Raw genomic sequence first — 57,373 nt, 5'->3', positions numbered from 1 at the left:
AGGAGGTTTTCGGGCGAATTTCGGCTCACACGGCCCGAGTCTAGCTAACCTCCCGCAGCGCCACGACGGGTTGCCCGCGGTGGTCCAGCACATCCGTCTCTACGCCGTATACCTCGCGCAAGAGCTCCTCCATGAGCACCTCTCCCGGCGCACCATGGGCGCGGGCCTTGCCGCCATGGAGCACGACGAGCTGGTCGCACATCCGGGCCGCCAGGTTGATGTCATGAATCGCCACCAACGCGAGGCTTCCTTCCTCCCGAGCTTTTGCCCGCACGCGGCCCAAGACGAAGAGCTGCCGGTTGAGGTCGAGAGCGGAGGTGGGTTCGTCGAGAAGCATGAGCCCAGGGGTCCCCACCAGCATCTGCGCCACGGCGACGAGCTGGCGTTGGCCGCCGGAGAGCTCGTTGAGGTAGCGCTGCGCAATGTCGTCGAGCCCCATGGAGTGCAGGACCTCGGCGGTGCGGGTGATTGGGTCCTCGCACGCTTCGCGCCGCGCCGCAATCAGCACCGCTTCAAACGCGCGCAGCGCCGCGGTGTGCGGCAGGCCCTGCGGCACATAGCCGATAAGCTGGCGGCGCCGCTGTCCGCGCGGGCTCTGGCCGTCGACGCGAAAGTCCACCGTGCCGCCCCGCGCACGGTGCACACCGGCGAGCGTCTTGATGGTGGTGGTCTTGCCGGACGCGTTCGGCCCCAGCAGCCCCACGACCTGCCCGCCGCGCAGGGTGGGAAGGCTCAGCCCGTCCACCACCGTGCGCGAGCCATAGCCGGCAGATAGATCGGTGATGGTGAGTTCTACGTCCACAATGCCCTCCTCCGGGTCATGACGATGGCAATGAAGAATGGCACGCCCAGAAGCGAGGTGACGATGCCGATGGGGATAGCCAGCCCGGGCTTAATCAGGAGGCTTAGCGCGTGGGCGGCGCACATCACCGCCGCGCCCGCGGCCATGGAGGCCGGCACGAAGTAACGCTGGTCCTCACCCACCAACATGCGCGCGATGTGCGGGCCCACTAGGCCGATAAATCCGATGATGCCGGCGAAAGCCACGGTGGTGGCCGCGACGAGCGAGACCACGACGAGAACAATCACGCGTAGGCGGGAGGTGTTGATACCGAGGGCGGTGGCGCGGGCGTCACCAAGCCGCAGCGCCGTTAGCCGCCACGACAGCGCTCCCAGGATGGGCAACGCCACCGCAAGCACGCCGGCCAGCACGGCGTTGGCCTGCCAGCTAGCGCGGGTGAGCGAACCCATGGACCAAAAGACGATCTGCTGGAGAGCCTCGCTGGAGGAACGGTATTGAATGAGCGCCAGCATGGCCTGGAAAAAGAAGACGAGGCCGATGCCGAGCAGCACCATCGTCTCGGACTTCGCACCGCGAATAACGGCGGCAACGACGATGATGGCCGTGGCCAGCGCCGCCGACAGCCACGCGATGAGCGCGAGGTTGAACTGCGGCTGGGCCAGAAGCTGCCAACGCAACACGATGGCGCTGGCTCCGCCGAAGGCAGCCGCCGCGGAGATGCCGAGGGTAAAGGGCTCCGCCAGCGGATTATCCAGGATGGTCTGCATCTGCGCGCCAGCCAGTGACAGGCTGGCGCCGATAAGCAGCGCCATGACGGCCATAGGCAGGCGCAGGCTCCACAGGACTGTACGCGTTTGCTTGTCGACGCCTCCCGGATCCACCATCCCCCGCAGCACCTGGCCGGGGGTGAGGTCGATGGCGCCAACGATCACGCTAAGGACGAATGCGGCGAGTGCTACAACGATAAGCCCGGCGACGATGGCGATACGGCGGCGGGTCACGCGGGAGTGCTCGCGTGCGAGAGCCTCCACGGGAAGCACCGCGGTTTCTGCGCGCGTGGTCCGTTCAGGGCTTGCCGAGCGCGCGGTTGAGGTGAGAATGCTCATGACTAGTTGGTACTGAAGAAGGTTCCGTCGCCGGGGACGGGCGAGTATTTCTCTTGGGCTTCGGCCCATTCTTGCTGAACGTCGACGTCTGCGTAGTCCTCTGGGTGGAGCCACACGGCGATCTGAAGGAGCGCCAGGTAGTTGAAGGGCGAGTTGTAGAACTGGTGCCACAGGCCGTGGAGGTTGTGCTCCTTGACGGCGGAGAGGTCCTCAAAACCAGGTTGAACGCCGGCCAGCGAAGCGGCGCTGTCATGGGCGTCCTTTTCGCTGATGCCATAGCCGGCGGCAGCGAAGCCGGTGTGGCCCTTTGCGTTATCGACCTTGGCGGACCAGTCGCCGCCGGTGGCGATGATCATGTCGGGATTGGCGTCGATGACCTTCTCCGGGGTCAGCGCGCCGGACTCACCCTCGATGATGCCGTCTGCCACGTTCTTTCCACCGGCGACGTTGACCAGCTCAGAAATGTTGGAGTCATTCCACGAGCCGCAGCAATCGGAGACACCCGCTGCGCGCCACACGAAGGTGGAGGGCTTGTCCTGCGCTTTCGTGGCGCGCTCGGTTACCAGATCCACGTTCTTTTGCCAGTCCGCGATGAACTCCTCCGCGCGGTCCTCGTGGCCGAAGATATCGGCGAAGATTTCCATGGTGGGAATGGTGTTCTCCAAGGGCTTGGCGCGGAAGTCCGTGACGGCATAGGTCAGGCCGGCCTGATCCAGCTTGTCGGTGAGCCCAGCGGTCTGGGAGGCCTCGTACTGATCCTTGGAGAGCACGATGAGGTCCGGGTCGAGGCTGATGAGCTCCTCCACAGTGACATCGCCCTTGGTGAAGCCGCCGATTTCCGGCAGCTCGTTGACTTTGGGCGTGGTCTTTTCCAACTCGCGGTAGTAGTCGGGCACATTCTGCTTCAGGTCCGATCCGATGGCCACGACCTTGTCCAGCGGGTCTTCCTTGTTGAGGATGCCGGTGGCAAAGACGCTGCGGCCTTCTCCCAGGATGACGCGTTCCGGCGCGTGGTCCAGCTCCACCTGGCGGCCGGCAAGGTCTGTGAAACTCACAGCGGCAGTCCCCTGCGCTCCCGTGGCCTGCTCGCTGCCGGCATCGGCATTGTCGGAGGCACAGCCCGCCAGCGCGCTGGCCAGCGCCGCCACCATGGCGCACGCCCCTACTACTCGCCCGGCGCGCGGACGGGATGCCTGGCCTGCAGGCGTCGATACGTGAAGCACGATTTCTCCTTCAAACTTTGGTCTTATGGTCTGTTCGGAGGTTCATACTACACAGACAGGTAAGGCTACCCAAAGCCTGCATAGGGTAGGCAATGCTTCCAGTAACGCATACGGAGCACAAAAATGCCCCACCCCGGGGTATTTCCCAAGGCAGGGCCTCTAGGTATGCAGTCGCGCCCAACGGCGCTAACCGGCTCTAGCGACGCTCAGCGAGCAGGCGCTGCAGTTCCTTGATATCGGACTTGCGGCGCTTGGAGCGGAAAACGGAGAAAGCGATAAGGCCTACGACGGCTGCACCAACGCCGGCGAGCGCCATCTGCACATTGCGCTCCTGCAGCTTCTGGGTTGCCGCGCCCTTAGCGTCCTCGACGAAGTTCTGCGGCTTGCTGCGATCAGCCAGCTCATCCAAGGTGCTAGCCAGCTGACGGCGGGTGCGCTCGATGTCGCGCTGGATATCATCAATGTTGCGTGCCACGTGAATCTCCTGAATTTGGCTTCGTTCGGTGTTGCTGCGGTTAGTGTCTTTCTAACCGTTGTGGTTCTAACGTCGACATTCTACATTGACCGCCAGCTCCCCTGCAGAGTTGGCCAACGTTTGTTTCACCCTCGGTGGCGTAGATACGCCAGATAGCCTCCCCGTAGGGGCACGGTAAGGTAGACAGCATGACTGAAGCACAACGACTGTCCGTAGGAGACAAGGCTCCCGCTTTTTCCTTGAGCGATGATGCCGGCAACACCGTAAGTCTGAGTGACTATGCTGGCCAGCGCGTCGTGGTTTACTTCTACCCGCGCGCCAACACCCCTGGCTGCACGAAGGAAGCCTGCGACTTCCGCGACAGCCTGGAGCAGCTCAATGACATGAACATCGCCGTGGTGGGAATCTCCCCTGACAAGCCCGAGGCACTGGCAAAGTTCCGCGAGGACCATGAGCTCAACTTCCCGTTGCTGTCTGACCCCGACAAGGAAGTCATGACGGCTTATGCCGCTTTCGGCGAGAAGAAGAACTACGGCAAGATCGTCCAAGGCGTTATCCGCTCCACGTTCCTCATTGAGGAAGACGGCACTATCGGCCAAGCCATGTACAACGTCAAGGCCACCGGCCACGTCGCCCGCGTGCTTAAGGGGCTCAACTAAACCGTGGAATCCAGCTCGAAGTCACCGGAGATTCTGGTCCCGAGGCGTCGCCCAGCGCAGGCGCGCAGCCGGGCCAAGTATGACCGGATCTTGTCCTGCGCGCGGGAGACGCTCGTGGACTATGGCTTCGAGTCCTTTACTTTCGACGAAGTCTCGCGCCGCGCGGAAGTGCCGATTGGCACGCTCTACCAGTACTTCGCCAACAAGTACGTGCTGATCTGCGAGCTTGACCGCCAAGACACCGCGGAGATGTTGGCTGAGGTTGAGCGCTTTTCCCAGCGCGTTCCGGCCCTGCAATGGCCGGACTTCCTCGAAGAATTCATCGACCGTATGGCTCGTGTCTGGCGCAACGACCCCTCGCGCCGAGCGGTGTGGCATGCCGTGCAGTCCACACCCGCAACCCGTGCCACGGCCGCCGACACGGAGCTCAGCCTGCTCAAACCCATCGCGGAAATCATCGAGCCTCTTGCCCAGGGAATGGACGCCGATGCCCGTGTGGAGATCGCCGCCTTCCTCGTCCACACCGTGGTTTCCCTGCTCAACTACAGCACCATGCGCTCCGAGGAAAGCTTTGATGGCGTGGTGGAAGAGATTAAGCGCATGCTCATCGCCTACCTCTTCGCCATCGCCACGAGCGCCTAGCCGCACCCAGCGAAGCCAGGGGCGCCCAGGCGCGTTTAGCGCGAAAGGTACACAATGGCGGTGGCGTAATCACCATCGTGGCTGATGGACAGCGCCGTGGAGAAATCCCCCAAGGACTCCCGCGCGAGGCGGGCAATCTCACCGCGCAACTCGAGTGCTACTCGCCCCCACGCATCCGGGCGGACCTCAATCTCCGCCCAGTCCACGGCTTCCTCTGCGATGACCGGCGGGTGCCCGTAAAGCGCTTGCGACCACACCTTGATGAAAGCCTCCTTCGCCGCCCAGCGCCCCGCCAGGTGCTGCGCGCGGGCAGCACCGCTCAGCCCCCGGGCCTGCGCCACACGCAATTCGGAGGCGCTGAAAACCTGCGCGAAGCGCGTGCCGGGAAGCTCCAGCTGCTGGGCAAAGGAGGGGATGTGCACCAGGTCGGTGCCCACGCTCACGCCACTTTTTGTCATGCGGGCAAGCTTAGCGTGCCAGCTCCTGCTTGAGCTCCTCCAGCTCGTCGCCACCCGCCATCCACTGGGTCAGCTCCGGCAACGTGACCTCCTCCTTGGAGGCGTCCAGCGACATCTGCCCCACTGTGAGCACGATGAAGTGATCGCCCACGAGGTAGGCGTGCTGCGGGTTGTGCGTAATGAAGACCACGCCCATGCCGCGTTCGCGGGCGGCGTCGATAAAGCGCAGCACCATGCCCGACTGCTTCACTCCGAGTGCTGCGGTGGGCTCGTCCAGGATGATGTAGCGCGCGCCGAAGTAGATGGCGCGGGCAATCGCCACCACCTGGCGCTGGCCGCCGGAGAGCGCGGAGAGTTCCACGGAGACGTCGCCAAGCTCAATGCCCATTTCGGACAGCTGCTCGTGCGTAATGCGCTTCATCTCTTCCTCACGCAAGCTCCCCAGCGCCCCGGTAAGTTCCTGGCCCAGGAAGAAGTTGCGCCACACCGACAGCGAGGGAACCAGCGCCAAATCCTGGTACACGGTGGCGATACCGGCGTCGAGGGAATCGCGGGGGCTGGTGAAGTTCACCTCTTCCCCATCGACGGTGATGGTGCCACCGGTGGGCTGGTTAAGTCCGGCCAGAATCTTGATCAGCGTGGACTTGCCCGCGCCGTTATCACCCAGCACGCAGGTCACCGCGCCCTCTTTCACAGAAAGGTTGATGCCGCGCAGGGCGTGGAAGTTGCCGAAGGTTTGGGAAATATCGTGCAGCTCAATCATGGTTATCGCTTCCTCGTAAAGTTGGCCACCGAGGTGTTCGTGAGCACAGCGAAGAGCAGCATTGCACCGAGGAAGAACTTGAACCAGTCGGGGTTCCAGCCGGCGTACACGATGCCCTGGTTGGTCATGCCGAAGATGAGCGCGCCGATGGCTGTGCCCACCGCGGTGCCGCGCCCGCCGGTCATGGAGCAGCCGCCAATGACCGCGGCGATGATGTAGAGGAACTCGTTACCGATGCCCTGGCCGGCCTGGATGGAGTCGAAGGCAAAGAGGGTGTGCATGCCCACGAACCACGCCGCGAAGCCGACGAGCATGAACAGCGCCACCTTGACGCGGCGCACGGGAACGCCGACGGCGCGGGCGGCTTCATCATCGCCGCCCACGGCGAAGATCCAGTTTCCCCAGCGCGTCTTGTACAGCACCCACGAGGCAATGGCGACGAAGAGGATCCACCAGATGACGGTGGCGCGGATGCTCAAGCCACCGATGTGGATGGTGCCGGCAAAAATGACGCGGGCCGAGCTGAATCCTTCCATGTCAGCGATGGTCGGGGTGGCCACCTGGCCGGTCACCAGCTTGGTAATCGCCAGGTTAAGGCCCTGCAGCATGAGGAAAGCCGCCAGCGTAATAAGGAAGGAGTCGATCTTTGTGCGCACCACAAGGAAGCCGTTGAGCGCGCCGATGGCCAGGGCGGTCAACAAGGATAGGCCCACGCCCACCCACGAGTTGAGGTGGAAGTTGTAGTTGAGCATGGTGGCCACAAGCGCCGCGGACGTCACCGCCACACCGGAGGACAAATCAAACTCATTACCAATCATGAGCAGGCCCACCGCCAAGGCCACGATGCCCAGCGTAGAGCTGGCGTAGAGCACCGTGGAGAAGGCCTCCACCGAGCGGAAGGCGGGCGCCACGATCATGAAGAGGACGAAGATAACCACCGCGCCGAGCAAGCTGGCCAGCTCCGGGCGGCGGATGAGGCGCGCGAAGCCGCTACGGCGGGTCAGGCGGGTATCGGCGGGGTGTGATTGCACCTCGTCGGATGCAGTCGTGGCTTCGCTCATCGCAGACCTTCCTTAGCGGATTCGGAGATGATGTCCACGTTGGTGGAATCCACGAAGGAGGGGCCGGTATAAACCGGGCGGCCGCCGCCCATGGTGGATCCGTTGCGGTGCGCCAACCACAGCGAATCGACGGCGAGGTAGCCCTGCATATAGGGCTGCTGGTCGACGGCCCACTGGATACGCTGATCCGCGATGGCTCCGACAAGCTCGGCGTTGGTGTCGAAAGTGGAGACCTTGGCCTTGGAGGAGGCATCGGCAACCGCGTCGGCGGAGCGCATAGCCACGGAGGCCTGCAGCGCCATGACCCAGTCGATGGAAGGATCCTGGCTCAGCTTCGCGTTAATGGTGGACTGCGCGGCGGTCAGATCCTTGCCGTTGACGTACAGGAGCTCAACCTTGCCGTTGTCCAGCCCCTTCTTCACGCCGGCGCAGCGCGACTCCTGCGAAGAGTTGCCTTGCTCGTGGATAACGCACAAGACGTGCTTGGCGCCCTCATCCTTGAGGCGCTCGCCGGCCTTAGTGCCGGCCACCTTTTCCTCTTGGCCGAAGAAGGCGCTCATTCCATACTTCTGGTAATCATCCATGCCGGCGTTAAGCCCCACGGTGGGGATGCCGGCATCGGAGGCTTTCTTAGCCACAGGCCCAATCGCACCAGAGTTGGGCATGGTCACGGCGATGCCATCCACGCCGGAGTCGATGGCGGACTGCACCAGGTTTGCCTGGTTGGGTGCTTCCGGGTCGGAGGAGTAGCGCAGCTCGATATTGTCCTTGCGGGCGGCATCCTCCGCGCCCTTACGCACGAGGTCCCAGTAGGTATCCCCCGGCGCGCCGTGGGAGATCATGGCGACGACAAGGCGCTCGGTGTCGACGCCACCGGCTAGCTCGCCGTCAGCGTCGGGGCGGGGCGCGCCACCGGTGGCCGAGCATGCAGTAAGCACGGCGGCGGCAGCGACCGAGATGAGACCTAGCAGTGGTTTCTTAGCATTTTTCACCCTTGCATGGTGCCCCAGGTAGAGGGACTTCTCCAACCCGTCTGACCTGCTTCTTTATCGTTCCAGGGGGTACAAGCTGGGGATACTCCACGGTTTGCTACCCCCGTTGAGCTGTGCTTCCTCCCTCCGGATCCAGGGTGCCTCCGCGCAAGCGCGCGGACTCGCTCAGCAGCACCGCGGCCTCGCGTTCAGCTACCTCGGCGGCTGTGCCCGCCCCCAGGTTGCGGTTCACCGGCCGCTCGTACAAGGCGGGCCCGCCGCGCATGGCCTTTTCCAGGCGCCGCAAGCCGCGCCACTCCCGCTCGGCGGCGGCTGAGCGCCATGCTTCGGCCTCGGCCTCACCCCGCTCACGAACCAGCGCGGCATAAAACGCACCGGGGTGTACAAGCGCGATGAGGGCGGAGACATGCCCGAAGCCCAGGGAGGTCACCAAGCCGGCCTTCGGCGGGGTGCGGCGCAGGTCCAACGGTTGGCGCAGCCACACCAGGTGCGGGTTGCGGCGCAGCACGGGGTCGACGCAGTCGAGCGAACGGTTCGGCGGGAGAACCCCGCTACGCAGCACCTGAGTCAGGCCGACGAGTTGGAAGGCTGCGGCACCGCCCTTGGCGTGTCCGGTAAGGCTCTTCTGCGAAACCACATACAGCGGGTTGCCGGGGCTGCGGCCGAGTGCGGCGGCGATGCGCTCGTGCAGGTCAGATTCGTTGGGGTCGTTGGCGTTGGTGGACGTATCGTGCTTCGACACCACCGCAATATCGTCCGCGCCCACGCCGAGGGCCTTCAGCGAGCGGGCCAGGCGGGAGTCCTGCCCACCCCGCGCCGCCGAGAGCGCGCCCATGCCCGGCGCGGGGATGGAGGTGTGCGCGCCATCGGCAAAGGACTCGGCAAAGCCCACCACGCCAAGCACCGGCAACCCCATCTCGGCCGCGAAGGATCCACGGGCGAGCAGGATGGTTCCGCCGCCTTCGGACTCCACGAAGCCGCCGCGGCGGCGGTCGTTAGCGCGGGAAAAGAAGCGATGCTCAATCCCCTTCGCCGCCATCTCCGCGCTATCGGCCGTGGCCGCCATGTCACCGAACCCGGTGATTCCTTCAATCGACAGGGCGTCGATGCCGCCGGCCACGACGAAGTCCGCCTTGTGCAGGCGCAGCTTGTCGACGCCCTCCTCCACCGACACCGCTGCCGTGGCACACGCGGCCACGGGGTGCACCATCTGGCCATAGCCGCCGACATAGGACTGCATCACGTGCGCGGCAATAACGTTGGGCAGCGCTTCCTGGAGGATGTCATTGGGCCGCGGCTGAGCCAAGAGCTTATCGACGTACAGCGAGCGCAGCGCCTCCTGGCCTGCCATACCGGTTCCCTGGGTGGAGCTCACGCGCGCCGGGTGGACATGGGCTAAAAGCTCGGCCGGGCTAAAGCCTGCGGAGAGGAAGGCATCCACGGTGCACACCAGGTTCCACAGGGCGAGGCGATCGAGGTTATCCACCATGTCCGCCGGAATACCGTAGACCTGCGGGTCGAAGCCCTGCGGTATCTGGCCGCCCACAAAGCGAGTCATGGCCATGCGCCGCGGTACCCGCACTGCGGAGCCGGCGGGCCGGGTGACCTGCCATTCGACCTCACCGTTCGGATCAGTAACACGGCGCAGCGTAGCGCCTTCGCAGCTATCAACGAAGCTGCGCGCCGTCTCTACGTCCTGCACGGTGAAGCTCAGCGGCTTCTCCAAGTAGATGGTGGTCAGCTCGGGCGCGAGGTTATCCACCATGGGCAGATGCGGGCCGAAGTCATCGTGGAAGCGGCGCACACCAATTCCGGCGAGCACCTCGTCGTGGAAGCGCGCGTAGACGTCTTCCTCCGCTAACTCTTCGCCTTCGGCCGTCAGCCATCCGGCCGTGCGCTCATCCCACCTGATGAGTCCACGGCTCCACGCCAGCTCCAGTACTCCGGCGGCGGACAGGTCGCCGCCGACCTCCGACTCATAGCGTGTGCGCGCAGAGCCCAGTGGGCCCAGCTCGCCGGCCCCGACGATGACCACCATGTCCTCGAGGGACTGCGTCACCCCGTTGAAGTCTGGGCTGGTGTACTCCATAGGCCTCAGCACGTTCGGCAGAGCCTTTACCGTTCGCGGTGCTTTCCCTTCGCGCAAACTACCGGCTGCGCTCGATGCGTCGGCAGTCTCGGGCTGCGCCCCACTGGCAAGTGCGGCAAGGTCCAGCTCAGCCTCGGCCAGCCCGCCCGTGAGGTCCACGCTCAGCGGCGCCTGTGCTGCTTCGGCGCGGATGTGGGGGGAGGCAGTGGCGTCGAGAAGCTGCACCGCCATCTCCTTCGCCGAGAATGTTCGCACGCCGCGGTCCTCCACCTGAGTAACCAGCGGATCGTTGCCACTCATCAGGCCGGTGCCGCGCACCCACCCGATCTGGGCATGCACCAAAGAGGTCCGCGCACCCCAACTGGATTGCTCGGAAGACCAGCGGTTAACCAGGGCGTCAAGGGCCGCCTTGGCCTCGCCGTAGGCGCCGTCGCCGCCGAAGCGCCCGCGGTTGGGCGAGCCCGGAAGCACCACGTGCAGCCGGTGGCCCACGTGGGTGTCCGCGCCCACGGCGGAGAGCGACGCAATGAGCTTCTCCACCGACCACAGCAGCAGGCGCATCTGGGACTCCGCCCCTGCCCCGGCATCCGCAAGAGTGCCTGCCACACGCGGCGCGGCGAAGGGGAAGAGCAGATCCGGCACGTAAGCAGGCTTGAGCTGCACAGACTTTCCGCCGACGGTGGCGGTGCGCTCCGCCGCAATCCATTCCGCGAGCGCATCCACGTCCGCGAAGGAATTAAGGTTCGCAGGCACGACCCACAGCGCTGCCGCGCCGACGGCATGGCTGCGATAGAGCTGCTTATAGAACTCCAGGCGCTCGTGGCTTAGCTGGGAGGTCGTCGCAATCACGGTTGCGCCCTCCGCGAGCAGCTCGCCGATGAGCTCGGCGGCAATCGAGCCCGGCGAGCCACCCGTCACCACGGCCACCTGGTCAGCGAAGAGCAATCCATCCGCCGGGGTGCGGGCATCGCGGGCCAGGTCTTCGTAGCCGAAGTGCTCGGCCAGGAGCGCAACCTCCTCGCCGGCTCCCAGCACGTCCAGCTCAGGCTCGGCTTCACCGGCGGCGGCCGCGCGGGCGATGTCCTCGCGGGCGCTGGCCCAGCGGTCGTCGAGAAGCACTGCCTTCCGCGCATCAAAAACGGGGGCGACGCGCTGCTGCCAGTCCGGGCCCAGCTCCGCGGCAACGAGTTGCTCCAGCTCCGTGTGCGCTGCGCTGTCCCCCTGCTCAGTCGGGGCCTCCTCACGGCCGAGGGCGGCGAGTGCCGCGCGGGCGGAGTCCTCCAGTGCCGCCTCGAGGCGCTCGGTATAGGCGCGCACCGCTTCTGGGTCCACGGTCTCGTGTGGCGTTGCTGCAACGGCCTTCTGCAGCGAGAGTCCTTCGCACTCGCCGGCCGCGCGCACGGCGGCATCGATCAATTCATCGAGCTCAGCCACCGATGCCGCGCCGGTCATGGGCAAGCTAGCCAAATCCCCGCCGCGCAGCGACGAGCCCGCGCGCGTGCCCAGGACCATCTGCACAGTCGCGCGATCGACCCAGCCCGGCCCCAATCCCCAGGTACTGCTCACGCGCTCGGCCACGTAGCTCGGCTTCTTGCCCGCGGGCCCGGTAAGCCGGTTGAGAGCCTGCGCGACCTGCTCTCTGAGGACCTCCCCAAACGTTGTGTAGCCCGGCGCGCGCTGCGCCACGCTCTCCGCCAGCTGTGGGATGGGGGTATCCGCAGCATTCTCGATGGCGCTGATACCGAACTCCACGCCGAGGTCAACGAGCAACTGGTTGCGGCGCGAGGACACGCCTTCCACGAGGGTTTCGATGGAATCAGTCGCGGCCATCTGATCGGGGCGGACCTTCGTCCACAACGCAATAAGCATCTCGAGGGCCTGGTGCACGCTCAGAGGGAGGTCCTCGATGGCGGCTGAGGTCTCCTCGCGCGGGGCGTGCACGGAATCTTCCTGGTGTGTGCTCTCGGTTGGCTGCCTCGACTCAGATTCTGCCGGTTCCGCTTCCGTGGTATCCGGCTGCCCAGCCACCTGCGCTGCTGGCCCGGGCGCCGGCTCGGCGTCTTCGGCAAAGACCCGCCCACGGTCGCGCTCGTAGTTGAGCACCTCGATGCCTGCGCTGCCCGCGTACTGGGGCAGCCGCAAGGTTTGGCCCAGCATGTTGGTCAGCGTGGGCGCGGTGCCAACGCCAACCTCGATGAAACGCTCCACGCCGAGCTGACCAAGGAGCAGGTCCTGGGTCTCAATCCAGCGCACCGGGGAGGCAAACTGCCAGGCCAAAAGCTCGATGAGCAGGGTTCGACCAAGACGCGCCGGGCTCGCCATGGCACCATCGAAGTCCGCCAGGATCTCCGCAATAGGCTCCGAGTCCACCACTTCTGCGATGGACTCCACGAACTCGCGGCTCAGCGCGAAGGGCCGCGCCACGAGGTTAGGAATATAGCGCCCCACCAGCGCGTCGAGGTTAATCTCTTCAGGGATGAGCGCATCGAGGTGCGCGCGGAAATCTGCTACGCCGCCCACTAAGCGGGAGGAGTGGAAGGGCACGTCGATTCCCGGAATGGGGATGACGGCGCGCTGCCCAGGGGCGCGGCGCTCGGCGTCATGAGCCAACACATCCAGGCCTGTCTTCGTCCCGGCGACCGCGTATTGGCGCCCGGCGATATTGTGGTTGACCACCTCAAGGAACTCGCCTGTCTCCGCAGCGACACGGGCAACATGGGCAAAGGCCTCGCTCGCGCTCATCCCCATCTTGTTCGGGCGCAGCGCCGCCAAACCATAGAGGGACTGGCCAGCGGAATCGCGCTCGACCAAACGGTGCATGGTCAGGCCGCGAACATAAACGATGTCCAGCACCGCCTCCAAGGACAGGACCTCGGCATAGGCGGCCAGGGCGTTGTACTCGCCCACCGAGTGGCCAGCGAAGAAGGCATCGGAATCGAGCACCCCGTCTTCCCGGAGCGCTGCAATCTGTGCGCATCCGAGCGTCGCCATGGCCACCTGCGTGAACTGCGTCAGATACAGCACGCCGTCCGGGTGGGTGAAGGTCTCACCAGCCACCACCACTGTGTCAGGGTTGTGGCGGACGATCTCCAGGATGGAAAAGCGCAAGCTCTGCCGCGTGTGCTCGTCCGCCCGCTCCCACACGGCGCGCGCCGCTGCGGACTCCGCATAGTCCTTCATCCCCATCCCCGGGGATTGGATGCCCTGGCCGGGGAAGGCATAGAAGGTGGTGGGGCTGCTCATCGTCGCTCGCGCCTGCAGCACCGGCACGCCCTGGCTGGTGGCGGTCACGCTGCGGATCTCGCCGTAGCCGCGCCGCTTGTCGACGCCCACCCGTTCCACCTCGAACTCCACCTCACTGCCCGGCAGCACGGGGGCAAGCCAGGTAGCGGACCACTCGAGGACGCGGGCACCGTCGAAGGCCGCGGCCGCCTGCGCGAGCGCTGAGGTCCACATGCCGTGGACGATGGGGCCTTCACGATGTCCCGCCAATGCCGCCGCGTTCGATGACAGGTGGATGGGGTTCCTATCCCCCGTGACCACGGCGAAAGGGCGCAAGGATTCCGGTGCCACAGCGCTAGTGCGGTGGCGGAAGGAGCGCGGTGTCTCACGGACCGATGACTCTACTGTCTCTGCCCCGCTTTCTTGTGCACCATAAGTTGCGGCGTCCACGGTCTCGAGCGCGGCGTCACCGCAGCGCCCGGTGATGAGGAAGCGCTCGTGCAACTGCGCGAATTCATGTTCTTCTCCGCGCACGGCTGCAGTCACGCCGACAGAAACGTCGACTACGCGCCCCGACGGCGTATCGCGTACCTCCTCCAACTCAGCGGTGTAGCGCAGGTCCAAAGGCGCAGCGCCCGGCGCAGCGCTGGCGCGAAGCAGCTCCCAGGTCTCTGGCTTGAGGCTCAGCGCGTGCTCGAGGTGGACCAGGTCGAGAAAGCCCTCCACTACCGGCTCCCCGGACGCCGCATGGGCGCTGGCCAGCACGGCGAAGGTGGCCGGCCAGGCGGGGCCGACGAGGACATCGGGCGAGACAGTAGCGCTCATCTCCCCGCTCGTCACCGTGCTGTAGTGGGCGATGTCGATGGCGCTGAGGAGAGCGCTGACCGTCACCGCAGTCCCAGAGCCTGCGTTTGGTAGGTCACCGCCGAGGGCCTGGCGCAGCAGCTCCCGCATGGCGGTCTCGGCATCCTCGACCTTAACGAGTGGTGAGGCACCAGGAATGCTCGGCGGAGTGATGCGAACACGCATCGACGCATCGGAGTGGAAAGGAACGGCCAACCACATGGCTTCCTCGCCCGCGGCTTCCAGCTCGGCGCCCTCAAGGCCAAAGCTCAGCGGGTTGGGCTGTTCGCGCCCGGCCCAATTCAGCCCCGGGGCGCGGCGGATGAGCTCTTCAGTGCTGAAAGCGGGCTCGCCAGTGTCATCGTCAGTCCCGTCGAGAAGCGCAAGCGCCGCCTGCTCAAATCGGGCAAGCACCTGCGCCACCGGCTCGTTGGCCTGCTCGATTCCCTCAACGGCCGCCGTGCCAGGGATGATGCAGACCTCATCGGCCTCGTAGTGCTCATCGTGTGCCTGCCACAAGGTGTCGCGGCGCCAGCGGCGGCGTACGTCAGCATCGATGACCGGCACAAAGTTTGCGGGTTTGCCGGGACCATCCACGAGCTGAATGAACCACGCGGCGTCGGTCGGGTGCAGCGCGGCCTCACCGTAGAGTCCGGTTAGCTGATTAATTGCCTCAGCCGGGTTCTCGCGGTCAACCTCAACGCGCAGCTCGATCTCGCCGTGATCGGTCGGGTAAAGGCGGGCTTCGGCGCGAGCCACCATGCGGGTAAACCGACTCAACCAGGATTCATCGACCCAGCCGTCCAGGTAGGACAGCTCAAGGTAGCGCTGCAGCCACTCGGAATAGGACATCGCATCGAGGTCGCCGAAATAAGGCTTGCACGTGCGCCCGATGGCTTCAATGATTTCCGCACGGCGCGCCTCCACGGCCGCGGCGTCACCGGCCACTTCATCCAGAAGGCGCCCGGCGCGGGCGAAAGAGTTGTCCAGTTCATGGATGTCCGCGCCCAGGTCCGAGCGGCCCGACACAACGTCCCCGCTGTGCGCGGCAACGAGCGCCTGCTTTACTGACTCGGATGCGGTGGATTCCTTCGCCGCCATGGCGGCGGTGCCCACCATGATGGCATCGACTGGGGCTGCGGGCAGGCCGAAGCGTTGCGCCCACGTGCCCAGCAGGTACTCCGCGCCACGCGCCGGGGTGCCGATTCCCCCGCCAACGGCGAGGAGGACATTGTCGCGCTCACGGATCCGCGCGTAGGTAGCAACAAGGACCTCATCGAGGCCTTCTAGAGAATGGTGGCCACCGGCCGCGCTACCTTCCAGCTGCATGATGACGGTGGTCTCGGGGAGAGCATCGGCGATACGGAGTACCTCCTCCACCTGCGCCGAAGTTCCCGGCTTGAAAGCGACCCAGGGGATGTTTGCCCCGTGGAGCTTCTCCACCAGCTCTACCGCCTCCTCCACAGGAGGAATGCCGGCGGAAGTCACCACGCCATTGATGGGCATTCCTGCGGCACGCGCTCGCAGAATCGAGTTTGGCCCCTCAATCTGGCGGCGCCACTGGGAAGCCGCAAGGTACAGCGCATTGAACTGGGCGTTCACCCCTGGCTTTAGCAGCCGGCGCAGGGTATGCAGGTTCTCCTGCAGGATGTCATCGGTGTGCTGACCCCCGCCGGCCAGCTCCGCCCAGTGCCCGGCGTTGGCCGCTGCGGCAACAATGCCCGGGTCCACCGTGGTGGGGGTCATCCCGGGGAGCATGACCGGTGAGTATCCGGTGGTCTGCGTAAAGGCAGTCACCAGACGCCCGTCCGCCACGCGCGGTGCCCACTCGGACCACGCGCAGGGCAGGGCGGGCGCGCGGCCCGGCTCCACGAGCTGGGCCAACCCTTCCGGTGCAGCGACGGCCAGCGTGCCCACACCGCGCCCGGCGACGATATCCCGAGTCAGCGGCTCCACCCCACGGGTGGGCCCGATTTCCAGAATCCAACGCGCCCCGGCCTGAAGCGCTGTGTCAACGCGCTCGGGCCAATCCACGTAATCGGTCAATACTGCCCGCGCGAGCTGCGCGGTGATTTCTGGGTCCAAGCCGATTCGCCCGGCCCAGCTTTCCACCTGTTCCACCGCGTGCTTCATGGTGGGATGGTGGAACGCGGCTGAAACCTCAAGGTCGGTGACAACGACGGCGGCTGGCTCCCCTTCCCGATCTTCCTTGAGGTCCGAGCTCTCTTGCAGCGCGGCCTTCACCCGGGAAAGTTCAGCCGGGGTTCCGACGATGACGAAGCGCCCCCGCCCATTGTCGAGCCCAATGTGTGCTCCGGCGTCGAGTAGTTGCTGCTTCGTCGCGCCGGTCACCGCCGCCATGGGCGCGCCCTGCGGGGTGCGGACCAGCCCAGCACTGCGTGCGGTTGTCTCCAGAGCCGCGCCGATGAGGCGTGCCAGCGCCAGAGCCTCGGCTGGGCTCATGCGTCCCTCAACGACCGCCGCGGCAAGCACGCCCTGGGAATGGCCAATGCTGGTGACGGCATCCTCGAGTTCTATTCCCTGCGCACGCAGTGATTCGAGGACCGCTAGCTGCGCGGTGAGGATGCCGGGGGTGGAAAGCGAGGCGTCGGCAAGCGCGTGCACCCACGCCGGTTCCGAATCTGCCCAGGTCAAAGGCGCAAACCCGTGCGGAGCGGCAGACAGAAGCTCCTCTTCCAGCGGGGCAAGGATTTCCTCAGCCGCGGCGAGGTACTCCGCAATCTTGGGTTGGACGCCGGTGACGAGGGCGTCGCGCAACGTCGGCAGCCAGGCATAACCCTGTCCAGAGAAAGAGAGCGCGAAAGGCTCGGAGCCCAAACGCGCGGACAAAGGCACAGAGACGTGGAAATCAGACACCTACGCTACTCCCCCAAAGTGCGAGCGACGAGCTGCGCGGCCTCATCGAGGGAAGACTGGGTCTTCGACTCAGACGCATCAGAAAAGACCTGGCAGGCGTGGTCCGGGACAACCTCGGCCGAGCGCTTCAAACCGCGTTCAGCGAGGTACTCGTCAAAGAACATATCGATACTCATACCGTGTGCCGATTCTACCCACTAGGATCAATACGTCATGGCCACTCGTACCCCGTTCTTCATCGCCGCGCTGCTCAACGCCGCGGTAGCAGTACTAGTGGCCATCGGCCTTATCCTCCCCGCCCCAACCGAACCTACGCCCGAGCGGCCCAAGGCCACTGAGACAGCGGCACCCACGCAGGAAAGCCCAGCAGAAGAACAAGCCGAAGAGGCCACACCCGCGCCAAGCATTGCGCCGGACATCGCCGAAGCGCTCGCCACCCTAGATTCCCTGGAGGTCAAAGGCCGCGCTCCCATGACCGGCTATGAGCGTGAGGAATTCGGCCAGGCTTGGTCCGATGACGTCACGGTGGAGTTCGGCCACAACGGCTGCGATACCCGCAATGACATCCTCCGCAGGGACCTGGATCCGGAGAGCCTCGTTCTCAAGGAAGGTACCCACGACTGCGTGGCGCTCGCCGGCACCTTGCACGATCCCTATTCGGGCCAGGACATTGAGTTCCAGCGCGGGGCGCAGACATCACGTGCGGTACAGATTGATCACGTTGTGCCGCTTGCCGACGCCTGGCAGAAAGGCGCCCAGCAATGGTCACCAGAAAAGCGCCGCGACTTTGCTAATGATCCCCGCAACCTCCTTGCCGTCGATGGCCCTCTCAACCAGCAGAAAGGCGCTGGTGATGCCGCCACGTGGCTGCCTCCCAACAAGGGATTTCGTTGCGAGTATGCACGCCGCATCGTCGAGGTAAAAGCCGCCTATGAAGTTTGGGTCACGGCAGCGGAGAAGGATGCGCTCCGTCAGCTACTGAATGCTTGCTGAAGATTTTTACCCCCTTTAGGTGCCCCGATCCCCTTCCCGGCACCCCCGAATTTATGCGCATAATATTCACTCGCGCCTAAACGGCCGTGCATAGTTTTCTGCTTCGTGAACCCTGGGGTGCACTGCGCCAACATTCCTCCCAGCCGGGAATTTCTATAGACCTATTAATATGTAATTGATGCAACCTGAACTCACATAAGGGTCACCCCCTCAGGAATCTAAAACGATAAATCTTTCCCTCCCACCTCACAATTCTTTTAATATGTGACACAGCGCCTAGCCTGAGGTCTAGGTCACATGGACGCCGTGAGTTCTCGCTGGCCGCCATCACTCCCAATCCTGCCGAGACGACCCCTGCGAAGGAATAGTGATGTTCAAGTACATCATCAAGAAGACCGCCAGCTGGCTGGTAGTCATCTTCCTCGCGACTAATATCGCGTACCTCCTGGCCGCAACCTTCCTTGATCCCCGATCAAATTATGTCGGCCGCAACCCACCGCTCGAGCCGGAAGAAATCGGCCGAATTCTCACTCCACTTGGTCTCAACCCTGAGACCCCGCTTATTGAGCGCTGGTGGGGATGGCTGTCCAACATCATCTTCCACTGGGACTGGGGTACCTCCCCTCTTGGAGATCCGGTCAGCGCACAAATCGCGCACCGCGCGCTCGTCTCGGCACAGCTGCTGCTCGTGGCCACGATTCTCTCCGTCATCATCGGTGTCGCCCTCGGCGTCTACACCGCCTCCCGCCAGTACAGGGCAGCGGACCGCTTCTGGCAGGGAGTCTCCATCATCACGATGAACACGCACGTCGTCGTGGCCTCCATCTTGGTCGTCGCCGGTGGTCTGTGGATCAACCGCGTCACCGGCCACCGCGTGGTCTACGTAACGGGTGCCTCCAGCCTCGGCGTCGAAGGCTTCTTCCCCAAGCTGCTGGATATGGCGCAGCACCTCATCTTGCCGTCCATCTCGCTCATCATCATCAGCTACGCCGGCTACCACATGATGCAGCGCACCTTGCTGCTGGATAACCTGAACGCCGATTATGTGCGCACCGCCCGCGCCAAGGGCCTGACCCGTGCACAGGCTATTCGCAAGCACGCCCTGCGCACCTCCATCATCCCGGTGGCAACCTCCGTGGCCTTCTCCGTTCCCGGAATCTTTACCGGCGCCATCATGACGGAAACCATCTTCGCGTGGAAGGGAATGGGCCAGTACTTCATCGAAACCATCAGCCGCAACGACGTCAACGGCACCACCGCCGTCGCCGCCTTCGGTGCCGTCATGATTGCCTTCTCCGCAATCCTGGCTGACCTCGTCGTCGTCGCCCTCGATCCGCGAGTAAGGGTGAGCTAAATGTCTCCAGAAAAGAAATCCACGTCGCCACGCTCAGAAGCCCGCCACACCGAGCGCCACCGCCGCAACGACCTCGCCATCGACACCGCCGCGGACAACCTCGGCGTGCGCCCGCATGCCGCCACTGCGGACTTTTCACCGCAGACCGAACCCAGCGCACAATCCGCACTCGGCTCCGGCGTCGACGTCGATGACGCACAGCGCAAGCAATTCTCCAGCAGCGATTTCCGCGGCACCTCCAAGCTCAAGCTGTACGTTCGCCGCTTCTTCCGCAACAAGGCAGCTGCCGTCGGACTCGTCATCTTCGTGCTACTCGCGCTGCTCTCCATCTTCGGCAGCTACCTCACCCCGTGGTCCTTCGACGAGCCGGACTTCTTCAACCTGTCCACCGGGCCTTCCCCGGAGCACTGGTTCGGAACCACGGACTCCGGAAACGATCTCTTTGCGCAGACCGTCCACGGCTTGGGCCGCTCACTGATCATTGCGCTCATCGTCTCGCTGGCTTCTACCCTGATCTCCGCCTTCATCGGCGCGGCCGCGGCCATGTACGGCGGTGCGGTGGAAAAGCTCATCCTGGCAGTCATTCACTTCCTGCTGGCTATCCCGACCTTCCTGCTCATCGCCCTGGTGGTTTCTGATTCCGGCGGTGACTGGAAGCTGCTTATCGTGGTGCTCATCGTCTTCGGCTGGATGTACCCGGCGCGCGTCATCTGGGCCATGGCGCTGAGTGTGCGCGAGAACGACTACGTCCGCGCCGCAGACTACATGGGAGTCTCGCGCCTGCGCACCATCTTCCGCCACGTGGTGCCCAACATCGGCTCGCTGCTCATCATCCAAGCTGCTCTGGGCGTGGTGTCCACCATCATGTCGGAGACCGCGCTGTCCTTCCTGGGCTTGGGCGTGAAGCTTCCCGACGTCTCCCTGGGCACCCTCCTGGCCGGCGGCGCCAACGCCGTCGAGGCCTCGCCCTGGCTCTTCTACTTCCCCGCAGGCATCCTCACGCTGCTGACCGTCTCCATGGCGTTCATCGCCGACGGCCTGCGCGATGCCATTGACCCCAACTCGAACTCCGGAGGCCGAGCATGACCCCGCAGAATACTGCACACACCGCCAACGCCGACCCGGCCAGCCGCGCCACCGACCCCACTGCATCCACCGAGCCGGTGCTGTCCGTGCGCAACCTCACCGTCACCTTCCCCTCGGAGGCCGGCTCCGTCCACGCGGTGCGTGGCGTCGACTTCGACCTCATGCCGGGGCGCACCCTGGCGATTGTGGGCGAGTCCGGCTCCGGTAAGTCCGTGACATCTTTGGCCGTCATGGGCCTGCTGCCGGACTACGCCAAGGTAGAAGGCTCCGTGGTCTATGCCGGCACCGAGCTCATTGGCAAATCGGATAAGGAGATGTCGAAGATCCGCGGCAAGGATATCGCCATGATCTTCCAGGATCCTCTCTCCTCCCTGACCCCGGTGTTCTCCATCGGCGACCAGCTCATCGAGGCCATCCAAACCCACCGCGATGTCTCCAAAAAGGAGGCAGAGAAGGAAGCAGTACGCCTGCTCGAGCTCGTCGGCATTCCGGAAGCGGACAAGCGCGTGAAGTCATTCCCGCACGAATTCTCCGGCGGTATGCGCCAGCGCGTGGTCATCGCCATCGCCATGGCCAACAACCCGCGCGTCATCATCGCCGACGAGCCCACCACCGCGCTCGACGTCACCATCCAGGCCCAAATCCTGGAGGTCCTCAAGGTAGCCCAGCGCGAAACGGGCGCCGCAGTCATCATGATTACCCACGACATGGGTGTGGTCGCCGGCACCGCCGACGACGTCCTGGTCATGTACGCCGGGCGCCCGGTGGAGCTCGGTGATGTCGACACCATCTTCAACAACCCCAAGATGCCCTATACCGTGGGTCTTCTCGGGTCGACGCCGCGCGTGGACAAGGCCACCGACGAACCACTGACCCCCATCGTGGGTACCCCGCCACAGCTTATCGACGTCGCCGCCGAATGCCCCTTCGCGGACCGCTGCCCGGTGGTGAAGGATGAGTGCCGAACCTTGGAACCGGAGCTGCGCGCGCTTGACGACGTCCCCGGACACTTCGCCTCCTGCCTGCGCTCCGACGAGATCAAGGACGGCACCATCGGTGGCGAGCGCATGTACCCGTTGCCGAAGATTTCCGCCGATACCCTGGGCGATACTCCCTACGAGCAGCGGCCGGTCACCCTGGAGGTCAAGAACCTGGTCAAGGACTTCCCGCTCATCAAGGGAGCGATTCTCAAGCGCCGCGTCGGCACAGTACACGCGGTCAAAAACGTCAGCTTCGACGTGCACCAAGGCGAGTGCTTCGCCATCGTGGGCGAGTCCGGCTCCGGCAAGACCACCACCCTGCTGGAAATCATGGACCTGAACCCGCCCGAGGGTTCCACCATCGTTGTCAACGGCACCAACACCTCCGGCTTGAGCGCGTCCGCACGCCGAAAGCTGCGCAAGGACATCCAAATCGTCTTCCAGGACCCGATGAGCTCGCTCAACCCACGTATGACCATCCGCGAGATCATCGCTGAGCCGCTGGAGTCGCTGGGGTACGAGGGGGACGTCGGCCAGCGCGTGGCTGAGCTGATGCAGCTCGTCGGTCTGGAATCCCACCAGGTGGATCGCTTCCCCGGACACTTCTCCGGCGGACAGCGCCAGCGCATCGGCCTGGCCCGTGCTCTGGCCACCAACCCCTCCATCGTGGTGCTCGATGAGCCCGTCTCCGCCCTCGACGTCTCCATCCAGGCCGGCATCATCAACCTGCTGCACGACCTGAAGAACCGCCTGGGCATCTCCTTGGTGTTCGTGGCCCACGACCTGTCCGTTGTGCGCCACCTTTCCGACAAGGTCGCCGTGATGTACAAGGGCGACTTCGTGGAATACGGCCCCACGGACGAGGTCTTTGACAACCCGCAACACGCCTATACCCGCGCGCTGCTCTCCGCCATCCCGGTGCCGGATCCAGCCGTGGAGCGTGACCGGGTGCGCGAGATTTACCAGCCCGCCGAAACCCCGGCTTAGCAAGACTTATAACTAAATACTCACCTTTGTCTCCATGTTTCCTCTCGAAAGGACACACATATGAATATGAAGCTCCGCAGGACCGCCCTCGCAGTGGTCACCGCCTCTGCCCTCATCCTCACCGGCTGCGCCTCCGATGGCGGCTCCGGCTCCGATGGATCAGGGAATTCCGCCTCCGGCGAGAAGCTCGACGTCAAGCTGGACGGCTCCTACAACCCCAAGGACCGCTCCGAGCTCAAGGAGGGTGGCGAGCTGCGCTTGGCTATCGACGAGATCTCCCAGCAGCAGAACACCTTCCAGGCCGACGCCACCTCATACACCCTGAGCCTGTGGAAGTACTACAACCCGCAAATTGGCCTCTTCGATGGCGCGGGTGAGTTCCACGTCAACAATGACTACATCACCGACGTCAAAGACGAAGAAAAGGACGGAAAGACTGTCGTCACCTTCACCATCCACGAGAAGGCGCAGTACAACGACGGTACTCCGATTGACTGGAAATCCTTTGAGAACACGTGGAAGTTCAACAACGGTGAGAACAAGGACGTCAACGTTAGCGCCACCGACGGCTACGAGCTCATCGAGTCCGTCAAGCCAGGTGAGAACGACAAGCAGGCCGTCATCACCTTTAAACAGGCCTATCCGTGGTGGCAGGGTCTGTTCAACGTCCTGCTCCCGCCACAGGTTGACTCCGCGGAGAAGTTCAACGAGGCCTACCTGGGCAAGGTCCACCCGGAGTGGGGTGCGGGCCCGTACAAGGTCGAAAGCGTCGACTTCAAGAACGGCAGCGCTACCTTCGTCCCGAACGAGAAGTGGTGGGGTGATAAGCCTTTCCTGGACAAGGTGACTTACCGCCAGATGGAAGACCAGGCTTCCATTAACGCCTTCAAGGCCGGCGAAATCGACGCCACCGGCGTGGCCAACAAGGAACGCCTGGCAGCCGTCAAGGACATGCCCGACGTTGAAATTCGCACCGCCATGACCCCAGGCAAGAACCTGTACACGCTCAACTCCAAGAACGAGATCCTCTCTGACATCAAGGTGCGCGAAGCCATCATGACCGGTATCGACCGCGCCACGCTCTCCGGTATCCGCTTCAACGGACTCAACGGCTACACCGAGGACCTGCCAGGCTCCTTCAACCTCTACCAAACCCAGAAGGGCTACGAGGACAACGTCGGCGCAGTCATTTCTTTCGATCCAGAGAAGGCCAAGTCGCTCCTCGATGAGGCCGGCTGGAAGGAAGGCGGCGACGGCATCCGCGAGAAGGACGGCAAGAAGCTGTCCATGCGCTACACGCTGCTGGGAGATTCTTCCATCAGCAAGGCCATGGCGACCGCCACCCAAAAGATGATGAAGGATATCGGCGTGGACCTGAAGGTGGAGGAACGCCCAGTCTCTGACTTCTCTGAGATCACCTCCAAGTACGACTTCGATATTCTGCCTATGGGTTTCTCATCCGGTGATCCCTTCGGTGTCGCTTACTTCGGCCAGACCTATCGCTCCGGCTCCCAGCTCAACCGCTCCGGTACGGGTACGCCAGAACTGGACAAGAAGATCGACGAGCTATCCCAGATCGCTGACCCAGACGAGCAGATCAAAAGATCCAATGAGCTGGAGAAAGAAGCCCTTGCCCAGTACGGCATCATTCCTATCTTCAACGGCCCGACCATGGTTGCGACCCACCCCGATATCGCAAACTTCGGTGCCAACTCCTTCGCCGTCATTGAGGTGGAGAACATCGGCTACGTCAAGTAGGTAGCGTGCTCGGCGCTGCACCACATGATGCGCGGTGCCTAGCTATCACGTCCGCTGTGTAGGGCAACGACAAGAGGGCCTTCCCAAACTGCGGGAAGGCCCTCTTCGGGTGTTTTAACTGTGTTTAGTTGTCCTTGTTGAGCTGGTTGCGCAACTGATCAAAGTAGTCACGCGCGCTCTGCGGCTGGTTGTTGCCCTGCGGCGGGGCTGGGAAGCCCGAAATCTGACCAAAGCCCTGGCCCTGCTGAGCGTTCTGCACCTGTTCTTGTGCCTGCTGCTGTGCGCGCTGTGCCTGTTCCATCGCTTCAGCTTCGCGGCGGGCACGCTCATCGCGCTCGCGGCGCTCCTGCTCCTCACGGCGGCGGCGCTCAGCGGCGGTGTCCTCGCGGCTGTGCTTTGCTTCGCCGGCCGGCACCTTCGGCTTCGGGGCTTCATTAATAGCGTTAGTGGACAGCAACGTATCGCGCATACCGCCGAAGAGATCCTGCATGCCGCCCGGGTTGGACGGCATGTAGAGCACGTTGGTGTGAGCGCGGTCGGCCACATCCACCATGGCGTCGAGGTACTGGGACACCAGCATGAGGGTCTCGGGGTTCTCCTGCACGCCGGCAGCACGCAGCAGCTCATACTGCTGAGCAATACCTTCGACGATCTCCTTACGCTGGTCAGCCACACCGCGGCCCTGCAGCTTCTTGGCCTCGGCCGCACCTTCGGCTTCCTTGACCACGCGGATCTTCTCGGCCTCTGCCTGGGCGACGGCTGCCTCGCGCTCACGCTGTGCGGCGTTAATGGAGTTCATGGACTCGCGCACGCGGGCATCCGGGCGAATATCGGTGACCAGGGTGTTGACGAAGTTCCAGCCATAGGCGGCCATGTTATCGCGCAGGGACATCGCCACGTTGCGGGCGATGGTGTCCTTGGATGAGAAGGAATCATCCAGGTTCATGTTTGCCACGGAGGAGCGGACGTTGTCCTGAACGTAAGCCACGATCTGCTGCTCGTGGTTGGACAGGGTGTAGAAGGCCTGGCGCTCGCTGCCTTGAACTACCTCGTACTGCACGGCAACGGGGATCTGAACGAAGACGTTGTCCTTGGTCTTGGTTTCCACCATGACATCGAGCTGACGGATCTGCAGGCTGATCTTGGCGCGCACGCGGTCGACATAAGGCACCTTGAAGTGCAAGCCCGCGTGAGCAACGTTCACGAACTTACCCATCCGCTCAATGATGGCGGCTTCCTTCGTCCGGACGATATAGAAACCGTCGAAGGCGGTGGCAATAATAAGTAGGAGAATCACGCCGATGACGATGAGACCGCCCATAGGCTTATCCTTTCTGCTCGATTTAGATTTTCCTAACCAGTGTGCCACACGGTGACCACCACCACACGGCGAGGGAGACTACTCCCCGAGCCCAGTCGAAGCGCTTAACGCTGGTCGGCCACCCGGAAGAGCTCACCCAGAATCCCTGCGCCGTCTTCGCTAATACCGTTGTGCTGGAAGCGGTTGGTCACCACTGGGCGCAGGTCGCGGTAGGTCTCCCCCGTGGCCAGGGAGTCTTCGAAGGGCACGAAGATATCGTCAAGGTAGATGGCGGCGGAGGCGGTAACGGGGGCGTCGGCAAGCTTGGCGGCATCGTACGGCGAGCTTGCCCACTCGTGGGCGGCGAGCTCCTCGGCAGCCTGCTTGAAGGGGCGCAGCGCCGGGTCCTCGTCGAACTGCCAAGGGAAAATGTGCTCGCCGGTCAGACACGTGCCATCCTCGGCGAACTCGGGGAATTCCTCGCGCATGCGGTGCGCCGCCCAGCCGGTGACGGCCTGGCCGCCAACGCCACCGTAAATGGACTCATGGATCGCCGCGTAGAGCGGACCGGCCTGGAAGCTCACGCGGCTACCGACGTTGTTGAGGAAGTCCGAACGCAAGCGCTTCTCGCCGTTCACGGTGCGGAAAGGCTCCTCCAGCAGGTAGCCCAGAGAATCGAATCCGGTGCCGCGTCCCAGCTCAATGCCGATAGTGCGGAAGCGGCGGGAGGACAGGCGCTCCCCTGTCGGCAGCAGCTCCTCTGAGTTGTCCAGGTGGTGGATGAGCTCCTCGATGCGTGCTTGAGCCCACGGGAACTGGGCATAGAAACGTTCGTGACGCACCTTGAGCTTGGCAAAGGTCGTGCGGTAGAGATCATCCGCACCCTTAGTCAGGGTGGGCAGGCCACCGGTGAGAAAGGCACGGCCGATGGAATCGGGGAACATCGAAATATAGGCAGTAATGATGAAGCCGCCAAAGGATTGGCCGTAGAGATCCCAGGAGTCCTCACCGAGGTGCTCGCGCAGGTGCTCGGCATCGCGCACGATATTCTCCTGCCGCAGCTGTGCCAAGCGCTGCGCCGTGCGATCCTCAGCCGGGCTGAGCTCATCGATGCGGTGGCTGCGCCCAGTGCCGCGCTGGTCCATGAGGATCCAGCGGTAGCGCTCCAAGCCCTTGCGGATCAGCCCAGTGGCACCCGTCGGCCGCGGCGCCGGGAAACCCGGCCCGCCCTGGTTATAGAGCAGCGCCGGGTACTTCTCACCGCCCGGCGGGATGATTTCCCGAGCATAGAGCTCGAACTCCCCCGCGGCTGGATTGTCATAGTCCCAGGGGACGGTGATGGTGTGTTCCTTGATGGTATGGCCGAAGCGTTTCATGCTTCTAGTAGACCACGAAACCTTCCTTACGGAACACCTCGCGGATCTCCTCCACGTCTTCCGGCTTCGGTGGCTTTGTGTCCTCCAGGGTGTACGGGTAGCCCAGCTCGTGCCACTTGTCCGCGCCCATGTTGTGGAAGGGCAGCACCTCAATGCGCTCAATATTGCTCTTCCAGCGGGAGACGATCTTGGCTACGTTGGCGACGTTCTCGGGGCTGTCGGTAAGCCCCGGCACCACCACGAAGCGAATCCAGACCGGCTTGCCCATGGCGTTGAGGCGATCCCCAAAATCGATCGTCGGCTGCAGCTCGCGGCGGGTGACCTTCTTATAGGTCTCCTCGTCACCAGACTTGACGTCCAAGAGCACCAGGTCGATATTGTCCAGGTCCTCATCGCGCAGGCGCGCGCCCAAGTAGCCCGAGGTATCGATCGTCGTGTGGATGCCTGCATCGTGGACTTCCTTGAGCAAGCGCCGTGCGAAGGCAATCTGGAAAAGTGGCTCACCGCCCGAAATGGTCAGCCCACCACCGGAGGCCTTGAAGACGGGCTTATAGCGTTTAATGCGCTTGACCACATCCTCGATGCGCTCCAAGGTGCCGACCTTCATTTCCATGGTGTCGGGGTTGTGGCAATACTGGCAGCGCAACGGGCAACCCGACATGAACATGGTCATGCGGGTTCCAGGCCCATCCACGGCCGTCACCAGCTCCCAGGAGTGCACGAGCGCGACATCGCCAGAGCGGCGGGCCTGCATCAACTCCGGTCGGGTGTAGCCCTCGAGGTCATTATCCGTTCCTAAACCGGCGGCGGCGCCGCGCACCTTCTCCCCTTCTTCAGGGTTGAGGTGCACGACGCCGGTAATGCCATCTGCCATTTAGGAGCCCTGGTGGAAGGTACGGGAGATGACGTCGAGCTGCTGCTCGCGGGTGAGCTTCACAAAGTTCACCGCGTAGCCGGAAACGCGGACCGTGAGGTTCGGGTACTTCTCCGGGTGCTCAACGGCGTCCTCCAGGGTGGACTTGTCCAGGACGTTGATGTTGGCGTGGTAGAGGCCCGAGTTCATGTTGTTGGCGGTGCGGCTGGCCTTCATGGAAGCGAGGCGCTCGTCGAAAGTTTTGGTTGCCATGTTGTGTTCTCCTTAGGAAGTGGTGTGGATGTGGTCTATTCGGAATCCATGATGAAGCCGGCGTCGAGGACGCCCACCAGGTTGGTGATGCGCTCCTCCGGGGTGCGGCCCAATCCGGACGGGGTGATGGTGTTGGTCAGCGAGATGCCGTCGAGTGCATCCTTGTAGTCCAGCTTGCCTACCGACAGCATGGAGGCAACCATGCCGTGGCTATCCGCGCCGTTCTCCGGGTTGGCGCCCGGCGCGAACGGGGTGCCCGCCTCGTGGCCGGACGGGAAGGCACCGGTGGCCTTGCCGTAGACAACGTTGGAGGTAATGGTCAGCACCGACTGGGTGGGGATAGCGTTGCGGTACATCGGGATGGCCTTAATCTTCTCCATCACGGTGTGAACGATGGTGGCGGCGATGTCATCGGCGCGGTCGTCATCGTTTCCGTAGAAGGGGAAGTCACCTTCCGTCTTGTAGTCCACGATCAGACCGGAATCATCGCGCACCGGGTAGACCTTGGCGTACTTGATGGCGGAGAGCGAGTCCGCCACGATGGACAGGCCGGCGATACCGCAGCCCATGGAGCGCACGATGTCCGAATCGTGCAGCGCCATCTCGATCGACTCGTAGGCGTACTTGTCGTGGCAGTAGTGGATGATGTTGAGGGCTTCAACGTAGGTGCCCACAACCCAGTCCAGCATCTCCTCGTACTTCTGCCAGACCTCGTCGAAGTCGAGCGGGCCGTCTCCCTGGATTGCTTCATAGCCGTCCACGACCTGCTTGCCGCTGACCTCGTCACGGCCGCCGTTGATGGCGTAGAGCAGGGCCTTCGCAGCGTTGACGCGGGCACCGAAGAACTGCATTTGCTTGCCGACGGCCATCGGGGACACGCAGCACGCAATTGCGGCGTCGTCGCCCCACTGCTCACGAATCTGCTTATCGGACTCGTATTGGATGGAGGAGGTCTCAATCGAGATGTGGGCACAGAATTCCTTGTAACCCGCCGGCAGCTGCGGATCCCAGAAGATGGTGATGTTCGGCTCCGGGGACGGGCCCAGGTTGATCAGCGTCTGCAGCAGACGGAAGGAAGTCTTGGTCACCATGTGGCGGCCATCGTCGCCAAAGCCGGCATCGGACCAGGTTGCCCAGTACGGGTCACCGGAGAAGATCTGGTCATAGTCCTCGGTGCGCAGGAAGCGCACGATGCGCAGCTTGAGCACGAGCTGGTCGATGATCTCCTGGGCGTCTTCCTCGGTGATGGTGCCAGCGGCAAGGTCGCGCTCGAAGTAGCAGTCGAAGAATGCGGAGAGGCGGCCGATGGACATGGCGGCGCCGTCCTGGGACTTAATGGAGGCCAAGTAGCCAAAGTAGGTCCACTGCACTGCCTCGTGGGCGGTCTTCGCGGGCTTCGAGATATCGAAACCATAGGACTCAGCCATGACCTTGAGCTTCTTCAGCGCCTTGATCTGCTCGGCGTGCTCCTCGCGGTAGCGTGCCCAGTGCTCGGAGAATCCGATATCACCGACTGCGTGCTTGGAAGCCTCCTTCTCAGCGATGAGGTAATCCACGCCGTAGAGTGCCACGCGGCGGTAGTCACCAATGATGCGGCCACGGCCATAGGCATCCGGCAGGCCGGTGATGATGTGAGAGGAACGCGCTGCGCGGATGCGCGGGGTGTAGATATCGAAGACCGCGTCATTGTGGGTCTTGCGGTAGCGGGTGAAGATCTTCTCTACGTCTGGGTCAACTTCCTTGCCGGCCTCGAAGATAGCCTGCTTGACCATGCGCCAGCCGCCGTTGGGCATCATGGCGCGCTTCAGCGGAGAATCCGTCTGCAGGCCCACGATGACGTTGTCGTCCTCACAGATGTAACCGGCCGGGAAAGCATCGATATCGCTCGGGGTGTGGGTATCCACGTCGAAGATGCGCTTCTGGCGCTCGATGGACAGGTAGTTCTCCTCCAGGTGATTCCACACATTCTTGGTCTTCTCGGTGGGTCCAGCAAGGAAGGAGGAATCCCCGCCATAAGGGGTGTAGTTGCGCTGGATAAAATCACGAACGTCAATGTTCTCAGTCCACGGGCCGGGCTCGAAGCCCTTCCATGCCTCGAACTGCACGGACTGTTCAGTTGCGGTGGTCACTATATTGACTCCCTTCATAGTTCACACGACGCGTAATGCTTAGTCGCAGAAGGGCTTTAGGTGACTTCGGTTCACAGGTAATTCGGTCAACCCGTTTCGTCACCGAACCCCTCTCTGTAGCCCATAGTAGGGGTAAGGACGCATAACCTCATATCTGCAAATATGTGCCAAGCACCACCAAACGGGCTGGTTTAAGCACTGCACAGGTCAGCTCAGTCATAGGTAACGACCGTACGGTTGGAAGCGGGGGTAAAGCACCCCCTGACGTGGCCTTTCCCACACCTTTTGGGGCGAGCTCTTGGTGCGTGTCCTTGCGGCGCTCTATTGTTATGCGCAGTATCCTCGACTCGCTTTTTAGCAAGGAGCCTCCCCGCGTGTCCGACACCGCCGCTACAGCTAGCCCCGCCACTCCCCCAACGCACCCCGTTGATGTTGTCCCGCCAGCGCCCAAGTTAGCGGCGCTCGGTCTCCAGCACGTTCTCGCTTTCTACGCTGGCGCGGTCATCGTCCCGCTGCTTATCGCGGGTTCGCTCGGGCTGGATGAGGCCACCACGATCCACCTCATCAACGCTGACCTGTTGACCTGTGGTCTGGCCACGTTGATCCAAGCGGTGGGCGTCGGCAAGCACATCGGCGTTCGCCTGCCCATCATCCAGGGCGTGACCACCACGGCGGTCAGCCCCATCATCGCCATTGGTATGAGCGCGGGCGACCAGCCGCTGCCCACGATTTATGGCGCAATTATTGCTGCCGGTATCTTTACCTTTTTCGCTGCGCCGGTCTTTGGACGCGTGCTCAAATACTTCCCGCCGATTGTCACCGGCACCGTGCTTCTGGTCATGGGTACGTCGCTGCTGGCGGTCTCAGCAAATGACTTTGTTAATTACGCTGACGGGGTGCCGGCCGCGCGTGACTTGCTCTATGGCTTCGGCACGCTGGCCATCATCATTGTTGTGCAGCGCTTCTTCCGCGGCTTCCTGGGCACGCTGTCTGTGTTGCTCGGTTTGGTCATTGGCACCGGCGTGGCCTTCCTATTGGGCGATACCTCCTTTGACGGCGTGCGCGAGGCCGATGCCATCGGTATGACTACCCCCTTCTACTTCGGTATGCCGAAGTTCGACATCATGGCGATTCTCTCCCTCATCATCGTCATGATCATCACCATGGTGGAAACCACCGGCGATGTCTTCGCTACCGGTGAGATTGTGAAGAAGCGCATCAAGCGCGATGACGTGGTGCGCGCCATTCGCGCCGATGGCCTCTCCACCACCCTGGGCGGCGTGATGAACTCCTTCCCCTACACCTGCTTCGCGCAAAACGTCGGCTTGGTTCGCCTCACCGGCGTGAAGTCCCGCTGGGTGGCTGTATCGGCAGCCGGTTTCATGATCATCCTGGGCCTGCTGCCCAAGGCCGCTGCCGTGGTGGCGGCTATCCCCTCCCCGGTGCTCGGCGGCGCATCCCTCGCACTCTTCGCCAACGTTGCCTGGGCCGGCCTGCAGACCATTGCGAAAGAAGACATCACCGACGGCCGCAACGCCGCCATCGTTACCACCGCGCTGGGGCTGGCCATGCTGGTCACCTTCAAGCCGGACGTCGCCACCGCCTTCCCGGAGTGGGCGCAGATCTTTGTCTCCTCCGGAATGTCCATCGGCGCGATTACGGCGATTCTCCTCAACTTGCTGTTCTTCCACGTCGGTGCGCAGTCGGGTGATGATGTCAGCCGCCTCGACGGCGCCGGCGTCTCCCTTAAGGAGCTCAACGAGATGGAGCGCGACAGCTTCGTCAGCGCCCTGCGCCCGCTCTTCAACAACGAAACCTGGCCGCTTGAGGCCGCCTGGGAGCTACGTCCCTTCCAGGACGTCAGCCAGCTGCGGGAAGCAATCCAAGTTGCGGTACTCACCGCCCCGAGTGAGCAGCACCGTGCACTGATCCACGACTACCCGGCGATGGATGAGCTGCTGCTTGTCGACGCTGACTCGGCCGCCACCATCTCCGCCGACCGCGGTTCCCTGGCCCTAGATGACCTCGACGACGTGCAAACGCAGCAGCTTATCGACGTTTCAACGGCCTACCGCGAGCGCTTCGACATGCCCTTTGTGGCATACCTGGACACCAATGACTCGGCCGACCGCGTGATCGATGCGGGCGTGCGCCGCTTGTCCAACTCGGATGAGCTGGAACAGCGCGTGGTCTTGAGCGAAATCATCGAGATTGCCAACGACCGCTTCGACATCCTCCTCGCGGACGCCAACCCGGTTCGGGCTTACTGGGACCGCAAGTTCACGGAGGTGGAATGAACATAGTTCATTCCACGTAAAGAGGACACTCGACGTTAAAAGGTTCATTCCACGTTAAAAGGTCACTCGACGTGGGATCTAGCTGAACTCCATGGTGACCTGGGCTTCGGAGTCCACTCCGCGAATGATGCCTTCATAAAAGCTGCGGGCTTGGTCTTGTAAGAGCTCGCGGTTGTCGTTGATGTCCTTGCGCTTCTTATCGGCGCTGAGGACGTCCGACACCGTGGATGCGGCGTCGAGTGGCTGCGTGGTCCAGCTGAGAACTCCGTTGTTCTCCACGGCGGTCTTGAACTCCTCGTCGGTATGCCCAATGAAGATAAAGTCCGGAATGTGGACCGTGTAGGAATGCTCGCCGGTTTCGGTGACGCGAACTTCCTTGCCTTCGATACCGAGCTTCGCTTTATAGGAATACTGCACAAACTGGGTGCGGTCGGTCCACGGAACCTTCACACCAAATACCTGCCCAGCGGAGGATTTTTCCGCCAGCCCCTGGATACCCAGGCCCAGGAGCACAACCTGCTCCTCGCGCTCGACCGCTTTGACCACCTGAGAGTTCGTGGACTGAACTGGGGCGCTATAAACCTCGTGCGGTTGGCGCACAGCGTAAACACCAAGCGCAGCGCAAGCCAAGGACAACAGCACCACGAGGGCGATGAGGGTCGTGCTGAGTTTTCGAGGAGACATGAGTCTTAGCCCTTCGTGCGTAGTAGAGATAGCTACGTTCCAGATTAGTCTCCGCAGCTTTAGTACACTTCGCCCGCAGCCACCGAGACGAGAGCCTGTTGCTCAGCGAAAGCAGCAAAAGCCATTAACAGGGTGTCTATATGTGTGCGCAGGTGACGATCCATGACCACCGAGCCTGACTTCCGAAGGCGTTCTTCGGCGACTCCGTTGACGTCGCCAAGCACCAGCACAACCTGGCCGGGAGGAACACCAGCGAATTCTGTGGCGTCGACAATCACGCCGTCGCACGCACGCGCTTCCACTTCGCTACCGATCCACCGGGTAGAAACTCCTTGCGGTGCATAAGTGGCAATGTTCTCAGCGAGCCGCTTACTCATCATAAGCCCAAGGGTAATGGTCTTGCGCATTTCAATCATCTTCCTTAATCCTGCATGACGTGGCTTTTTGCCTTGACAAGCTACAGATTAAAGATTGAAACGCTCACTGTATATGGTCGTTTCAGTTCTATACAATCAGGGGTATGGACAAGGAAGAACGCCAACGCAGAATCATTTGGGCTGTTGACTCGGGGAGCAAAACGGTCAGCCAATTGCAAGAACTCACTGGGGCCTCCGCGGTTACCATCCGCCGAGATCTCACTGAGTTAGAAGAAGCTGGGGCCCTCACGCGCTTTCACGGCGGCGCTCGCCCCGCTGTGCGACGAGGCGCACGCTATCCCCTAGAGGTTCGCCGAAAAGAGGACCCCGCTGGAAAACGCGCTATTGCTGCCGAGGCAACACGACTAGTCGAGCCCGGCTCCTGTGTTCTCATTGACTCGGGCACGACACCCACGGCCGTCGCCCGAAATCTCGCCGGCATGGACATCACGGCCCTAGCAATGTCCCTGTACGCGGGCGCGGCCTTAGCCAAAACACCCGGCTCCGACGTCATAATTCCCGGCGGAACCGTCAATAGCGATGATCTTGCGGTGTACGGAGCAGAAGCTGTGGACACAGTGATGTCCATGCGCTTCGACCTAGCAATCGTGGGTATCTGCGCGTGTACTCCGTCGGTAGGTCTCATGTCCCCGAATCTCACCGAGGCCACCATTAAGCGGGCTTATTTCCAAGCAGCCAGGCGCATCATCGTTGTCACCACACCAGAGAAGTTCACCCGCATGTCGGCCCACCGAGTGGCCGACTTTGACCAAGTTGACACGTTCATCACAACAAATGACCTATCCCCAGAGATAGCTCAGGATGTAGTCGATTCCGGCGCCAACCTCATCATGGTGCCTGTGGAAGACTCCTAAAGCTGGAACTGCTCTACAACTTCAGTGCGGCGCTTGTGCTCCATCCAGAAGGAGAGGAACGGAACAACACCGGCGAGCGCCGTGGTAAAGAGCTTGCCTACCGGCCACATGGCACGCGGGCCGAGGACCAAGATGGACACGAGGTAGACCATGTAGGCCACGCCGTGCGCCTGGGCGATGAGCGTGGCCCACGACGGCATCTCCATGCCCACGCCGTACTGCAGGATCATGCGCGCGACAAGAATCAGAAGAAAAATACCGGTAATCGTGGCGGCAATGGAAAAGAACTTCAGCGGGCCACGGATACGCGCTTGACGGTCAGGATGGACAGCGTTGTTCACTGAGTTGCTCATAAATTCTCCTCTTCGGTGCCGCGACGGCGGCGCTGCTTGTTCATAGCGTTGAAGGTTTCCACATCAACCTGTGGACGGGGCGGTAGAAAATCTTCGTCGATCTTGGTGACGGCTTGCTCCTTGGCCGCGCGCACGTCCTCAGCCTCATATTGGGCTGGCTCTTCTCCCCGCTCGAGAGCTTCGTTCTCGGCATCGATACGCTCATTCTCGTAGCGCAGTGCGGTGCGATATGCGTAAACAACAAAAACCGCGAACAGCGGCCATTGGAAGGCGTATCCCAAGTTCTGAAAGGTTCCCGAACCGGAGCGGAACCGAGTCCACTGCCAATAAGCAAGGAATAAAAAGAGCACGACGAAGAGCACGATGAGGGCGATGTGCCACCATCGAACCTTCATCCGCTTTTTCGGTGCTGGGTTGGTGCTCACCCTGAACAGCCTACCCACCACGCCCAGAAAAGTGGATTTCCGTCTATGGCCTGCCGCCCTGTAGGCTAGTGAACGTTGCGCAGAGCCAAGAGTGCTCCGCAGCGACGAAACCCGCGCCCGTGGCGGAATTGGCAGACGCGCTAGATTTAGGTTCTAGTGTCTTATGACGTGTGAGTTCAAGTCTCACCGGGCGCACAATTTCAAACCCCGCGCGAGTTTTCCGTGCGGGCTTTTCTTTACCCCAGCCCTGCGCCCAAATGGTTTTAGTCATATGGTTCCCCTCATCGGGTTCCTCTGGGGGCAAAGAAACCAGCTGAAGCACCGCAGAAGGTTCGTTTGAGGGCAGGAGAACCATGTGAGTAGAACCAAGTGCGGAGGGACCAAAGTTAAGGGACCACCTGCGAGTCAGCTTCTGCGTTTCCCCAGGTGGTTTTCGCAGAATATGCGCAGATGGTCCTTCTAGTTTGGTCCCTCTCAACCAGCCCAGCTCGCGGATGCTGGGGCTAGCCGTCATGGCTCGGCGGATGCTTAGGCTTGGCCGGCGAGGGCCGCCAAAGGTTCGCGCAGCTGCGCCAGTGCGCGGCCGCGGTGCGAAACCGCATTCTTTTCCTCCGGGGACATCTCCGCGGCGGAGCGGGATTCGCCCTCGGGCTGGAAAAGCGGATCGTAGCCAAAGCCATTCTCGCCCTGCGGTGCGGTGAGCACGGCGCCGGGCCAACGGCCCTCCACCACATGCTCCTGGCCATCCGGGGTCACCAGGGCGCAGACCGACACGAATGCCGCCGCGCGGCGCTCCGCGGGCACGTGGGACATCTGCCCCAGCAGCAACTGGTTGTTCGCTTCATCGTCGCCATGTCCGCCCGACCAGCGGGCCGAAAGCACGCCCGGCATGCCGTTGAGTTCTTCCACCGCGAGGCCGGAATCATCCGCAATCGTCGCTAGGCCGGTGTGCTTCACCCCGGCGCGCGCCTTGATCAACGCATTGTCGGCAAAGGTGCGACCGTCCTCCACGGGCTCCGGGTAAGCCTCCACCGCGGACAGGGGGAGCAACTCGATGCCCGCGATGCCGGCATCGGCGAGAATCTTTTCCAGTTCCTTGAGCTTCTTGGCATTATTCGAAGCGACGAGGAGCTTTACCATCCGAGGGCCGCCTTTTGAGCGTCGATAAGCTGGGCGCAGCCAGCCTGAGCCACATCCAACATGTCGTTGAGCTCCGCGCGGCCGAACAGACCGTGCTCGCCGGTGCCCTGAATCTCGACGAAGTCTCCGCCCTCCTGCATCACCACGTTGAGATCAACCTCCGCGCGGGAGTCCTCCTCATAGGGCAGATCGAGGCACACGTGGCCATCGATGATGCCGACGGAAACAGCAGCGATGGGATCCAGCAGCGGCTCGCCCGGGACGACACCTTCCTCCTTGAGGTAGGCAATCGCATCAGCCAGCGCCACATACGCGCCGGTGATCGACGCCGTGCGGGTACCGCCGTCTGCCTGCAGCACGTCGCAATCCAGCTGGATGGTGTTCTCCCCCAGCTCAGACAGGTCCACCGCTGCGCGCAGGCTGCGGCCCACCAGACGTGAAATCTCGTGGGTGCGGCCCTTGACCTTGCCCTTCATCGACTCGCGAGGCATGCGATCGTGGGTGGCCGAAGGCAACATCGCGTACTCAGCGGTCAACCAGCCCTCGCCGGAGTCCTTCTTGAAGCGCGGCACTCCGAATTCCACGGAAGCCGTACACATGACTCGGGTGTTGCCGAACTCCACCAAGACCGACCCGGCCGGGTTGGTGGTGAAGTTGCGGGTAATGCGAACGCTACGGAGTTGGTCGAGCGCGCGACCATCAGCACGAGTGAAATCAGTCATGCCCACTACCCTACCGCGCGTATTAGAACTCGAGCTCCATCCCGGCAGCGCCGACGACGATCTCTCCGTCGAACTCGCGAGCAGCTGCTGCGTAGGTGGCGGCGGCATCGCCCCACGGCTGGAGGTGAACGAGCACCAGCTTCTTCACACCCGCTTCACGCGCCAGGCGTCCGGCTTCTGCTCCCGACATATGCATGTCTGGGGCTTTATCCTCCGAGGTCTCGCCCCATGCAGCCTCACAAAGGAAAGCATCCACACCCTGGGCAGCCTCAACGAGCGCGGGTGTATAGGCCGAATCCGCGGAATAGCACAAGGTTGCTCCGGTTTTGGAGTGCTCGACGCGCAAGGCATACGTCTCTACCGGGTGCACGGTTCGGAAAGGCGTGATGTAGACATCGTCGACAAGCTGGCGTTCCCGATCCACCCAGGGGCTGAACGCAAATGTATCGCTCATGTCATCCACCCCGTCCGGGGCATCCGAGGACAACCGGCCCAGGTGGGTCTCAGTCGTCGACGGCCCGAGGCAGAAATTACGGGACGCCGCGGGTGCTGTGGGGTGGAAGCGACGCCACACCATCAAAGACGGAAAGTCCAAGCAGTGATCGGCGTGGAGATGAGTTAATGCCACGTGGGCATCGCAAGGATCCTGGAGTTCCTGCAGGCGTGCAAGCGTACCCGGGCCCAAGTCCATGATGATGGACGGAGCAGAGGGAAAAGACAAGAGATAGCCAGAGGCCGGATTACCCACGGTGGGCACCGAGCCGGAACAGCCTAGGATGGTCAGCTTCATGCGTTCAATAGTTCCACGAAACAACGGGGGATGCGGGATTTGCGTCGATTGTACATCTTCACCAGCACTAAATCTTGGGTCCCAAGAAGCGCGTGGCCAAGAGCTCGAATGCCGCGTGGTCACCCGTGCACTCGAAACTGCGGGTGGGCACCTGCCCCGCTGGGGCGAGCATGTCCGTAGTGGTGAGGATGCGCAAGACATCCTTCGTAGTCTCCTCCGCCGAGGACACTAAAGTGACGTTGTCTCCAATAGCGAGCTGGATGACACCGGTGAGCAGCGGATAGTGCGTGCAGCCAAGAACGAGCGTATCGACGCCCGCCGATTGCAACGGCGAGAGGTAGCCCTCAGCCACACCCAGGATTTGGCGCCCAGCGGTAATGCCGCGCTCGACAAAGTTCACGAAATCAGGACAGGCCACCGCCTCGCATTCGACATTCGGGTTGACGGCAAAAAGATCTTGGTACGCGCCTGAATTAATGGTGCCCTCCGTGCCGATGACGCCAATCTTGCCGTTGCGGGTGGTGGCGATGGCGCGGCGCACGGCCGGGCGGATGACCTCGACGACCGGAATGTCATAGCGCTCCCGGGCATCGTGCAGGAAGGCGGCCGTGGCGGTGTTGCAGGCGATCACCAACATTTTGCAGCCGCGCTCCACGAGCTCATCCGCAATCGCGGTGGAAAGCTCACGCACTTGGGCAATGGGCCGTGGGCCATAGGGCGCATGGGCGGTATCGCCGATGTAGATAATGGATTCGTCGGGAAGCTGCTCGATGATGGTACGCGCGACAGTCAGGCCGCCCACGCCCGAATCAAAAATCCCGATGGGAGATGTTGCATCAGGCATTAGCGCGTGACTCCTTGGGGTGCAGGCTTAACCTTCTTAATTGGGTCATCCGAGGTGATCACCATTCCCGCGACGATGCCACCGATGGCACCGAAAAGGTGTCCCTGCCAGCTGACCCCCTCATAGATAGGCAACACGCCCCAGATGAGGCCGGAATAGGCAAAGCCCAACCCCACGCCAACAAGGAACTGGCCCAACGAGCGGTTAAAGATTCCCCGCACGATGAGGTAGGCCAACCAGCCATACACCATTCCTGAGGCACCAATGTGCGATGTTCCCGGCCCGCCCAATAGCCACGTGCCTATGCCCGCAATGAGCACCACGATGACGGTGACCTCCCACCATGCCTTGCGGCCGGAGAGACCGATCAGGAAACAAAAGACCGCACCGGGCAGCGAGTTACCGATGAGATGCTCAAAGTTTGCGTGGAGAAGCGGAGCGGTAAAAATCCCCCAAATGCCATTAAAATCCAGCGGTCGTATGCCGTATTGGCCCAGCTCGCTTCCAAAAAACAGGAAATTGATGATGTGGATAACCCACTCAACGACTAGGAAGCCCACCGTTAAAGACGCTGCCGTCTTCAGGCGTCCGGCCCGAGTGTAATTCTTGGAGTCCCCCGTGTTGAGAACAGGTTGCTGCCCCGCGCCGGGAGTTGCCGGGCGGGGCTGGAAGGGGTTGGGCTCATGCGAATGCTGCTGGCCAAAGGGTCCACTCGTCGTCATAATGCCTCCAACTTTAGCAAGCGCGCAGCGAGGAATACGTCTCCAAACCCAGCCCCGGGGTGGCGCTCACCACGGCATCGACGATGGCTGCCTCAACGGCGTCGGCAGCGGCTGCGCTTAACGACGCCAACTCCGCAGCACCGATGCCCTGATCCGCAGGCTGTGTTCCGGAGGCGGCGGCAAAAAGCGTATCTCCATCCAGTGGGGAATGCGCCGGGCGAACCGCCCGGGCGATGCCGACGTGGCCCGCTAACGCAAGACGTTTAACCTGGGCCTTGCTCAACGGGGCATCGGTCAACACCGCACCGATGGTGGTATTCAGACGGGAGGTGCCCGTAAAAGCCTCGGCTAGGCTGCGAGCCGCGGCAAACTTCTCAACGTCGACGGCTGGTACACCCGGCGCACCAAACAAGCGCCCAGTCTCAGCATCAATCACCTGCCCCACCGGGTTGGCTACGACGACCGCGGCGACGGTGAACGGGGAGGCATCGACAAACGCGGTGCCCACCCCACCCCGGATCTTGCCTGCGCAGGCGCCGGTTCCTGCGCCCACGCTGCCGCTCGTGGCGTCGTGCCCTGCCAACGCGGCGCGTAGAGCGGCCTCTCCGTCCTCCGCCGTGGGGCGCTGTGGGCCGGCGAGCAGATCAAAAATGACCGCGCCCGGCACGATGGGCACGCGGGGTCCAGGAATATCCTCCCCGAACGCGGGGAATCCGATACCGGCTTCCTCCAAACCACGCATGACGCCGTCCGCAGCCGCCAGACCAAAAGCCGAGCCGCCCGCGAGCACTAGAGCATGAACGCGTTCGACCGTGTTGTGTGGCTCCAGCAGATCCGTCTCGCGTGTTCCGGGGCCTCCGCCGCGCACATCAACGCCAGCCACGGTTCCCTGCTCGCCGCAATAAATGACGGTGACGCCGGTGTCCTCATGGGTGACATGGCCGACGGAAAAGCCCAAGCCTGGAAGCGTCTGCACGGTGCTAGTCCATGATGACGTTGAGCAGCGAATCCTGGCAGAACGCCAGCCATTCCACGAGCGTATCGCGGTCTGCCCCGGGCGCATCCTGCGGCACGTCCCCAGCGGCGATGAAGAGGCGAAGGTCATTGAGTCCAGCGAGGAAGGCATGTGCTTCTTCCTCGCTGATAGCTACCTCTACCCCGCCGGTGGGACCGAGGGCGGTGTTAATCACTTGAAGGTTTTCCAGCTTGGCGCGCGCAATGTCATTTTCGTGCAGCGAGCGCATCAGCGCATTATCGCCATCGAATTCCTCATCCCCTGCCTTCTTAAAATCGGGGAAGAGACGGGCCAGCGATGGATCCTCCGGTGCTTCGGTGTGGCCGGTGGGCATATCGAGCATGTCCGCCAGCTCGTCCTTGGGCGCTGATTGCGCGCGCGCAATGATGGCCTCGGAGACCGTCGCGGTGAGATCGCCTAAAACTTCGCGCTCCATGGGTTCGAAAACAGTCGTGTATTTCGCACCACGCATGAAGGACTTTTTCTTTTTCCAAGCCTGCATACTCTTATCCTGCCTGCTGCATCGTGGCCCACAGACCGGCGACTTGCAGTTTCTTCACATCGGCTTCGACCTTGTCACGCTCACCTGAGGAGACTGCTGCCTTACCTTCGGTATGGACTTGCATCATCAGCTCGTTGGCCCGCTTTTTGTCATAGCCCAGCACGGTCTGGAATACGTAGGAAACGTAGCTCATTAGGTTGACTGGGTCATCCCAGACAATGCACATCCACGGCAGGTTTTCGCTCGTGGCGACGTCGACGTCAATCGCCTCATCCAGCTCCGGGGTGGCCATGGGCGAACTCATCACCACGCCCGTGGACGTTTCGTTGTGCGCTTTCATGTCCTCTACCCTAGCCAAATTTTTTCCGGTAGCGAGCAGTTATACTGTCATCAGCTTTTGACCTGATTGTCGTTTCCAGGTGGCACCGATGAATTCTTTCACCCTTCCCCCAGCCGTTACTGACATTCTCGCGGGACGCCAACCTGCACGAGAGGAACTTATCCCCCTCCTGCAGCGCATCCTCACCGTGCTGGTCCTGGGCGGCACGCTCGTCACTGCCGTAATCAGCCTGACCACTCCGTCCGAGGACGGCAGCTCGCAGGATCCAGCCCCTCCCGCACCTGAAACGTGCGATTACGAGCTTCCCGACGTCCCCGTCCAACGCCAGCTCGCCACCATCCAAGAGGATCTGTTCACGGCGCTCAACAAGTGGCGCAAGGAGGACGGCCAGGCCCCGCTGGTGCCCTGGATCGAACGCCAAACCGCTGCCCGCGAAAAGGCGGAGTGCAACGCGGTTACCAAGACGGAAGAGCACACGGATGAAAATGTGCAGATGGTTCAAAATCACCTGCCCTTGGACCAAGCCAGCGGATATGAATTTATCGAGAAATTTCTCGCCTCCCCCTCTCACGTTGCCGCTTTGCGCGACCCCCGGATGACCACTGCCGCGGTAGGCACGGCCTACAACGACGGCGAGGTCTACGTTGTCATTCAGCTTGAGGAATAGAAGAGCTGATTTTTCGGTACTGCCTGAGTAGCATCTTCGATGTGACTACTATCTCAGACAATGCCCAGGGTTCTGGGTTCGAACCTAGCGATCGTTCCACGGCTCTCCTTACCGATAAATATGAGCTGACCATGCTGCAAGCAGCATTACGCGATGGCTCTGCACACCGCCAGGTTGCCTGCGAGGTGTTCGCCCGCCGTCTCCCCAACGAGCGGCGCTATGGTGTCGTTGCCGGCACCGAGCGCGTCCTTCGCGCCGTACGGGATTTCCGCTTCACCGCCCAGCAGCTGGCAGAGATGGACTTCTTGGATGCAGAAACCAAGGAATACCTGGCCAATTACCGTTTCTCTGGGCACATCGATGGCTACCGCGAGGGTGAGCTTTATTTCCCCAATTCGCCGCTGCTGACCGTGCGCGGCACCTTTGGTGAATGCCTGATCCTGGAAACGGTGATCCTGTCCATCATGAATTCCGATTCCGCGGTGGCTTCTGCGGCCTCACGCATGGTTGTGGCTGCGGATGGCCGCCCCATCATCGAGATGGGCTCGCGCCGCACCCACGAATACGCTGCCGTGACCGCCGCCCGCGCCGCCTACCTGGCAGGTTTCCAGGCCACCTCCAACTTGGAAGCCGGCTACCGCTACGACATTCCAGTCTCTGGCACCGCGGCGCATGCATGGACGCTGGCGCATGTCAACGAGGACGGCACCCCGAACGAAGAGGCAGCTTTCCGCAGCCAGATCGAGACCCTTGGCGTGGACACCACCCTGCTCGTGGATACCTATGACATCACCAAGGGCGTAGAAACCGCCGTGCGCGTAGCCGGCCCCGAGCTGGGCGGTGTGCGCATCGACTCCGGCGACTTGGCCGCGGTCACCCGCCGCGTGCGCAAGCAGCTCGATGACTTGGGCAATCACAACACCAAGATCGTGGTGTCCTCCGACCTCGACGAGTTCGCCATCGCCGGCCTGCGCGGCGATCCCGTCGACGTCTACGGCGTGGGCACCTCGGTAGTCACCGGCTCTGGCGCCCCGACGGCCAGCATGGTGTACAAGGTCGTCGAGGTCGACGGCCACCGAGTAGCCAAGCGCTCCTCCTCGAAGAAGTCGCAGGGTGGGGCGAAGCGTTCCTTGCGCGCCTACCGTTCCTCCGGAGTGGCCGTCGAGGAGCTCGTACTCCCCTTCTCCGCCGAGGACCCGGACACAGGCACGCTGCGTACACGTGAGATGACGGTGCCGCTCATGCGCGACGGAGAGATCGTAGGAAACCTTCCTACCCTCCACGAATCCCGTGAATACCTAGCCCAGGCCATCACTACCTTGCCGTGGGAAGGCCTGGCACTTACCCGCGACGAGCCTGCGGTCCCGACCCGCTTCATCGGCTTCGACTCTTAAGAAGCCTGGCGGAGGCGACCGACTACACTGCCTGACATGCACGACTCAACGGTTGACCTTCTCGACGCCGCCGTTTCCGCCCTCGGTGGCTCGCGGCGTGCCGGCCAAGTGCGCATGGCGGAGGCTGTGACCACCGCCTTGGAAAAGGAACGCCACCTCGCCGTGCAGGCGGGAACTGGTACGGGCAAGTCCTTGGCTTACCTGGTTCCTGCCTTCCGCCACGCCCAAGGCACTGGCCACACCGTGATCGTCTCCACCGCCACCCTGGCATTGCAGCGCCAGCTCGTGGAACGAGACCTGCCGCGCCTCGCCGAAGCCCTCGAGCCGCACCTGGAGAAGAAGCCGACCTTCGCCATCATGAAGGGGCGCTCCAACTATGTCTGCCTCAACAAGGTCTCCCGTGCCGCCGAGTTGGAGGACGAAGATGCCCTGCTTGATGAGGACTCCATCTCTCACCTTGGCCGCCATGTCCAACGGGTCTATGAATGGGCGGAGGACACCGAGACTGGTGACCGCGAGGACTTAGAACCAGGAGTGCCCGATCTCGCGTGGCGGCAGGTTTCTGTCACCTCCAACGAATGTCTCGGCGCTACGCGCTGTCCGCACGGCGAGGACTGCTTCGCGGAGCTCGCGCGGCGTCGCGCAGCGGACGTCGATATCGTCGTCACCAACCACGCGCTGCTCGCCATCGATGCGGTGGCAGACATCAACATCCTGCCTGAGCACGATGTCGTCATTATCGATGAGGCCCACGAATTGGACGGACGCATCACCTCGGTCTCGACCGCCGAAATCACCGGTCGTGCGCTGAAGATGGCGGCCAACCGTGCCAAAGCTCTCGGAGCCAACGGCAAGGACCAACGCCTCACCGAGCAGGCCAACGAGTTGAGCCAACTGCTCGGGGAATTCACACCGGGCCGCTGGACAGACCTCCCTGAGGAAGCCAAACAACAACTCATGAGCCTCGCGGACACGCTGGCCGACTGCCGCGAGACTATCGCCCGCGCCCCCGAAGGCGAACAGGCCCAAGACCCGGAAAAATCTGCCGAGCGCCAAAACCTGTCCAATCACCTCAGCGGTCTCGTCGAAGCCATCGCCCGCATCCTCGACGTTTTCGCCACTGGTGACCCCGCCGCGCACGCCGACGTGGTGTGGCTGGAGCGCGATGAGCGCACGCTGAACGACACCCTCGCCGTGGCCCCGCTCTCCATCGCCGGCATGCTGCACGAAAAGCTCTTCGGCGAACAGACCGTGGTGCTGACCTCCGCCACACTGGCCTTGGGCGGTCGCTTCGACGCCATGGCCGCGCAATGGGGCCTGCCCAAAGGTTCATGGGACAGCCTCGATGTGGGATATCCTTTCGATCCTGCTCGCAGCGGCATCTTGTATACCGCCTCGCATCTACCGCAGCCGGGCCGCGACGGTCTCAGCCCGGAGACGCTCAAGGAGATCCGCGAGCTCATTATGGCTGCGGGCGGGCGTACTCTCGGGCTCTTCTCCTCGCGCCGGGCCGCGCAACAGGCAGCTGAGGAACTCAAGCCCACCCTCCCCTTCGATATCTTCCTCCAGGGCGAGGACTCCATTGGCGCGCTCGTGGATAAGTTCACAAAGAACGAGAACTCCTGTCTCTTCGGCACACTCACCCTCTGGCAGGGCGTCGACGTACCGGGACCTGCCTGTTCCCTCGTCCTCATCGACCGCATTCCTTTCCCCCGCCCGGATAACCCCCTCATGCAAGCCCGCACCGAAGCCGCCAAGGCGGCTGGGCGCAATGGTTTCATGGAGGTTTCCGCTACGCACGCGGCGCTGCTTATGGCCCAAGGCGCGGGCCGCCTGCTGCGTTCCGCCAACGACCGCGGGGTCGTCGCGGTCCTCGATAGCCGCTTGGAAACCAAGCGCTATGGCTCCTACCTACGCGCCTCGATGCCGCAGATGTGGCCCACGAGCGACCCTGAGGTTGTACGCGGCGCTCTCAAGCGCCTGGTTGAGGCCCGCTAGGGGCGGCGCAGCGCGCACACCGTGGCTGAGTCCGGGGCGACCTCGGTGAAGCCGGCGTCGCGCACCACCACCGCTCCCGGACGCGCACAAGCCACGGCAAACTCCTCATGGGGAATTTCGCGCACGGACAGCGCAAAGTCCTGTGCTGCCCAGTCTTCTACTTCCTCGGCGCTCATCGCCGCGGCCAACAGCATCGAACCGTGCCCTACTTGTGCTGCGGCCTTTCCCGCGCTCATCGCGAGGGACGCGTCGATGTAGATCACGGGGGCGTCGCCAAGCGCGGGCTCCTGCTCATCTTTCGGGAGGTCGGTATGGCCAATCTGCAGCTTGGCCACGAGCGGGTGCACATCCTGTACCGCTGAGGGGAGGAAAACACGCGCGCGGTTCTCCACGGTGACGCCCGGCAGGGCCTGGACATCACGCCAGGCCTTGTTGCGCGCCCGCCGCGCCACCTTACGAATGCGGTGCCCATACCACTGCCCCAAGGCCTCAGCGAAGGCTCCATCCTGTCCAGCCCGATCGTCGAGGCAGAGCTTGACGACGCCCCTCGCTGCCGCCTCCAACACCTCCGTGCGCTTGGGCGGGTCTTGCTTGGGCAGGTTGAGTGCAATCTGCATAGCCTGAATGGTCTCGGGCTTGTTGGGGTCCTCAGGGTCATCCCGCCAGCTGCGCTCGCTGCACGCGGCCACGAGGCGGCGGTGGGCCTCGCGGAGGTTATTCACTGGCGACTTCCTCCATGGGGATGCCCAGGATCTGCAGGATCTCATCCATGTACGGGTGGTTGACCGAGGTATCCGCAACCTCCCGCAGCGCGGGCTTGGCATTGAAGGCGATGCCCAAGCCGGCAGCGGAGATCATGTCGATATCGTTGGCACCGTCACCAACCGCAACGGTCTGCCGCATGCTCAGACCCGAATCCGCGGCGAACTCACGCAGGAACATTTCCTTGGCCTTGCGGTCCACCACGTCCCCGATGACGCGGCCGGTGAGCTTGCCGTCCTCGATCTCGAGGGTATTGGCGCGCACATAGTCAAGGTCGAGCTCCTGAGCTAGGTCCTCGAGCACCTGGATGAAGCCGCCTGAGACCACTGCAACGCGGTAGCCCATGCGCTTGAGCGTGCGAATGGTGGTGCGCACGCCCGGAGTCAGACGAATATCGGCGGCAGTTTCCTTGATGACTGACTCCGGCAATCCTGCCAAAGTGGCCACGCGCTCGCGAAGAGACTCCTCGAAATCCAGCTCGCCGCGCATCGCGCGCTCCGTCACCGCGGCAACCTCCGCTTCCTTTCCGGCGTGGGCGGCCAACATCTCGATGACCTCGCCGGTGATGAGGGTGGAGTCGCAGTCAAAGCAAATGAGGCGCTTTGAGCGGCGTTGCAGGCCGGAGCGCTCGATGGCGATGTCCACGCCTTGCTCCGTGGCGAGACGCGCCAGCATGGCGCGGACAGGGTCGGAGGCTCCCTCAATCGTGATGTAAAGCTCGAGACCGTTGAGCGGGTACGTAGAAAGCCCGCGGATGCGGTCGATGTTGACGTTGAGATTGGCCAATTCTTTGGCAATCGCCGACATATGGCTGGCGTTGAGCTGGCGCCCTAGCACCACGACGACGTGCGTGGAGCGCGGCCGTGAGGTCGCCTCTTCTTCCCGAAGGTCCACGTTGATGGATTGCGCATAGATGCTCAACGTGTTGCGCAGGCCCTGCTCAAGTGCTTTGAGGCGGGAACCCTGCACTCGGATATACGCGGAAAGGGAGATGCGGCCGGAAAAGATAGCCTGTTCGGCGTCGACGAGCTCGACGTTGTGGGAGCTCAGGACTCGGAAGAAGGCGGCCGATACGCCTGGCTTGTCAGGGCCAGAGGCGGTGACAACGGCAAAGACTTGTTCACTGTGATTATCCACGGGCCTCATTATCGCACACCGCGATCCCGGAATCTCCACCTACGGCAAACGCCGCCTCCCCATCGCTGTGATGGGGAGGCGGCGTTATCAGGAGTACTCAGCTAGTGAGTGCTTAGTGGCCGGAGTGTGCTTCCTCGCGCATGCGCTTAACCATGTGCGGGTAGTGCAGCTCGAAGGCCGGACGCTCGGAGCGGATGCGCGGCAGGGATACGAAGTTGTGGCGCGGCGGCGGGCAGGAGGTGGCCCACTCGAGGGAGTTGCCGTAGCCCCACGGATCGTCCACGGTGACGATCTCGCCGTAGCGCCAAGACTTGAAGACGTTCCAGACCAGCGGGATAACCGAGGCACCCAGGACGAAGGAGAAGATGGTGGAAATCTGGTTGAAGACCGTGAAGCCATCGGACTCCAGGTAATCGGCATAACGACGCGGCATACCCATGTTGCCCACCCAGTGCTGAACCAGGAAGGTGCCGTGGAAGCCAATGAAGGTCAGCCAGAAGTGAATCTTACCCAGGCGCTCATCGAGCATGCGTCCGGTCATCTTCGGGAACCAGAAGTACAGGCCAGCGAAAGCGGAGAACACCACGGTACCGAACAGGGTGTAGTGGAAGTGAGCAATCAAGAAGTAGGACTCAGCAAGGTGGAAGTCCAGCGCCGGGGAGGCCAGCATAATGCCGGTCATACCGCCGAAGAGGAAGGTAGCCAGGAAGCCCATGGCGAAGATCATCGGGGTATCCCAGGTGATGTGGCCCTTCCACATGGTGCCAACCCAGTTGAAGAACTTCACGCCGGTCGGAACCGCAATGAGGAAGGTCATGAAGGAGAAGAACGGCAACAGGACAGCACCGGTGACGAACATGTGGTGGGCCCACACGGCCATGGACAGCGCGCCGATGGCCAGCAGGGCGAAGACCAGGCCGATGTAACCGAAGACCGGCTTGCGGGCGAAGACCGGCACAACCTCAGAAATGATGCCGAAGAACGGCAGTGCCAAGACGTAGACCTCCGGGTGGCCGAAGAACCAGAAGAGGTGCTGCCACAGGATGGCACCGCCGTTGGCAGAGTCATAGATGTGGCCGCCCAGCTTGCGGTCATAAAGAACGCCCAGCGCTGCGGCGGTCAGCAGCGGGAAGATCATCAGCACGATGATGGAAGCGGTAAACACAGCCCAGGTGAAGACCGGTAGACGGAACATGGTCATGCCCGGCGCACGCAGGGTGAGGACCGTGGTGATCATGTTGATGGCGGAAGCGATGGTACCGACACCGGTAGCACCCACACCGACAATCCACATGTCCGCGCCGATGCCCGGGGTGTGAACCGAGTCAGCCAGTGGCATGTACATGGTCCAGCCGAAGTCAGCAGCACCGCCCGGAGTCAAGAAGCCCGCGAGCATCACGATGCCGCCGGTCAGGGTAATCCAGAAACCGAAAGCATTCAGACGCGGGAAGGCCACATCCGGTGCACCAATCTGCAGGGGCAGAACGTAGTTACCGAATGCCCACACCACTGGTGTTGCAAACAGCAGCAGCATTACGGTGCCGTGCATGGTGAACAGCTGGTTGAACTGCTCATTGGACAGGAACTGCAGTCCCGGGGTGAAAAGCTCAGCACGAAGAAGCAGAGCCATAAAGCCACCGAGGAAGAAGAAGCTGAAGGACATGATCATGTACATGATGCCCAGCTGCTTGTGGTCGGTGGTGGTTAGCAACGTCCACGCCTTGGAACCGGTCTTTGCATTACCAGTCGGCTCCGGACGTGTAGGCGCGACATAATCGTCGAGCCGTGGCGCCACAGCGGTCATAAAATCCTCCTGAAGAACAAGCGTTTAACCACATCGGTATCACGCGTTTTCACGCGCCACACGCTCAGCGATCAAACACCTAGGTTTACTCGCATTATATTAGGCCACCTCAGGGCCAAATTTCCAGCGCTCTGTTATTTTCCACTGCCCTTGCTAGCCCCGTTTGGAGCAGATAACCCCTTGTACGCGGCCGACCCGCCGCGGCACGCCTTAGCGCTCGGTGATCTAGAACACAGAAGGCGCGTCCTGTAGGCCCCCAAAAGCCGAAAACGCACCCCCTGAAAGAATCAACCTTTCGGTTGATCCTCTCGGGAGGTGCGCGGCACCGACGGGGAGGGTTTAGAAGTCCCAGTCGTCGTCGGTAGTTTCCTCGGCCTTGCCAATCACATAGGAAGAGCCGGAACCAGAGAAGAAGTCATGGTTCTCATCCGCGTTCGGAGACAGCGAGGACAGGATCGCTGGGGACACGCGGGTTTCATCCGCAGGGAAGAGACCCTCGAAGCCCAGGTTGTTCAGCGCCTTGTTGGCGTTGTAGCGCAGGAAGCGCTTCACATCCTCGGTCCAACCCAGCTCATCGTAGAGATCCTCGGTGTAGTCAATCTCGTTCTCGTAAAGCTCGTAGAGCAAGTCGAAGGCATAGCCCTTCAACTCTTCCTGCTCCGGCTCCGAAAGCTCCTTGTAGCCCTGCTGGAACTTGTAGCCGATGTAGTAGCCGTGAACGGCCTCATCGCGAATAATGAGGCGGATGATATCGGCCGTGTTCGTCAGCTTTGCTCGCGAAGAGAAGTGCATCGGCAGGAAGAAACCAGAGTAAAAGAGGAAGGATTCCAGCAGCACGGACGCTACCTTCTTCTTCAGCGGGTTATCCCCCTCATAGTAGGACATGACGATCTTGGCCTTGCGCTGGAGGTTTTCATTCTCCTCGGACCAGCGGAAAGCGTCGTTGATCATGGGTGTCGACGCCAGCGTCATAAAAATATTGGAGTAGGACTTCGCGTGGACGGACTCCATAAAGGCGATGTTGGTGTACACGGCCTCCTCGTGGGGCGTGACGGCGTCGGGAAGCAGCGAGACCGCACCCACGGTGCCCTGAATGGTATCGAGCAGGGTGAGGCCAGCGAAAACACGCATGGTGGTCTCCTGTTCCTTCTCCGTGAGCGTCTTCCAGCTCGGGATGTCGTTGGACACCGGAACCTTCTCCGGGAGCCAGAAGTTACCGGTCAGGCGATCCCACACCTCAAGGTCCTTCTCATCTGGAATGGTATTCCAGTTAATTGCCTTCACCGGAGCCTCGTGGCTAGCGATGTAATCGTCGTACTCGTGAGACACGCACGTCACCTCGTCTTGCTAGTATTTTTGGGGGTTCGGTGCCATCGTACCCTCTAAAACTAGGGGCCAAAATTCCAGCGTGTTTTATACTTAAGCCCTGTTCTCATGACCCCGAGTTTCGATGGAATGACTGACTCCTCCGCCCCCCTCCTCAGCACCGTGCTCGACGCTTTGGGCACGGACATCGTCAGCGGCACGCTGGCAGCCGGTGATCGATTTACACTCACTGATCTCTGCGCGCGCTTCGGTATTTCCCGAACCGTAGCCCGCGAAGCCATGCGCGCGCTCGAGCACCTAGGGATGGTCTCCTCGTCGCGCCGAGTAGGTATTACAGTGCTCCCCATCAGTGAATGGGCGGTCTACGATCCCGCAATCATTTCTTGGCGTTTAGGTTCCGAGAAATCGCGCGATAGTCAGCGCACCTCTCTTAATGATCTACGCCTCGCCATCGAGCCTGTCGCCGCGGGCTTAGCCGCGCAGCACGCTTCCCCAGAAGATAAGGAAGAGATCCTGGAGCTGGCCCACCGCCTCCAAGTCACGCCAACGCGGCGCGTGGGCGAGCACCTCGCCACAGATCTGCGGTTCCACGCCATGGTTCTCCACGCCTCGGGCAATGAAATGTTCACGGCGCTGAGCCCCTATCTGCTGTCCATGGTGCGCGGGCGCTCCCTCTATGGTTCCCGCAAACGCAACCCCACGGCCGGCACCGCACAGCTCCACCTCGATCTAGCGGAGGCAATCCACCGCGGTGACTCCCCCGAGGCAGAAAAAATCGCACGCGCCATTCTCATTGAGGCGCGTGCGAATAAAGACTAGAGCATGCAGGAAACGCAGCCCTCAATCTCAGTTCCCTCCAGAGCCATCTGGCGCAGGCGGATGTAGTAGAGGGTCTTAATGCCCTTGCGCCAAGCGTAAATCTGGGCGCGGTTGATATCGCGGGTAGTGGCGGTGTCCTTGAAGAACAGCGTCAACGACAGACCTTGGTCAACGTACTTCGTGGCTTCGGCGTAGGTATCGATGATCTTCTCGTAGCCGATCTCGTAGGAGTCCTTGAAGTACTCCAGGTTGTCGTTGTCCATGTGCGGCGCCGGGTAGTAGACGCGGCCGATCTTGCCTTCCTTACGAATCTCGATCTTGGAGGCAATCGGGTGGATCGAAGAGGTCGAGTTATTGATGTAGGAAATCGATCCGGTCGGAGGCACCGCCTGCAGGTTGCGGTTGTAAATGCCGTGCTTGGCGACGTCCGCCTTCAGCTGCGCCCACTCCTCTGCCGACGGGGTGTGGATCGAGGACTTGGCGAAGAGCTCCTTAACTTTCTCCGTACGGGGAGCAAAATCAGCCGGATCATAGCGGTCGAAGAACTCGCCACTAGCGTAGTCAGACTCGGGAAACTCGCTGAAGTACTCGCCGCGTTCGCGGGCCAGCTTGTTGGATGCGCGCAGCGCAGCGTACATGATGGCGGCGAAGTAGGCGTTGGTGAAGTCCAAGCCTTCCTCGGAGCCATATTCAATGTGCTCGCGGCCGAGGTAGCCGTGCAGGTTCATCTGGCCCAGACCGATGGCATGGGAATCATCGTTGCCCTTGCGCACGGAAGGAACAGAGTTGATGGCGGTCTTATCCGACACCGCGGTCAAACCACGGATAGCAGTCTCCACCGTCAGCGCGAAGTCCGGGGAATCCATGGTGGCGGCGATGTTCAAGGAACCAAGGTTGCAAGAAATATCGCTGCCCAAGGTCTTGTAGGTGAGGTCCTCGTTGAGCTCCGACGGGGAGTTGACTTGCAGAATCTCCGAGCAGAGGTTCGACATGTTGATGCGCCCAGTCTTGACTGGGTTGGCGCGGTTCACGGTGTCCTCGAACATGATGTAGGGGTAACCGGATTCGAACTGCAGCTCCGCGACGGTCTGGAAGAAGTGGCGAGCGTTGATCTTCTTCTTGCGGATACGCGGATCCTCAACCATCTCTTCGTAGTGCTCAGTAACGGAGATATCACCGAAAGCCTTGCCGTAGACGCGCTCGACGTCGTACGGGCTGAACAGGTACATGTCATCGTTCCGCTTCGCCAGCTCGAAGGTGATATCTGGGATCACGATGCCAAGCGAAAGAGTCTTAATGCGGATCTTCTCATCCGCATTTTCGCGCTTGGTGTCGAGGAAGTTCATGATGTCCGGGTGGTGCGCGTTGAGGTAAACCGCACCAGCACCCTGACGGGCACCCAGCTGGTTCGCGTAGGAGAAGGAATCCTCCAACAGCTTCATCACGGGGATGACGCCGGAAGACTGGTTCTCAATGTGCTTGATGGGCGCGCCAGATTCACGAATGTTGGACAGCAACAGCGCCACGCCGCCGCCGCGCTTGGACAGCTGCAGAGCGGAGTTAATGGAGCGACCAATCGACTCCATGTTGTCCTCAATACGCAGCAGGAAGCAGGACACCAGCTCGCCACGCTGAGCCTTGCCGGCGTTGAGGAAGGTCGGGGTAGCCGGCTGGAAGCGGCCGGTCATGATTTCATCCACGAGGTGCTCAGCCACCTTAGTGTCACCATCGGCCAAGAAGAGTGCGGTCATGGACACGCGGTCTTCGAAGCGCTCGAGGTAGCGGCGGCCGTCGAAAGTCTTCAGCGTGTACGAGGTGTAGTACTTGTAAGCACCCAGGAAGGTCTTAAAACGAAACTTGAAGGCGTAGGCGCGCTTGAACAGGGACTTGATGAAATCAAAGTCGTACTGCTCGAGCAGTTCCGGCTCGTAGTATTTGTTGTCCACCAGGTAGCGCATCTTTTCTTCCAGATCATGGAAGTAGACGGTGTTCTGGTTGACGTGCTGGAGGAAGAATTGGTTCGCGGCCTCACGGTCCTTGTCGAACTGAATCTTGCCGTTCTCGTCATACAGGTTCAGGAGTGCGTTGAGCGCATGGTAATCCAGCTGCTCCTCTGGCTTCACAGGTTCAGCGACGGTCTTACCCAATTGCGTGGTCACGACGTTCACGGGCCTTTCTTTGCTATGGCGAAATGGAGAGACAAAATAGTAGGAATGAGGCTTTAGGCGGCTAAACCTAAAGCGGCCGCGTTGGCCAAAAGGCCTTCACGGCAAATTGTGACATCTTCCTCGGTTCCGAGAAGTTCGAAGCGGTACACATAAGGAACCTTACACTTGGCGGCGATGACGTCGCCGGCCTTGCCAAAGTCACTGCCGAAGTTGCTGTTGCCTCCAGCTACGACAGCGCGGATGAAGCTGCGGTTGTGTTCGTCATTCAGGAAACGAATGACCTGCTTGGGAACAGGCCGGGTGTTCTGCCCGCTCATTGATGCCCCTCCCCCATACGTCGGACAAATCAAGACGTAAGGTTCATTCACGGTGAGAGGCTCATCGCTGAGACGCAGCGGGATGCGGGCGCTGGGAAGGCCGAGCTTCTCGACGAAGCGGTGGGTGTTTTCCGTAGCGGAAGAGAAATACACGACCAACATGGCTGTTCCCTAGGCGCTTGCCGCCATAACGGAGAGTGCCTTGATGCGGTCAGGGCGGAATCCGGACCAGTGCTCACCGTGAGCTTCAACGACCGGCGCCTGGACGTAACCCAGGGCCATGACGTAGTCACGGGCATCATCATCCAGAGTGATATCCACCGTTTCGTAGTCGAGACCGGCACGGTCAAGAGCCTTTTTGGTGGCGTTGCACTGGACGCAAGCGGGCTTGGTGTAGAGGGTGATGCTCATGTGACGTTCCTTCAGCTTCCTTCGGCACTACACGCGGAGTGACTGTTGAATTCGATACCAGCGGGGCGCTTAGTAGCCCTGCATTAAAGCTTTGAACAGCGGTGCAGACCCGCCGCTCAAGCAACATCAACGACACTATACTTTGTGCCCGCACCCCGCAACTAACACTATATATAGTAGTTACAAGGGTGATATTCCCAGGATGTAACCCGCCCCGACCCCACATGTTGACACCCCATCACTTCACCCATTGCCACGGCGGTAACTACACGAGTAATATTCCCTGCTCGTTCACCGAAGATTCACCTAGTTTGTGACAAACACCACTTGATCCCCAGTTTTCGCCTCCCACACACCGGCACGAAAGGCCCCTTAAGCTCACAGGGGCAGTTTCAGCCGGGGGAAGCGCAAAAGGAAACCGCCCCCTTCAGCAAGCAACGAGCGTACTGAAGGGGGCGGCATGAGTCCGTACGACTTAGCCCTGACGAGCCTTGAAGCGCGGATCCTTCTTGTTGATCACGAAGACCTTACCGTGGCGGCGAATAACCTGGGCGCCCGGCTTCTTCTTCAGCGACCGAAGCGACTTGCGAACCTTCATCGGGCGCTCCTTTCGTTATGCGCAATCTAGATGCGATTGATTAGTTCAAAGCACAGCCGGGCAGACACCCAGCAATGACACGAGGAAAAATGTTACCCCACGCGCGCGTCATAACCAAAACACTCAGCTTTCGGAGTAGCGGGAGCGAAGCTGTTCGGCAACATCCTCGAGGCTCTTCCCCGTCGTTTCCGGAACGAGGGCGCGGGTATACCCCACCGCGACGAGGCCCAAGACCGCAAAGATTACGAAGGCCAGCGAGCCGCCGAGCCACTCGACCACCGGCAAGAAGAACTGCGCCACCGCCCAGTTACTCACCCACAGCGCCAGCCCGGCGATTCCCATGCCCAAGCCGCGAACTTCGGATGGCACGATTTCTGACATCAGCAGCCACGTGGCCGGGGAGACCGCCGCCTGCTGGAAGGCAATGAACGCCGCCATGCATGTTAGCGCCAGCATAGCCAGCGGCGTGGAATCATAAGCGAAGTGATAAGCCACAGCTAGAACCACGAGCGAAACAACGTTGCCGCATAAGCCTGCTAGCAACAGCCGGCGGCGCCCCAGTCGGTCAATCACGCGCATGCCCACGAGGCACGCTACGACGGATACCGCACCGATCACCATCGACGTATACACCGAGTTGGTAGTGGAGATACCCACCTGGTTCATCATCGTGGGCGCGAAGTACACAATGGCGTTCACACCCGTAATCTGCTGAGTCACCCCCATGAGCATGGCAAGCGCAATGGCCGAGCGCATCCAGCGGTGGCGTCGCAAAGCTCGCCATTCACCCGTGCTCCGCCGCGCGCTATGCTCCAACTCCGCTCCCCGCGCGCCTACCCGAGCGCTGACTGCGGCAGCTTCGCTCGTTCGGCCTTGTGCCGCGAGCCACGCCGGGGTATCAGGGAGGAAGACCATGCCGAGCGCCAGCGCCGCGCCCGGGACCGCGGCCAGCCCGAGCATCCAATGCCAGCTGCCGCTTGCAGCCAGCAGCGAGTTCACCCCGTACGCGAGCAGCTGCCCGACGACGATCATGAGCGTGTTAAGGGAGACCATCCGGCCCCGCACAGCCGCCGGGGTGATCTCAGAGATGTACATCGGAGAGACGATGGACACCGCGCCCACCGCCACACCAAGGAATGTGCGGGCGGTAGCAAGGTCCGCGGCCGAGTTTGCGAGCGCACACCACACGGAACCAGCCACGAAGATGAGTCCGCCGGCGATGAGGGTTCGGCGTCGCCCGATTACGCTCGCCACACGCCCAGCCGCCAGCGCACCGACTGCCGCGCCAACCAACAGCATCGAGGTGACGAGCCCTTCCTCATGGGCAGACATACCGAATTCCGGCCCCACGAAGAGGAGGGCCCCAGACATCACTCCGGTGTCATATCCAAAGAGCAAGCCGCCCAGGGCGGCTATGCCTGCGACCATCATGACGTACGTATCTTTGTTCACGGGTTCCTATTGTCGCAGGCGGCTACCATGGTCGTCATGTCACATGAATCCTCAGACCTCCAGCACGACATCATCAAGGCCCTTGGCGTAAAGCCCCGTATCGATCCAGCAGAAGAGGTTGAGCGCCGCGTCGCTTTTTTGGTGGACTACCTCCGCACCACCGGCGCGAAGGGCTTTGTCCTGGGCATCTCTGGTGGTCAGGACTCCACCCTGGCCGGACGCTTGGCGCAGCTGGCGGTGGCCCGCGTCGACGGGGCGCATTTCTGGGCCGTGCGCCTTCCCCACGGAGTGCAGGCCGACGAGGATGACGCACAGATCGCTCTCGACTTCATCGAGCCTGACTACTCCCTCACCGTCAACATTGCCGAGGCCACCGCAGCTCTCGACGGCGTCGTTGCCAACGCCTTGCAACAGGACTCCCTGGGGGACTTCAATCGAGGCAACCTCAAGGCTCGCCTGCGCATGTCTGCGCAATACGCGCTGGCCGGCGAGGTCGGGGCCTTGGTCATCGGTACAGACCACGCCGCCGAAAACGTCACCGCCTTCTTTACCAAGTGGGGAGATGGTGCTGCCGACGTCTTGCCCCTCGCCGGGCTTAACAAGCGTCAAGGCGCTCAACTCCTCGAGTACCTCGGGGCTCCTGAATCCACGTGGAAGAAGGTCCCCACTGCCGACCTTGAGGATGACCGCCCCTTGCTTTCCGACGAAGAAGCGCTCGGCGTCACCTACGCCCACATCGATGACTACCTCGAGGGCAAGGCAGTGCCTGACGACGCCCGCGAGCGCATCGAAACCCTCTGGCGTCGCGGCGCCCACAAGCGCACCATGCCGCTGGGCCCTACCAGAGCCTAAGGTTCCAAGCCCCTCCTCGTGGGGCTTTCCCGTTCCGTTTCCGCACCCAGCAATTGCGCCTGAGGCCAGCATTTCCCCGCACGCCAGTGGCATTCTTTCCCCGGCGGTCAGCTCCCCCAGAACGCGAATCTGTCCACCCCAACACCTGTAGCGCATATAGCCCCGCGCCCGTGATTGACTCTTCACCCACATCTGAGCTGGGTGTTTATTCTTCCGGTTGCGGGGTTGCGGGAGCTGTTTTA

General features: G+C 62.1%; 51 protein-coding genes and 1 tRNA gene (1 of these 52 cut by a window edge). 15 read left to right on the top strand and 37 right to left on the bottom strand.

All coding sequences use genetic code 11. The features are described from left to right. From HMPREF2537_RS02745 to HMPREF2537_RS02725, 5 genes are all read right to left on the bottom strand, one after another. Positions 1-29, bottom strand: the beginning of a protein-coding gene (locus HMPREF2537_RS02745; protein ID WP_070525346.1) for a 2'-5' RNA ligase. Its footprint begins 478 nt before the window's first position; 29 of the gene's 507 nt are visible here — the first part of the coding sequence; its start codon is at positions 27-29; the stop codon falls past the left edge of the window. Between the two features lie 11 nt (positions 30-40). Continuing rightward, a complete protein-coding gene (locus HMPREF2537_RS02740; RefSeq protein ID WP_070525345.1) occupies positions 41-802 on the bottom strand; it encodes an ABC transporter ATP-binding protein in 762 nt (253 codons plus the stop codon). Next, a complete protein-coding gene (locus tag HMPREF2537_RS02735) occupies positions 793-1,908 on the bottom strand; it encodes a FecCD family ABC transporter permease (RefSeq protein WP_209167932.1) in 1,116 nt (371 codons plus the stop codon). Before HMPREF2537_RS02735 ends, HMPREF2537_RS02740 begins: the two co-directional genes overlap by 10 nt. 2 nt (positions 1,909-1,910) lie before the next feature. Further along, positions 1,911-3,059 carry an ABC transporter substrate-binding protein gene (locus HMPREF2537_RS02730; RefSeq protein WP_070525343.1) on the bottom strand — a complete coding sequence of 383 codons (1,149 nt, stop codon included), beginning with the start codon at positions 3,057-3,059 and terminating at the stop codon, positions 1,911-1,913. Between the two features lie 268 nt (positions 3,060-3,327). Next, positions 3,328-3,606, bottom strand: a complete 279-nt coding sequence (locus HMPREF2537_RS02725; RefSeq protein ID WP_010191207.1) for a DUF3618 domain-containing protein — start codon at positions 3,604-3,606, stop codon at positions 3,328-3,330. A 188-nt stretch (positions 3,607-3,794) separates the two neighbouring features. Here HMPREF2537_RS02725 and bcp point away from each other — a divergent pair, with 188 nt between their 5' ends. Beyond that, positions 3,795-4,265, top strand: a complete 471-nt coding sequence (gene bcp, locus HMPREF2537_RS02720; protein ID WP_070525341.1) for a thioredoxin-dependent thiol peroxidase — start codon at positions 3,795-3,797, stop codon at positions 4,263-4,265. A 3-nt stretch (positions 4,266-4,268) separates the two neighbouring features. Further along, a complete protein-coding gene (locus HMPREF2537_RS02715) occupies positions 4,269-4,907 on the top strand; it encodes a TetR family transcriptional regulator (RefSeq protein WP_070522336.1) in 639 nt (212 codons plus the stop codon). A 35-nt stretch (positions 4,908-4,942) separates the two neighbouring features. Here the strand turns inward: HMPREF2537_RS02715 and HMPREF2537_RS02710 are convergent, their stop codons facing one another. The 6 genes from HMPREF2537_RS02710 to HMPREF2537_RS12750 form a co-directional block, all read right to left on the bottom strand. Next, positions 4,943-5,365 (bottom strand): holo-ACP synthase AcpS, encoded by a 423-nt coding sequence (locus HMPREF2537_RS02710; protein WP_070525340.1) that lies wholly within the window; start codon positions 5,363-5,365, stop codon positions 4,943-4,945. A 10-nt stretch (positions 5,366-5,375) separates the two neighbouring features. Then, positions 5,376-6,128: an ATP-binding cassette domain-containing protein gene (locus HMPREF2537_RS02705; protein WP_070525338.1), complete on the bottom strand. Its 753-nt coding sequence runs from the start codon at positions 6,126-6,128 to the stop codon at positions 5,376-5,378. A 2-nt stretch (positions 6,129-6,130) separates the two neighbouring features. Beyond that, a complete protein-coding gene (locus HMPREF2537_RS02700) occupies positions 6,131-7,189 on the bottom strand; it encodes an ABC transporter permease (RefSeq protein ID WP_070525336.1) in 1,059 nt (352 codons plus the stop codon). Continuing rightward, positions 7,186-8,181, bottom strand: coding sequence for a substrate-binding domain-containing protein (locus HMPREF2537_RS02695; protein WP_070525334.1), 996 nt, complete (start codon positions 8,179-8,181; stop codon positions 7,186-7,188). The genes HMPREF2537_RS02700 and HMPREF2537_RS02695 overlap by 4 nt, the downstream gene beginning before the upstream one ends. 97 nt (positions 8,182-8,278) lie before the next feature. Next, a complete protein-coding gene (locus tag HMPREF2537_RS02690) occupies positions 8,279-17,212 on the bottom strand; it encodes a type I polyketide synthase (RefSeq protein ID WP_070525333.1) in 8,934 nt (2,977 codons plus the stop codon). A gap of 5 nt (positions 17,213-17,217) precedes the next feature. Further along, entirely contained in the window at positions 17,218-17,388 is a 171-nt protein-coding gene (locus tag HMPREF2537_RS12750; RefSeq protein ID WP_157753289.1) for a hypothetical protein, read from the bottom strand. A gap of 37 nt (positions 17,389-17,425) precedes the next feature. Between HMPREF2537_RS12750 and HMPREF2537_RS02685 the strand changes: the two genes are divergently transcribed. The 5 genes from HMPREF2537_RS02685 (at position 17,426) to HMPREF2537_RS02665 (ending at position 24,370) form a co-directional block, all read left to right on the top strand. Further along, on the top strand, positions 17,426-18,205 hold the full coding sequence (locus tag HMPREF2537_RS02685; protein WP_070525331.1) for an HNH endonuclease family protein: 780 nt from the start codon (positions 17,426-17,428) through the stop codon (positions 18,203-18,205). A 370-nt stretch (positions 18,206-18,575) separates the two neighbouring features. Beyond that, positions 18,576-19,559, top strand: coding sequence for an ABC transporter permease (locus HMPREF2537_RS02680; RefSeq protein ID WP_070525329.1), 984 nt, complete (start codon positions 18,576-18,578; stop codon positions 19,557-19,559). Next, complete coding sequence (locus HMPREF2537_RS02675; RefSeq protein WP_070525326.1) at positions 19,560-20,645, top strand: ABC transporter permease; 1,086 nt, start codon at positions 19,560-19,562, stop codon at positions 20,643-20,645. Beyond that, positions 20,642-22,612 carry an ABC transporter ATP-binding protein gene (locus HMPREF2537_RS02670; RefSeq protein WP_070525325.1) on the top strand — a complete coding sequence of 657 codons (1,971 nt, stop codon included), beginning with the start codon at positions 20,642-20,644 and terminating at the stop codon, positions 22,610-22,612. Before HMPREF2537_RS02675 ends, HMPREF2537_RS02670 begins: the two co-directional genes overlap by 4 nt. A gap of 60 nt (positions 22,613-22,672) precedes the next feature. Continuing rightward, complete coding sequence (locus HMPREF2537_RS02665; protein WP_070525322.1) at positions 22,673-24,370, top strand: ABC transporter family substrate-binding protein; 1,698 nt, start codon at positions 22,673-22,675, stop codon at positions 24,368-24,370. A gap of 124 nt (positions 24,371-24,494) precedes the next feature. Here the strand turns inward: HMPREF2537_RS02665 and HMPREF2537_RS02660 are convergent, their stop codons facing one another. The 5 genes from HMPREF2537_RS02660 to HMPREF2537_RS02640 all read right to left on the bottom strand — a co-directional run bounded on the left by HMPREF2537_RS02660 (position 24,495) and on the right by HMPREF2537_RS02640 (position 30,319). Next, entirely contained in the window at positions 24,495-25,691 is a 1,197-nt protein-coding gene (locus HMPREF2537_RS02660) for an SPFH domain-containing protein (protein ID WP_070525320.1), read from the bottom strand. Positions 25,692-25,795: 104 nt separating this feature from the next. Beyond that, entirely contained in the window at positions 25,796-27,046 is a 1,251-nt protein-coding gene (locus HMPREF2537_RS02655) for an alpha/beta fold hydrolase (RefSeq protein ID WP_070525318.1), read from the bottom strand. Positions 27,047-27,050: 4 nt separating this feature from the next. Beyond that, on the bottom strand, positions 27,051-27,920 hold the full coding sequence (pflA, locus tag HMPREF2537_RS02650; protein WP_070525316.1) for a pyruvate formate-lyase-activating protein: 870 nt from the start codon (positions 27,918-27,920) through the stop codon (positions 27,051-27,053). Then, the gene (gene grcA2, locus HMPREF2537_RS13110) at positions 27,921-28,172 is read right to left on the bottom strand and encodes an autonomous glycyl radical cofactor GrcA2 (RefSeq protein ID WP_070525314.1); all 252 of its coding nucleotides are present in this window, start codon (positions 28,170-28,172) and stop codon (positions 27,921-27,923) included. A gap of 35 nt (positions 28,173-28,207) precedes the next feature. Beyond that, on the bottom strand, positions 28,208-30,319 hold the full coding sequence (locus HMPREF2537_RS02640; RefSeq protein ID WP_256375160.1) for a pyruvate formate lyase family protein: 2,112 nt from the start codon (positions 30,317-30,319) through the stop codon (positions 28,208-28,210). Positions 30,320-30,630: 311 nt separating this feature from the next. Here HMPREF2537_RS02640 and HMPREF2537_RS02635 point away from each other — a divergent pair, with 311 nt between their 5' ends. Beyond that, positions 30,631-32,598: a solute carrier family 23 protein gene (locus HMPREF2537_RS02635; RefSeq protein WP_371591515.1), complete on the top strand. Its 1,968-nt coding sequence runs from the start codon at positions 30,631-30,633 to the stop codon at positions 32,596-32,598. A gap of 78 nt (positions 32,599-32,676) precedes the next feature. Here the strand turns inward: HMPREF2537_RS02635 and HMPREF2537_RS02630 are convergent, their stop codons facing one another. Continuing rightward, positions 32,677-33,282 (bottom strand): hypothetical protein, encoded by a 606-nt coding sequence (locus HMPREF2537_RS02630; RefSeq protein WP_070525308.1) that lies wholly within the window; start codon positions 33,280-33,282, stop codon positions 32,677-32,679. Between the two features lie 59 nt (positions 33,283-33,341). Next, on the bottom strand, positions 33,342-33,698 hold the full coding sequence (locus HMPREF2537_RS02625) for a hypothetical protein (protein ID WP_070525307.1): 357 nt from the start codon (positions 33,696-33,698) through the stop codon (positions 33,342-33,344). Between the two features lie 104 nt (positions 33,699-33,802). Between HMPREF2537_RS02625 and HMPREF2537_RS02620 the strand changes: the two genes are divergently transcribed. Beyond that, positions 33,803-34,573 (top strand): DeoR/GlpR family DNA-binding transcription regulator, encoded by a 771-nt coding sequence (locus HMPREF2537_RS02620; RefSeq protein WP_070525305.1) that lies wholly within the window; start codon positions 33,803-33,805, stop codon positions 34,571-34,573. On the opposite strand, the gene HMPREF2537_RS02615 is transcribed toward HMPREF2537_RS02620, so the two are convergent. Further along, complete coding sequence (locus tag HMPREF2537_RS02615) at positions 34,570-34,926, bottom strand: DUF3817 domain-containing protein (RefSeq protein WP_010191247.1); 357 nt, start codon at positions 34,924-34,926, stop codon at positions 34,570-34,572. The genes HMPREF2537_RS02620 and HMPREF2537_RS02615 overlap by 4 nt on opposite strands. Continuing rightward, positions 34,923-35,321 (bottom strand): hypothetical protein, encoded by a 399-nt coding sequence (locus tag HMPREF2537_RS02610; RefSeq protein WP_010191248.1) that lies wholly within the window; start codon positions 35,319-35,321, stop codon positions 34,923-34,925. Before HMPREF2537_RS02610 ends, HMPREF2537_RS02615 begins: the two co-directional genes overlap by 4 nt. Before the next feature lie 143 nt (positions 35,322-35,464). On the opposite strand from HMPREF2537_RS02610, the gene HMPREF2537_RS02605 reads away from it, so the two are divergent. Further along, positions 35,465-35,546 (top strand) — tRNA-Leu (locus HMPREF2537_RS02605). A gap of 333 nt (positions 35,547-35,879) precedes the next feature. Here the strand turns inward: HMPREF2537_RS02605 and rdgB are convergent. The 8 genes from rdgB to clpS form a co-directional block, all read right to left on the bottom strand. Next, a complete protein-coding gene (gene rdgB, locus HMPREF2537_RS02600; protein ID WP_070525303.1) occupies positions 35,880-36,491 on the bottom strand; it encodes an RdgB/HAM1 family non-canonical purine NTP pyrophosphatase in 612 nt (203 codons plus the stop codon). Next, positions 36,485-37,213, bottom strand: a complete 729-nt coding sequence (rph, locus tag HMPREF2537_RS02595; protein WP_070525301.1) for a ribonuclease PH — start codon at positions 37,211-37,213, stop codon at positions 36,485-36,487. The genes rdgB and rph overlap by 7 nt, the downstream gene beginning before the upstream one ends. Before the next feature lie 22 nt (positions 37,214-37,235). Continuing rightward, positions 37,236-38,003: an MBL fold metallo-hydrolase gene (locus HMPREF2537_RS02590; protein WP_070525297.1), complete on the bottom strand. Its 768-nt coding sequence runs from the start codon at positions 38,001-38,003 to the stop codon at positions 37,236-37,238. A gap of 67 nt (positions 38,004-38,070) precedes the next feature. Beyond that, on the bottom strand, positions 38,071-38,847 hold the full coding sequence (murI, locus tag HMPREF2537_RS02585) for a glutamate racemase (RefSeq protein WP_070525294.1): 777 nt from the start codon (positions 38,845-38,847) through the stop codon (positions 38,071-38,073). Further along, a complete protein-coding gene (locus HMPREF2537_RS02580) occupies positions 38,847-39,569 on the bottom strand; it encodes a rhomboid family intramembrane serine protease (protein WP_246820205.1) in 723 nt (240 codons plus the stop codon). The genes murI and HMPREF2537_RS02580 overlap by 1 nt, the downstream gene beginning before the upstream one ends. A gap of 13 nt (positions 39,570-39,582) precedes the next feature. After that, the gene (locus tag HMPREF2537_RS02575) at positions 39,583-40,545 is read right to left on the bottom strand and encodes a P1 family peptidase (protein ID WP_070525292.1); all 963 of its coding nucleotides are present in this window, start codon (positions 40,543-40,545) and stop codon (positions 39,583-39,585) included. A gap of 4 nt (positions 40,546-40,549) precedes the next feature. Continuing rightward, positions 40,550-41,086: a DUF2017 domain-containing protein gene (locus HMPREF2537_RS02570; RefSeq protein ID WP_070525291.1), complete on the bottom strand. Its 537-nt coding sequence runs from the start codon at positions 41,084-41,086 to the stop codon at positions 40,550-40,552. Positions 41,087-41,090: 4 nt separating this feature from the next. Then, entirely contained in the window at positions 41,091-41,426 is a 336-nt protein-coding gene (gene clpS, locus HMPREF2537_RS02565; RefSeq protein WP_083298951.1) for an ATP-dependent Clp protease adapter ClpS, read from the bottom strand. A gap of 88 nt (positions 41,427-41,514) precedes the next feature. Between clpS and HMPREF2537_RS02560 the strand changes: the two genes are divergently transcribed. Genes HMPREF2537_RS02560 through HMPREF2537_RS02550 form a run of 3 tightly spaced genes read left to right on the top strand, consistent with a single transcriptional unit; the run spans position 41,515 to position 45,485 of the window. Beyond that, positions 41,515-42,093, top strand: a complete 579-nt coding sequence (locus HMPREF2537_RS02560) for a CAP domain-containing protein (RefSeq protein WP_246820203.1) — start codon at positions 41,515-41,517, stop codon at positions 42,091-42,093. A 41-nt stretch (positions 42,094-42,134) separates the two neighbouring features. Next, on the top strand, positions 42,135-43,487 hold the full coding sequence (locus tag HMPREF2537_RS02555) for a nicotinate phosphoribosyltransferase (RefSeq protein ID WP_070525290.1): 1,353 nt from the start codon (positions 42,135-42,137) through the stop codon (positions 43,485-43,487). A 36-nt stretch (positions 43,488-43,523) separates the two neighbouring features. Next, a complete protein-coding gene (locus tag HMPREF2537_RS02550; protein WP_070525289.1) occupies positions 43,524-45,485 on the top strand; it encodes an ATP-dependent DNA helicase in 1,962 nt (653 codons plus the stop codon). Here HMPREF2537_RS02550 and HMPREF2537_RS02545 read toward each other — a convergent pair. The 4 genes from HMPREF2537_RS02545 to nrdF all read right to left on the bottom strand — a co-directional run bounded on the left by HMPREF2537_RS02545 (position 45,482) and on the right by nrdF (position 50,517). After that, positions 45,482-46,207 (bottom strand): peptidyl-tRNA hydrolase, encoded by a 726-nt coding sequence (locus HMPREF2537_RS02545; protein WP_070525288.1) that lies wholly within the window; start codon positions 46,205-46,207, stop codon positions 45,482-45,484. The genes HMPREF2537_RS02550 and HMPREF2537_RS02545 overlap by 4 nt on opposite strands. Beyond that, positions 46,200-47,393, bottom strand: a complete 1,194-nt coding sequence (gene serB, locus HMPREF2537_RS02540; RefSeq protein ID WP_070525287.1) for a phosphoserine phosphatase SerB — start codon at positions 47,391-47,393, stop codon at positions 46,200-46,202. The genes HMPREF2537_RS02545 and serB overlap by 8 nt, the downstream gene beginning before the upstream one ends. A 103-nt stretch (positions 47,394-47,496) precedes the next feature. Further along, complete coding sequence (ctaD, locus tag HMPREF2537_RS02535) at positions 47,497-49,188, bottom strand: aa3-type cytochrome oxidase subunit I (protein WP_070525286.1); 1,692 nt, start codon at positions 49,186-49,188, stop codon at positions 47,497-47,499. A gap of 339 nt (positions 49,189-49,527) precedes the next feature. After that, positions 49,528-50,517 (bottom strand): class 1b ribonucleoside-diphosphate reductase subunit beta, encoded by a 990-nt coding sequence (nrdF, locus tag HMPREF2537_RS02530; RefSeq protein WP_070525285.1) that lies wholly within the window; start codon positions 50,515-50,517, stop codon positions 49,528-49,530. Between the two features lie 105 nt (positions 50,518-50,622). Here nrdF and HMPREF2537_RS02525 point away from each other — a divergent pair, with 105 nt between their 5' ends. Beyond that, positions 50,623-51,333, top strand: a complete 711-nt coding sequence (locus tag HMPREF2537_RS02525; RefSeq protein ID WP_070525284.1) for a FadR/GntR family transcriptional regulator — start codon at positions 50,623-50,625, stop codon at positions 51,331-51,333. On the opposite strand, the gene nrdE is transcribed toward HMPREF2537_RS02525, so the two are convergent. From nrdE to HMPREF2537_RS02500, 5 genes are all read right to left on the bottom strand, one after another. Further along, positions 51,330-53,492: a class 1b ribonucleoside-diphosphate reductase subunit alpha gene (gene nrdE / locus HMPREF2537_RS02520; protein ID WP_070525409.1), complete on the bottom strand. Its 2,163-nt coding sequence runs from the start codon at positions 53,490-53,492 to the stop codon at positions 51,330-51,332. The two genes, HMPREF2537_RS02525 and nrdE, sit on opposite strands and share 4 nt — an antisense overlap. 62 nt (positions 53,493-53,554) lie before the next feature. Beyond that, positions 53,555-53,980: a class Ib ribonucleoside-diphosphate reductase assembly flavoprotein NrdI gene (gene nrdI, locus HMPREF2537_RS02515; RefSeq protein WP_070525283.1), complete on the bottom strand. Its 426-nt coding sequence runs from the start codon at positions 53,978-53,980 to the stop codon at positions 53,555-53,557. Positions 53,981-53,989: 9 nt separating this feature from the next. Beyond that, the gene (gene nrdH / locus HMPREF2537_RS02510) at positions 53,990-54,229 is read right to left on the bottom strand and encodes a glutaredoxin-like protein NrdH (protein ID WP_010191280.1); all 240 of its coding nucleotides are present in this window, start codon (positions 54,227-54,229) and stop codon (positions 53,990-53,992) included. Positions 54,230-54,704: 475 nt separating this feature from the next. Beyond that, positions 54,705-54,827: a type B 50S ribosomal protein L36 gene (gene ykgO / locus HMPREF2537_RS02505; RefSeq protein ID WP_003847162.1), complete on the bottom strand. Its 123-nt coding sequence runs from the start codon at positions 54,825-54,827 to the stop codon at positions 54,705-54,707. 123 nt (positions 54,828-54,950) lie between these two features. Next, on the bottom strand, positions 54,951-56,279 hold the full coding sequence (locus HMPREF2537_RS02500; protein ID WP_070525282.1) for a sugar porter family MFS transporter: 1,329 nt from the start codon (positions 56,277-56,279) through the stop codon (positions 54,951-54,953). A gap of 27 nt (positions 56,280-56,306) precedes the next feature. Here HMPREF2537_RS02500 and nadE point away from each other — a divergent pair, with 27 nt between their 5' ends. Continuing rightward, entirely contained in the window at positions 56,307-57,131 is an 825-nt protein-coding gene (gene nadE, locus HMPREF2537_RS02495) for an ammonia-dependent NAD(+) synthetase (protein ID WP_070525281.1), read from the top strand. Positions 57,132-57,373 lie beyond the last annotated feature (242 nt).

The sequence above is a fragment of the Corynebacterium sp. HMSC074E01 genome, assembly GCF_001808885.1.
Lineage (GTDB): Bacteria > Actinomycetota > Actinomycetes > Mycobacteriales > Mycobacteriaceae > Corynebacterium.
Note: the sequence above shows the minus strand (reverse complement) of the source record. Positions and strands in the feature narration are given on the sequence as shown.

What these genes read in the sequence shown, in the direction of transcription:
- HMPREF2537_RS02735 (WP_209167932.1), bottom strand. Translation starts at nt 1,908, where the DNA reads ATGAGCATTCTCACCTCAACCGCGCGCTCGGCAAGCCCTGAACGGACC.
- HMPREF2537_RS02730 (WP_070525343.1), bottom strand. Translation starts at nt 3,059, where the DNA reads ATGGTGGCGGCGCTGGCCAGCGCGCTGGCGGGCTGTGCCTCCGACAAT.
- bcp (WP_070525341.1), top strand. Translation starts at nt 3,795, where the DNA reads ATGACTGAAGCACAACGACTGTCCGTAGGAGACAAGGCTCCCGCTTTT.
- HMPREF2537_RS02710 (WP_070525340.1), bottom strand. Translation starts at nt 5,365, where the DNA reads ATGACAAAAAGTGGCGTGAGCGTGGGCACCGACCTGGTGCACATCCCC.
- HMPREF2537_RS02705 (WP_070525338.1), bottom strand. Translation starts at nt 6,128, where the DNA reads ATGATTGAGCTGCACGATATTTCCCAAACCTTCGGCAACTTCCACGCC.
- HMPREF2537_RS02700 (WP_070525336.1), bottom strand. Translation starts at nt 7,189, where the DNA reads ATGAGCGAAGCCACGACTGCATCCGACGAGGTGCAATCACACCCCGCC.
- HMPREF2537_RS12750 (WP_157753289.1), bottom strand. Translation starts at nt 17,388, where the DNA reads ATGAGTATCGATATGTTCTTTGACGAGTACCTCGCTGAACGCGGTTTG.
- HMPREF2537_RS02685 (WP_070525331.1), top strand. Translation starts at nt 17,426, where the DNA reads ATGGCCACTCGTACCCCGTTCTTCATCGCCGCGCTGCTCAACGCCGCG.
- HMPREF2537_RS02680 (WP_070525329.1), top strand. Translation starts at nt 18,576, where the DNA reads ATGTTCAAGTACATCATCAAGAAGACCGCCAGCTGGCTGGTAGTCATC.
- HMPREF2537_RS02675 (WP_070525326.1), top strand. Translation starts at nt 19,560, where the DNA reads ATGTCTCCAGAAAAGAAATCCACGTCGCCACGCTCAGAAGCCCGCCAC.
- HMPREF2537_RS02670 (WP_070525325.1), top strand. Translation starts at nt 20,642, where the DNA reads ATGACCCCGCAGAATACTGCACACACCGCCAACGCCGACCCGGCCAGC.
- HMPREF2537_RS02665 (WP_070525322.1), top strand. Translation starts at nt 22,673, where the DNA reads ATGAATATGAAGCTCCGCAGGACCGCCCTCGCAGTGGTCACCGCCTCT.
- HMPREF2537_RS02660 (WP_070525320.1), bottom strand. Translation starts at nt 25,691, where the DNA reads ATGGGCGGTCTCATCGTCATCGGCGTGATTCTCCTACTTATTATTGCC.
- HMPREF2537_RS02655 (WP_070525318.1), bottom strand. Translation starts at nt 27,046, where the DNA reads ATGAAACGCTTCGGCCATACCATCAAGGAACACACCATCACCGTCCCC.
- pflA (WP_070525316.1), bottom strand. Translation starts at nt 27,920, where the DNA reads ATGGCAGATGGCATTACCGGCGTCGTGCACCTCAACCCTGAAGAAGGG.
- grcA2 (WP_070525314.1), bottom strand. Translation starts at nt 28,172, where the DNA reads ATGGCAACCAAAACTTTCGACGAGCGCCTCGCTTCCATGAAGGCCAGC.
- HMPREF2537_RS02640 (WP_256375160.1), bottom strand. Translation starts at nt 30,319, where the DNA reads ATGAAGGGAGTCAATATAGTGACCACCGCAACTGAACAGTCCGTGCAG.
- HMPREF2537_RS02635 (WP_371591515.1), top strand. Translation starts at nt 30,631, where the DNA reads ATGCGCAGTATCCTCGACTCGCTTTTTAGCAAGGAGCCTCCCCGCGTG.
- HMPREF2537_RS02630 (WP_070525308.1), bottom strand. Translation starts at nt 33,282, where the DNA reads ATGTCTCCTCGAAAACTCAGCACGACCCTCATCGCCCTCGTGGTGCTG.
- HMPREF2537_RS02625 (WP_070525307.1), bottom strand. Translation starts at nt 33,698, where the DNA reads ATGATTGAAATGCGCAAGACCATTACCCTTGGGCTTATGATGAGTAAG.
- HMPREF2537_RS02620 (WP_070525305.1), top strand. Translation starts at nt 33,803, where the DNA reads ATGGACAAGGAAGAACGCCAACGCAGAATCATTTGGGCTGTTGACTCG.
- HMPREF2537_RS02615 (WP_010191247.1), bottom strand. Translation starts at nt 34,926, where the DNA reads ATGAGCAACTCAGTGAACAACGCTGTCCATCCTGACCGTCAAGCGCGT.
- HMPREF2537_RS02610 (WP_010191248.1), bottom strand. Translation starts at nt 35,321, where the DNA reads ATGAAGGTTCGATGGTGGCACATCGCCCTCATCGTGCTCTTCGTCGTG.
- rdgB (WP_070525303.1), bottom strand. Translation starts at nt 36,491, where the DNA reads ATGGTAAAGCTCCTCGTCGCTTCGAATAATGCCAAGAAGCTCAAGGAA.
- rph (WP_070525301.1), bottom strand. Translation starts at nt 37,213, where the DNA reads ATGACTGATTTCACTCGTGCTGATGGTCGCGCGCTCGACCAACTCCGT.
- HMPREF2537_RS02590 (WP_070525297.1), bottom strand. Translation starts at nt 38,003, where the DNA reads ATGAAGCTGACCATCCTAGGCTGTTCCGGCTCGGTGCCCACCGTGGGT.
- murI (WP_070525294.1), bottom strand. Translation starts at nt 38,847, where the DNA reads ATGCCTGATGCAACATCTCCCATCGGGATTTTTGATTCGGGCGTGGGC.
- HMPREF2537_RS02580 (WP_246820205.1), bottom strand. Translation starts at nt 39,569, where the DNA reads ATGACGACGAGTGGACCCTTTGGCCAGCAGCATTCGCATGAGCCCAAC.
- HMPREF2537_RS02570 (WP_070525291.1), bottom strand. Translation starts at nt 41,086, where the DNA reads ATGCAGGCTTGGAAAAAGAAAAAGTCCTTCATGCGTGGTGCGAAATAC.
- clpS (WP_083298951.1), bottom strand. Translation starts at nt 41,426, where the DNA reads ATGAAAGCGCACAACGAAACGTCCACGGGCGTGGTGATGAGTTCGCCC.
- HMPREF2537_RS02560 (WP_246820203.1), top strand. Translation starts at nt 41,515, where the DNA reads ATGAATTCTTTCACCCTTCCCCCAGCCGTTACTGACATTCTCGCGGGA.
- HMPREF2537_RS02550 (WP_070525289.1), top strand. Translation starts at nt 43,524, where the DNA reads ATGCACGACTCAACGGTTGACCTTCTCGACGCCGCCGTTTCCGCCCTC.
- serB (WP_070525287.1), bottom strand. Translation starts at nt 47,393, where the DNA reads ATGAGGCCCGTGGATAATCACAGTGAACAAGTCTTTGCCGTTGTCACC.
- ctaD (WP_070525286.1), bottom strand. Translation starts at nt 49,188, where the DNA reads ATGACCGCTGTGGCGCCACGGCTCGACGATTATGTCGCGCCTACACGT.
- HMPREF2537_RS02525 (WP_070525284.1), top strand. Translation starts at nt 50,623, where the DNA reads ATGACCCCGAGTTTCGATGGAATGACTGACTCCTCCGCCCCCCTCCTC.
- nrdI (WP_070525283.1), bottom strand. Translation starts at nt 53,980, where the DNA reads ATGTTGGTCGTGTATTTCTCTTCCGCTACGGAAAACACCCACCGCTTC.
- nrdH (WP_010191280.1), bottom strand. Translation starts at nt 54,229, where the DNA reads ATGAGCATCACCCTCTACACCAAGCCCGCTTGCGTCCAGTGCAACGCC.
- ykgO (WP_003847162.1), bottom strand. Translation starts at nt 54,827, where the DNA reads ATGAAGGTTCGCAAGTCGCTTCGGTCGCTGAAGAAGAAGCCGGGCGCC.
- nadE (WP_070525281.1), top strand. Translation starts at nt 56,307, where the DNA reads ATGGTCGTCATGTCACATGAATCCTCAGACCTCCAGCACGACATCATC.